General features: G+C 65.0%; 60 protein-coding genes (1 of these 60 running past the window's edge). 27 read left to right on the plus strand and 33 right to left on the minus strand.

Annotated features, from left to right (window positions below; genetic code table 11):
* A protein-coding gene (locus tag EN852_RS11000; RefSeq protein WP_127875027.1) for a TadE/TadG family type IV pilus assembly protein crosses the window boundary here: on the plus strand, positions 1–1,061 show its 3' portion. Its footprint begins 157 nt before the window's first position; only the last 1,061 of its 1,218 coding nucleotides appear in the window; its start codon lies beyond the left edge, outside the window; its stop codon occupies positions 1,059–1,061.
* A 79-nt stretch (positions 1,062–1,140) separates the two neighbouring features.
* Here EN852_RS11000 and EN852_RS11005 read toward each other — a convergent pair whose 3' ends face one another.
* From EN852_RS11005 to EN852_RS11015, 3 genes are all read right to left on the minus strand, one after another.
* Positions 1,141–1,371, minus strand: a complete 231-nt coding sequence (locus EN852_RS11005; protein ID WP_112125349.1) for a hypothetical protein — start codon at positions 1,369–1,371, stop codon at positions 1,141–1,143.
* 70 nt (positions 1,372–1,441) lie between these two features.
* Positions 1,442–1,675, minus strand: a complete 234-nt coding sequence (locus EN852_RS11010; RefSeq protein ID WP_127875026.1) for a polymerase — start codon at positions 1,673–1,675, stop codon at positions 1,442–1,444.
* A gap of 353 nt (positions 1,676–2,028) precedes the next feature.
* Entirely contained in the window at positions 2,029–2,220 is a 192-nt protein-coding gene (locus tag EN852_RS11015; RefSeq protein WP_127875025.1) for a hypothetical protein, read from the minus strand.
* Positions 2,221–2,624: 404 nt separating this feature from the next.
* On the opposite strand from EN852_RS11015, the gene EN852_RS11020 reads away from it, so the two are divergent.
* The 4 genes from EN852_RS11020 to EN852_RS11035 all read left to right on the plus strand — a co-directional run bounded on the left by EN852_RS11020 (position 2,625) and on the right by EN852_RS11035 (position 6,973).
* Positions 2,625–3,005 carry a cupin domain-containing protein gene (locus EN852_RS11020; RefSeq protein WP_127865172.1) on the plus strand — a complete coding sequence of 127 codons (381 nt, stop codon included), beginning with the start codon at positions 2,625–2,627 and terminating at the stop codon, positions 3,003–3,005.
* Between the two features lie 259 nt (positions 3,006–3,264).
* Entirely contained in the window at positions 3,265–4,527 is a 1,263-nt protein-coding gene (dinB, locus tag EN852_RS11025; protein ID WP_127875024.1) for a DNA polymerase IV, read from the plus strand.
* A gap of 166 nt (positions 4,528–4,693) precedes the next feature.
* Positions 4,694–5,953, plus strand: a complete 1,260-nt coding sequence (locus tag EN852_RS11030) for a patatin-like phospholipase family protein (protein ID WP_127875023.1) — start codon at positions 4,694–4,696, stop codon at positions 5,951–5,953.
* Between the two features lie 315 nt (positions 5,954–6,268).
* Complete coding sequence (locus EN852_RS11035; protein WP_127875022.1) at positions 6,269–6,973, plus strand: SDR family oxidoreductase; 705 nt, start codon at positions 6,269–6,271, stop codon at positions 6,971–6,973.
* A 125-nt stretch (positions 6,974–7,098) separates the two neighbouring features.
* Here EN852_RS11035 and EN852_RS11040 read toward each other — a convergent pair whose 3' ends face one another.
* Both EN852_RS11040 and EN852_RS11045 read right to left on the minus strand, forming a co-directional pair.
* A complete protein-coding gene (locus tag EN852_RS11040) occupies positions 7,099–7,338 on the minus strand; it encodes a hypothetical protein (protein ID WP_127875021.1) in 240 nt (79 codons plus the stop codon).
* A gap of 136 nt (positions 7,339–7,474) precedes the next feature.
* Positions 7,475–7,918 carry an SRPBCC family protein gene (locus tag EN852_RS11045; RefSeq protein ID WP_112125363.1) on the minus strand — a complete coding sequence of 148 codons (444 nt, stop codon included), beginning with the start codon at positions 7,916–7,918 and terminating at the stop codon, positions 7,475–7,477.
* A gap of 466 nt (positions 7,919–8,384) precedes the next feature.
* On the opposite strand from EN852_RS11045, the gene EN852_RS11050 reads away from it, so the two are divergent.
* From EN852_RS11050 to EN852_RS11060, 3 genes are read left to right on the plus strand one after another with little or no spacing between them, the layout of a single operon-like run.
* Positions 8,385–9,809 (plus strand): family 16 glycosylhydrolase, encoded by a 1,425-nt coding sequence (locus EN852_RS11050; RefSeq protein WP_127875020.1) that lies wholly within the window; start codon positions 8,385–8,387, stop codon positions 9,807–9,809.
* 12 nt (positions 9,810–9,821) lie between these two features.
* Complete coding sequence (locus tag EN852_RS11055) at positions 9,822–11,588, plus strand: type I secretion system permease/ATPase (protein WP_127875019.1); 1,767 nt, start codon at positions 9,822–9,824, stop codon at positions 11,586–11,588.
* A 3-nt stretch (positions 11,589–11,591) separates the two neighbouring features.
* Positions 11,592–12,911: an HlyD family type I secretion periplasmic adaptor subunit gene (locus EN852_RS11060; protein ID WP_127875018.1), complete on the plus strand. Its 1,320-nt coding sequence runs from the start codon at positions 11,592–11,594 to the stop codon at positions 12,909–12,911.
* An 89-nt stretch (positions 12,912–13,000) separates the two neighbouring features.
* Here EN852_RS11060 and EN852_RS11065 read toward each other — a convergent pair whose 3' ends face one another.
* Positions 13,001–13,213 (minus strand): hypothetical protein, encoded by a 213-nt coding sequence (locus EN852_RS11065; protein ID WP_127875017.1) that lies wholly within the window; start codon positions 13,211–13,213, stop codon positions 13,001–13,003.
* 464 nt (positions 13,214–13,677) lie between these two features.
* Here EN852_RS11065 and EN852_RS11070 point away from each other — a divergent pair, with 464 nt between their 5' ends.
* The 5 genes from EN852_RS11070 (at position 13,678) to EN852_RS11090 (ending at position 17,786) form a co-directional block, all read left to right on the plus strand.
* Complete coding sequence (locus tag EN852_RS11070; protein ID WP_189545832.1) at positions 13,678–13,926, plus strand: DUF1127 domain-containing protein; 249 nt, start codon at positions 13,678–13,680, stop codon at positions 13,924–13,926.
* A gap of 247 nt (positions 13,927–14,173) precedes the next feature.
* On the plus strand, positions 14,174–14,752 hold the full coding sequence (locus tag EN852_RS11075; protein WP_245430116.1) for an OsmC family protein: 579 nt from the start codon (positions 14,174–14,176) through the stop codon (positions 14,750–14,752).
* Positions 14,753–14,811: 59 nt separating this feature from the next.
* Positions 14,812–16,038, plus strand: a complete 1,227-nt coding sequence (locus EN852_RS11080) for an NAD(P)/FAD-dependent oxidoreductase (protein ID WP_127875014.1) — start codon at positions 14,812–14,814, stop codon at positions 16,036–16,038.
* Between the two features lie 12 nt (positions 16,039–16,050).
* Positions 16,051–17,316, plus strand: coding sequence for an NAD(P)/FAD-dependent oxidoreductase (locus EN852_RS11085; RefSeq protein ID WP_210238231.1), 1,266 nt, complete (start codon positions 16,051–16,053; stop codon positions 17,314–17,316).
* A complete protein-coding gene (locus tag EN852_RS11090; RefSeq protein ID WP_246694235.1) occupies positions 17,313–17,786 on the plus strand; it encodes a MaoC family dehydratase in 474 nt (157 codons plus the stop codon). The genes EN852_RS11085 and EN852_RS11090 overlap by 4 nt, the downstream gene beginning before the upstream one ends.
* Before the next feature lie 17 nt (positions 17,787–17,803).
* Here EN852_RS11090 and EN852_RS42245 read toward each other — a convergent pair whose 3' ends face one another.
* The 10 genes from EN852_RS42245 to EN852_RS11140 all read right to left on the minus strand — a co-directional run bounded on the left by EN852_RS42245 (position 17,804) and on the right by EN852_RS11140 (position 27,405).
* Positions 17,804–19,357: an alpha/beta hydrolase gene (locus EN852_RS42245; protein ID WP_246694236.1), complete on the minus strand. Its 1,554-nt coding sequence runs from the start codon at positions 19,355–19,357 to the stop codon at positions 17,804–17,806.
* Positions 19,358–19,459: 102 nt separating this feature from the next.
* The gene (locus EN852_RS11100; protein ID WP_127875013.1) at positions 19,460–19,705 is read right to left on the minus strand and encodes a hypothetical protein; all 246 of its coding nucleotides are present in this window, start codon (positions 19,703–19,705) and stop codon (positions 19,460–19,462) included.
* Positions 19,706–19,792: 87 nt separating this feature from the next.
* A complete protein-coding gene (locus EN852_RS11105; RefSeq protein WP_127875012.1) occupies positions 19,793–20,749 on the minus strand; it encodes an EamA family transporter in 957 nt (318 codons plus the stop codon).
* Between the two features lie 20 nt (positions 20,750–20,769).
* A complete protein-coding gene (locus EN852_RS11110) occupies positions 20,770–21,669 on the minus strand; it encodes a DMT family transporter (protein ID WP_127875011.1) in 900 nt (299 codons plus the stop codon).
* Positions 21,670–21,786: 117 nt separating this feature from the next.
* Positions 21,787–22,068, minus strand: a complete 282-nt coding sequence (locus tag EN852_RS11115; RefSeq protein ID WP_127865154.1) for a hypothetical protein — start codon at positions 22,066–22,068, stop codon at positions 21,787–21,789.
* A gap of 209 nt (positions 22,069–22,277) precedes the next feature.
* Positions 22,278–23,429, minus strand: coding sequence for an FAD-binding oxidoreductase (locus EN852_RS11120; RefSeq protein ID WP_127875010.1), 1,152 nt, complete (start codon positions 23,427–23,429; stop codon positions 22,278–22,280).
* A 13-nt stretch (positions 23,430–23,442) separates the two neighbouring features.
* Positions 23,443–24,762, minus strand: coding sequence for an aspartate aminotransferase family protein (locus EN852_RS11125; protein WP_127875009.1), 1,320 nt, complete (start codon positions 24,760–24,762; stop codon positions 23,443–23,445).
* A 118-nt stretch (positions 24,763–24,880) separates the two neighbouring features.
* Complete coding sequence (locus EN852_RS11130) at positions 24,881–25,858, minus strand: GlxA family transcriptional regulator (protein ID WP_127875008.1); 978 nt, start codon at positions 25,856–25,858, stop codon at positions 24,881–24,883.
* Between the two features lie 108 nt (positions 25,859–25,966).
* Positions 25,967–26,314, minus strand: coding sequence for a VanZ family protein (locus EN852_RS11135; protein ID WP_127875007.1), 348 nt, complete (start codon positions 26,312–26,314; stop codon positions 25,967–25,969).
* Between the two features lie 119 nt (positions 26,315–26,433).
* On the minus strand, positions 26,434–27,405 hold the full coding sequence (locus EN852_RS11140; RefSeq protein WP_189545834.1) for an AraC family transcriptional regulator: 972 nt from the start codon (positions 27,403–27,405) through the stop codon (positions 26,434–26,436).
* A gap of 127 nt (positions 27,406–27,532) precedes the next feature.
* Between EN852_RS11140 and EN852_RS11145 the strand changes: the two genes are divergently transcribed.
* The 6 genes from EN852_RS11145 to EN852_RS11170 all read left to right on the plus strand — a co-directional run bounded on the left by EN852_RS11145 (position 27,533) and on the right by EN852_RS11170 (position 33,284).
* Positions 27,533–28,564: an aldehyde reductase gene (locus EN852_RS11145; protein WP_127875005.1), complete on the plus strand. Its 1,032-nt coding sequence runs from the start codon at positions 27,533–27,535 to the stop codon at positions 28,562–28,564.
* Positions 28,565–28,671: 107 nt separating this feature from the next.
* Positions 28,672–29,196, plus strand: a complete 525-nt coding sequence (locus tag EN852_RS11150; protein WP_127875004.1) for a DUF1629 domain-containing protein — start codon at positions 28,672–28,674, stop codon at positions 29,194–29,196.
* Positions 29,197–29,373: 177 nt separating this feature from the next.
* Positions 29,374–30,234 carry a xanthine dehydrogenase family protein subunit M gene (locus EN852_RS11155; RefSeq protein WP_127875003.1) on the plus strand — a complete coding sequence of 287 codons (861 nt, stop codon included), beginning with the start codon at positions 29,374–29,376 and terminating at the stop codon, positions 30,232–30,234.
* Positions 30,234–30,710, plus strand: a complete 477-nt coding sequence (locus EN852_RS11160) for a (2Fe-2S)-binding protein (RefSeq protein ID WP_040980422.1) — start codon at positions 30,234–30,236, stop codon at positions 30,708–30,710. The genes EN852_RS11155 and EN852_RS11160 overlap by 1 nt, the downstream gene beginning before the upstream one ends.
* 3 nt (positions 30,711–30,713) lie before the next feature.
* Complete coding sequence (locus EN852_RS11165) at positions 30,714–32,978, plus strand: xanthine dehydrogenase family protein molybdopterin-binding subunit (protein WP_127875002.1); 2,265 nt, start codon at positions 30,714–30,716, stop codon at positions 32,976–32,978.
* Positions 32,979–33,038: 60 nt separating this feature from the next.
* Positions 33,039–33,284 (plus strand): MoaD/ThiS family protein, encoded by a 246-nt coding sequence (locus EN852_RS11170; RefSeq protein WP_127875001.1) that lies wholly within the window; start codon positions 33,039–33,041, stop codon positions 33,282–33,284.
* A gap of 606 nt (positions 33,285–33,890) precedes the next feature.
* On the opposite strand, the gene EN852_RS11175 is transcribed toward EN852_RS11170, so the two are convergent.
* From EN852_RS11175 to EN852_RS42250, 4 genes are all read right to left on the minus strand, one after another.
* Positions 33,891–35,480: an alpha/beta hydrolase gene (locus EN852_RS11175; protein ID WP_189545836.1), complete on the minus strand. Its 1,590-nt coding sequence runs from the start codon at positions 35,478–35,480 to the stop codon at positions 33,891–33,893.
* Between the two features lie 690 nt (positions 35,481–36,170).
* A complete protein-coding gene (locus EN852_RS43160; RefSeq protein ID WP_281058777.1) occupies positions 36,171–36,302 on the minus strand; it encodes a hypothetical protein in 132 nt (43 codons plus the stop codon).
* A gap of 129 nt (positions 36,303–36,431) precedes the next feature.
* Positions 36,432–36,656 (minus strand): DUF768 domain-containing protein, encoded by a 225-nt coding sequence (locus tag EN852_RS11180; protein WP_127874999.1) that lies wholly within the window; start codon positions 36,654–36,656, stop codon positions 36,432–36,434.
* A complete protein-coding gene (locus tag EN852_RS42250) occupies positions 36,653–37,024 on the minus strand; it encodes a hypothetical protein (RefSeq protein WP_246694237.1) in 372 nt (123 codons plus the stop codon). Before EN852_RS42250 ends, EN852_RS11180 begins: the two co-directional genes overlap by 4 nt.
* 222 nt (positions 37,025–37,246) lie before the next feature.
* Here EN852_RS42250 and EN852_RS11190 point away from each other — a divergent pair, with 222 nt between their 5' ends.
* The 3 genes from EN852_RS11190 to EN852_RS11205 all read left to right on the plus strand — a co-directional run bounded on the left by EN852_RS11190 (position 37,247) and on the right by EN852_RS11205 (position 38,636).
* A complete protein-coding gene (locus tag EN852_RS11190) occupies positions 37,247–37,450 on the plus strand; it encodes a hypothetical protein (protein ID WP_127874998.1) in 204 nt (67 codons plus the stop codon).
* Positions 37,451–37,729: 279 nt separating this feature from the next.
* Positions 37,730–37,912 carry a hypothetical protein gene (locus EN852_RS11195; RefSeq protein ID WP_127874997.1) on the plus strand — a complete coding sequence of 61 codons (183 nt, stop codon included), beginning with the start codon at positions 37,730–37,732 and terminating at the stop codon, positions 37,910–37,912.
* A 373-nt stretch (positions 37,913–38,285) separates the two neighbouring features.
* On the plus strand, positions 38,286–38,636 hold the full coding sequence (locus EN852_RS11205) for a hypothetical protein (protein WP_127874996.1): 351 nt from the start codon (positions 38,286–38,288) through the stop codon (positions 38,634–38,636).
* 160 nt (positions 38,637–38,796) lie between these two features.
* On the opposite strand, the gene EN852_RS11210 is transcribed toward EN852_RS11205, so the two are convergent.
* From EN852_RS11210 to EN852_RS11240, 7 genes are all read right to left on the minus strand, one after another.
* Positions 38,797–39,324: a flavodoxin domain-containing protein gene (locus EN852_RS11210; RefSeq protein ID WP_127874995.1), complete on the minus strand. Its 528-nt coding sequence runs from the start codon at positions 39,322–39,324 to the stop codon at positions 38,797–38,799.
* Between the two features lie 486 nt (positions 39,325–39,810).
* The gene (locus tag EN852_RS11215; protein WP_127874994.1) at positions 39,811–40,347 is read right to left on the minus strand and encodes a cytochrome b/b6 domain-containing protein; all 537 of its coding nucleotides are present in this window, start codon (positions 40,345–40,347) and stop codon (positions 39,811–39,813) included.
* Positions 40,348–40,469: 122 nt separating this feature from the next.
* Positions 40,470–41,030 carry a cytochrome b/b6 domain-containing protein gene (locus EN852_RS11220; RefSeq protein ID WP_246694238.1) on the minus strand — a complete coding sequence of 187 codons (561 nt, stop codon included), beginning with the start codon at positions 41,028–41,030 and terminating at the stop codon, positions 40,470–40,472.
* A 7-nt stretch (positions 41,031–41,037) separates the two neighbouring features.
* Positions 41,038–41,313, minus strand: a complete 276-nt coding sequence (locus EN852_RS11225; RefSeq protein ID WP_127874993.1) for a PepSY domain-containing protein — start codon at positions 41,311–41,313, stop codon at positions 41,038–41,040.
* Between the two features lie 211 nt (positions 41,314–41,524).
* Positions 41,525–41,935, minus strand: a complete 411-nt coding sequence (locus EN852_RS11230) for a DOPA 4,5-dioxygenase family protein (protein ID WP_127874992.1) — start codon at positions 41,933–41,935, stop codon at positions 41,525–41,527.
* 354 nt (positions 41,936–42,289) lie between these two features.
* Complete coding sequence (locus EN852_RS11235) at positions 42,290–44,446, minus strand: ABC transporter ATP-binding protein/permease (protein ID WP_246694239.1); 2,157 nt, start codon at positions 44,444–44,446, stop codon at positions 42,290–42,292.
* A 298-nt stretch (positions 44,447–44,744) separates the two neighbouring features.
* A complete protein-coding gene (locus EN852_RS11240; protein WP_127874991.1) occupies positions 44,745–46,715 on the minus strand; it encodes a GGDEF domain-containing phosphodiesterase in 1,971 nt (656 codons plus the stop codon).
* Between the two features lie 282 nt (positions 46,716–46,997).
* On the opposite strand from EN852_RS11240, the gene EN852_RS11245 reads away from it, so the two are divergent.
* From EN852_RS11245 to EN852_RS11255, 3 genes are all read left to right on the plus strand, one after another.
* Complete coding sequence (locus tag EN852_RS11245; RefSeq protein WP_127874990.1) at positions 46,998–48,146, plus strand: amidohydrolase; 1,149 nt, start codon at positions 46,998–47,000, stop codon at positions 48,144–48,146.
* A 12-nt stretch (positions 48,147–48,158) separates the two neighbouring features.
* Positions 48,159–48,716 (plus strand): DNA-3-methyladenine glycosylase, encoded by a 558-nt coding sequence (locus tag EN852_RS11250; RefSeq protein ID WP_127874989.1) that lies wholly within the window; start codon positions 48,159–48,161, stop codon positions 48,714–48,716.
* An 85-nt stretch (positions 48,717–48,801) separates the two neighbouring features.
* A complete protein-coding gene (locus tag EN852_RS11255; RefSeq protein WP_189545838.1) occupies positions 48,802–49,101 on the plus strand; it encodes a DUF2934 domain-containing protein in 300 nt (99 codons plus the stop codon).
* Between the two features lie 92 nt (positions 49,102–49,193).
* Here EN852_RS11255 and EN852_RS11260 read toward each other — a convergent pair whose 3' ends face one another.
* The gene (locus EN852_RS11260; RefSeq protein WP_127874987.1) at positions 49,194–49,508 is read right to left on the minus strand and encodes an EthD family reductase; all 315 of its coding nucleotides are present in this window, start codon (positions 49,506–49,508) and stop codon (positions 49,194–49,196) included.
* Between the two features lie 197 nt (positions 49,509–49,705).
* Here EN852_RS11260 and EN852_RS11265 point away from each other — a divergent pair, with 197 nt between their 5' ends.
* Positions 49,706–50,065 (plus strand): hypothetical protein, encoded by a 360-nt coding sequence (locus EN852_RS11265; RefSeq protein WP_127874986.1) that lies wholly within the window; start codon positions 49,706–49,708, stop codon positions 50,063–50,065.
* Positions 50,066–50,081: 16 nt separating this feature from the next.
* On the opposite strand, the gene EN852_RS11270 is transcribed toward EN852_RS11265, so the two are convergent.
* Genes EN852_RS11270 through EN852_RS11280 form a run of 3 tightly spaced genes read right to left on the minus strand, consistent with a single transcriptional unit; the run spans position 50,082 to position 51,290 of the window.
* Positions 50,082–50,234, minus strand: a complete 153-nt coding sequence (locus EN852_RS11270) for a hypothetical protein (RefSeq protein ID WP_127874985.1) — start codon at positions 50,232–50,234, stop codon at positions 50,082–50,084.
* Positions 50,234–50,686, minus strand: coding sequence for a hypothetical protein (locus tag EN852_RS11275; RefSeq protein WP_127874984.1), 453 nt, complete (start codon positions 50,684–50,686; stop codon positions 50,234–50,236). The genes EN852_RS11270 and EN852_RS11275 overlap by 1 nt, the downstream gene beginning before the upstream one ends.
* A gap of 1 nt (position 50,687) precedes the next feature.
* The gene (locus EN852_RS11280; protein ID WP_348643425.1) at positions 50,688–51,290 is read right to left on the minus strand and encodes a cupin; all 603 of its coding nucleotides are present in this window, start codon (positions 51,288–51,290) and stop codon (positions 50,688–50,690) included.
* 1 nt (position 51,291) lies between these two features.
* Here EN852_RS11280 and EN852_RS11285 point away from each other — a divergent pair, with 1 nt between their 5' ends.
* On the plus strand, positions 51,292–51,840 hold the full coding sequence (locus EN852_RS11285) for a hypothetical protein (RefSeq protein WP_127874983.1): 549 nt from the start codon (positions 51,292–51,294) through the stop codon (positions 51,838–51,840).
* 70 nt (positions 51,841–51,910) lie between these two features.
* Here EN852_RS11285 and EN852_RS11290 read toward each other — a convergent pair whose 3' ends face one another.
* Both EN852_RS11290 and EN852_RS11295 read right to left on the minus strand, forming a co-directional pair.
* A complete protein-coding gene (locus EN852_RS11290) occupies positions 51,911–52,750 on the minus strand; it encodes a hypothetical protein (protein ID WP_127874982.1) in 840 nt (279 codons plus the stop codon).
* A 132-nt stretch (positions 52,751–52,882) separates the two neighbouring features.
* Positions 52,883–53,248, minus strand: coding sequence for a hypothetical protein (locus EN852_RS11295; RefSeq protein ID WP_127874981.1), 366 nt, complete (start codon positions 53,246–53,248; stop codon positions 52,883–52,885).
* Positions 53,249–53,349: the final 101 nt, after the last annotated feature.

The raw sequence follows: 53,349 nt of genomic DNA on the forward strand, positions 1-53,349 counted from the left end.
TTGCGATCGGCACGAAGTACCAACCGACCATGTCGGCGGGCGACGTGCAGCAACTGGGCCAGACCTTCTTCGCGGCCAATATGAGCGCGGCCGACGCGCAAGAGCTGTCGGGCAGCCTCGCCGCCTTCCAGGCCGCCGCCAGCGGCGATCCAAGCGCCTATTTCATTTCGGCGTCGTCGAGCATCAGCCGGCCGGCCTTCATCGGCGCCATGCCGGCCTGGCAGGCGACTCGCACCGCCTCGGTCAAGATCAAGCCCGGCGCGCAGGCCTGCGTGCTGGCGCTCAACCAGCATGCCGACAACGCGGTCAACCTGCAGGGCTCGACCAATGTGGCGATGACCGGCTGCGTGATCGCGGCCAATTCGGACGCCGCGGACTCCGTCAACCGCGGCGGCTCGGCGATCGTCAGCGCCGCTTGCGTCTCGACGGTCGGCGCCACGCAAGGATTGACGCCGCCCAGCGCCACGCTTTCGTGCGGCACGCCGCATGAGAAGCAGTATGCCTCGTTCGATCCGCTGGCCGACGTCGTTCCGCCCGCCTACACGCTCTGCCTGCCGGTGCCCAACGGCAAGACGATAACGCTCTCGCCGGGCACCTATTGCGACAAGAGCCTGTCGGGAAAGATCACCCTCAATCCGGGCACCTACATCATGCGCAACGTCGTCATAAAGCCGGGCGGCAACGGCAGCCTGAGCGGCCAGGGCGTGACGATCTTCCTGATGGAGAACTCGCAGCTCTACATCAATGCCAACGAGCAGGTGAACCTCTCGCCGCCCACCAGCGGCCCCTATCAAGGCATCACCATCTACCAGGCGCATGGCAACACGCAGGCGCTGACGCTGAACGGCGGATCCGGCTCGCTGGTGAGCGGCTTCATCTACGCGCCGGACGCGGCCATCACCTATACCGGAAATTCGGACATGAGCGCCCAGGGCAGCTGCCTGCGGCTGGTGGGCGACACCGTGGCGATGACGGGAAACTCCGCGGTGAAGTCCGACTGCACGGCCGAACTGGGGAACCGGGAGATGTATGCAGGCCGGATGATCACCCTGGTGAAGTGAGACGCAAAGCGGCGGCGGCTCGCAAGGGCCGCGATGACCGATCTCCCTGCCGGGAACCGTCGCCCCGGCCGCCGCCGAATTACGCGATAATGTCGGCGCCCGGCCGCTCGTCGAAAAGAACCGAGCAGCCGCGCTCGAGCGCGACCTGCGTCAAGGCATTGGCCGCATCCTCGTCCGACGAGACGAAATCGCCGGTCAGGACGCGCAGTTCCTCGACGGCCCTCGACATCGGCACCACGCGCCCGGCCGAACGGTCGCTCGCGCATGCGTCGATGACGCACAGAAGATCGATGAGTTCGAAATTGTCCATGGCGGCCTCCGCTGGGCCATCCCTTCGCTCAGTCAACGGCGTGAGGCGCGGACCGGTTCCCGCGCCGGCTTCATCCTTGCGGCCTTGCCGGCGCGAGCTTGAGGTCGAAGCGGGCCGGCAGGCATGGCTCGACACAGGCCCTGCGCACCGATCCGGTTGCCATGGTATCGATTGGAAGAAGGACTATCATCTGGGCATGGCGTTGCGGCCAGAGCGGCCTGCCGAAGAGGAGGAAGACGCCGCCGATCATCAGCGCCAGGAGCAGCGCGGCAAACAGGTTCGCGATCATGTTGCCGGGTTGCACGGCAGCAACTCCAAGTCGATTTCCAGAGGGAATGGAGTGCCCATCACATCGCAGGAATGATGGGCACTCCGTGGTCGACCGCCGATGAAGGGACTTTGTCCGGCGGCTTGCTAGTCAAATGAATTGATGGCGCTCTTGTTGCTCGAAAATCTGCGCCTCGGGCCTCTGCGCTCGACGCATGAGACTTCAGTCCGAACAAGGCCTCGGACCGTCGCCCGAAGGCCCGAACAGTCGTTTTCGGCTGCCGTTGCCCGGCCCTCGAAATCGGCGAAAGGAGAAAAGACATCGCCGACTGACGGCTTCACCTTTTGACAGGCCGCACCAACTGTTGCTCCTTCAATTCAACGTAGAATTCAGGCCTCGAGGTCCATCGGCTGATGACCGGGCTGCTGGTGCCAAAGCACCTGGCGATAATCCGTCAGTTCGACGACCTGCGTGCAGACCGGACAGATGTAGCTGTCGCAGCATTGGCGAAGCGCCGGGGAGCCGCGGTGAGCGGCAATGACCGGCGGACGCGAATAGGCTTTGACGGCTTGATCAAGCATGGTTTCCTCCTGGTGGTTGTCGATTATCCCCGCCCAAGGTTCCTCCCTGGCCGACATGTCGCGCCGCCGTGGCACTCGGCCAGCGGTGAAGCAGGTTCGGCATGAGGCTGATGGGGGAACGCACGAGGCCGCGACGATAGCGCCTTGATTGTTGCCGAGGGTCGCATCGAATTCTCTCCCTGTCGGGCGAAAACGGATGGGTCCCTCAACCACCGCCGTGCCAGCGCCAGAACAGGAAAGCACCGGCGACCAGGTTCCGCATTAACTTCCGATAAGGCGCCAAAAAAATCTTCGAGCGCCGGGAGCGCTCAAGTATTAGCGACTTCTCATAATAAGGCGTATGATTCCGGTTGCGGTCGCCGACGATCGCAACGTCGGGCGCCGCTTCACATGGGAGGGAAACCATGGCCGAAGTTGCAATGCAGGTGACGAAACTCGAATCCAAATCGCACAACAATCCCGACGAGGTCCGCGCGCCCGCCAAGACGCGTGTCGAGATCGTGCGGCTGCCGGGCTACACGCTGGGGCGGATGAACATGCAGCCGGGCTGGAAGTGGTCCGAATGCGTCAAGCCGGTGGTCAAGACCGAGAGCTGCCAGGTCTCGCATGTCGGCTATGTCGTATCCGGAGCGATCACCGTGCGGATGACCGACGGCACGCAAAAGACCTTCGAGGCCGGCACTTCCTACACCATCCCGCCCGGCCATGACGCCTGGGTGGAAGGCAACCAGCCGTTCCAGTGCATCGAGGTGTTGAGCGCCGAACAATACGCCAAGCCGGCGTAGCGCAGACCTCGCCCTCATTTCGGCAGTGGAGAACGGGGCGCCGTGGGCGGCGTTCCTGTCGAGTTCGCACGATCTGATTCAGGGGTGATCTCAGGCTGCGGTCCATTCGCGGCTGTAGCTTCAGGTTGTGGAAACTTGCACGCTCAAGCGTGGCGGCTTGACACGGAGCTTCTTTTGTTCTCTTTATGTTCTATAAATTCCCCTTACAAAAGACGCAGCTAATGCTGCAATGCCACACAAATGGCCATGGGAGCGCGCGATGGCCGCCACGAATGAAGCTGCGGCCGCCACCATTTTGCATGCCGATCTCGACGCCTTCTACGCCTCCGTCGAGCAGCTGCTCGATCCGTCATTGCGCGGCAAGCCGATCGCCGTCGGCGGCGGCGTGGTGCTGGCGGCTTCCTATGAAGCCAAGGTGTTTGGCGTGCGCGGCGGCATGCCCGGTCGCAAGGCGCGCGAGCTCTGCCCGCAGCTCATCTTCGTCGGCGGTCATTTTTCCGAGTACCAGCGCCTCGGCGACGCCGCGATCAAGGTGCTCGACGATTTCACGCCGGTGGTCGAGCGCATCTCGATCGACGAGGCTTTTGCCGACGTCGCCGGCTGCACGCATCTGTTCGGTCCGCCGCAGGAGATCGCGCGAAGAATCCGCGAGCGGGTAAAGGCCGAGCTCGGCCTGCCGATCTCGATCGGCGTGGCGCGGACAAAGCATCTCGCCAAGATCGCCTCGCAGGTGGCCAAGCCGGACGGGCTGGTGGTGGTCGAGCCCGGCACCGAGCTTGCGTTCCTACACGACCTGCCCGTCACGCTGATGTGGGGCGTCGGCCCGGCGACCAAGGCTAGGCTCGCCGAGATCGGCGTCGAGACCATCGGGCAATTGGCGCGCACCCATAGCGGCGCGCTGGAGCGGCTGATCGGCCACGCCGCCGGCCAGAAGCTTGCCGCGCTCGCCTGGAACCGCGACCCGCGCAAACTCGAGACGCATCGGCGCGCGATTTCCGCCGGCGCGCAATCGGCGCTGGGCAGGAAGCCGGCGGTGCCGCGCGTCTTCGTGCCGACGCTCTTGCATCTGGCCGACCGCGTGGCGAGCCGCCTGCGCGCCAAGGACCGGCCCGGCCGCACGGTGACGGTGCGGGTGCGCTTCGCCGATCTGCGCGCCGTCACCCGCTCGGTGACGCTGGAGCAGCCGATCCAGGCGACAGTGATGCTGGCCGAGATCGCCGAGGAGCTGGTGCGCGGCGTGCTGGCCGCCCATCCCGGCGAGCGGGACATATCGCTGCTCGCCATCTCCGTTTCGCATCTGGAGGAGCATGCCGAGTTGCAGCTCGAACTGCCACTCGGCCTGACGGATGAGAAGCGGAAGCCCGGCAGCCGCAAGGGCCTCGCCCGCTTCGGCGCCGACCGCGCCATCGACAAGATCCGCGAGCGTTTCGGCCGGCAAGCTGTCGGCTACGGCACGGTGGCCTTGGAAGGCCCGCGCTCGGTGCCGGACGGATTCCGGGAGCTGGCGGAGAAGGAGCTGTAGAGGGCGGAGTGCTTAATTTCCCCTTTCGGGCGAGATCAGCAGCTTCGTCGCTTTCGCCGATCACCAGCACACCCCCGAAGGTCCGCGATTCCGCCGCTTGCCAGAATGGCCGCGCTGGGCTGGATTAGGCGCCGGAACAGCCATGCCCGAACGATCGGAGTCATTCATGGCCAGTGAGACGGCAGCGCCCGATACCGGGGCGGCGCCAGGCGGCGCGGCCAGCACCGACGGCAAGGCCGAGCGCTACGACCTCGGCCTCTGTCTGTCGGGCGGCGGCTACCGGGCCATGCTGTTCCACGCCGGCGCGCTCTGCCGTCTCAACGAGGCGGGATTGCTCCAGAAGCTCGACATGGTGAGCTCGGTTTCGGGCGGCTCGATCGCGGCCGGGCTGCTCGCGGTGCTCTGGCCACGCTTCGTCTTCGCGGGCGGGGTCGCCACCAACTTCGATATCTATCTGCACAGGATCCTGGAGTTCTCGCAGGTCTTTCTCGACGCGCCGTCGATCCTCAAGGGCTTGCTCAACCCGTTTTCGAGCGCCGCGCAAGAAGTCGCCGCCTGCTACGAGCGGAATTTGTTCGACGGCTCCAGGCCGATGTTGAAGAACCTGCCGGAAAAGCCCTGGTTCGTGTTCTGCTCCAGCAATCTTGGCACCGGCTCGCTGTTTCGCCTGTCGCGGCGCTACATCGCCGATTACCGCATCGGCGTCGCCTACCAGGCCGACCTGCCGGTCGCGACCGCGGTGGCCGCCTCGTCGGCCTTCCCGCCTTTCCTGTCGCCGCTCCGGCTCGACCTCACGCCCTTCGCGTGGAAGAACGACAAGCTCGACCCGGGTGTCGGCCCGCCGGTGCCGGCTTCCCGCGCTGTACTTACCGATGGCGGCGTCTACGACAATCACGGCATCGAGCCGGCGCTGAAGCGCTGCCGCTGGCTGCTGGTGAGCGATGCCGGCGCGCCCTGGCAGGCTTTCAAGGCGGGCTACTGGAACTGGTTCTCGCAGCTCAAACGCGTGCTGGACACCACCGACAACCAGGTGCGCTCACTGCGGCGACGGGATCTGGTGGCGCGCTTCCAGGCGGCCAAGGACGCCGACGATCGCGGCCTGCCCAAAGACGCGACCCGGCCCGACTATGCGGCGACGCGCGGCGTCTTCTGGTCGATCGCCAGCAAGCCGGACGCGACCGAGCCGAATTTCGTGCAGACCGCCGCGACCGCGCCGGCCGATATCGGCACATCGCTGCATTTCCTGGGCAGCGAAGAGACCGTCGATCTGGTGAACTGGGGTTATTGCGCCGCCGACCAGGCGCTGCGGAGCTGGTACCAGCCGGCGGTAGCGCCGGGAAAAGGCGTGCCGCTCAAGGCGGGCGACGTGAAGCCGGGGCGCTGCGCGAGGGTTTCGAGGGCGGTGATGGGTGTTTTTAAGGTTTGAGCGAGGCGCCGAAGATGCTGATCTCCCCCCTTGTGGGGGAGATGTCCGGCAGGACAGAGGGGGGCGCGAAGGAACGCGGCGCTGACACTCCTTGGATGCGAACCTCTTTGGTAGTTGAGGCAAGGATAGCCGCTGATACGTCGGCGGGACAGCACCCCTCTCTGGTCTGCCGACCATCTCCCCCGCAAGGGGGGAGATTGGCAGCTCCGCGGCTTTCGCCAATCACCAACCTGGCGCAATCCAATCTAGTTCATTCCCCTGCCCTGCGCATGCTAACAGGTTCGCTTTCAACGATCTCAACACATGGACAGCGACATGGCAGGCGAAAAAGTAGCTCTGGTGACGGCGGGCGGCAGCGGCATGGGGGCGGCGGCGGCGAAGCGCCTGGCGGCGGACGGCTTCAAGGTCGGCGTGCTCTCCTCCTCCGGCAAGGGCGAGGCGCTGGGCAAGGAGCTCGGCGGCTTCGGCGTCACCGGCTCCAACCAGTCGAACGACGACCTGAAGCGCCTTGCCGACGGCGCGCTGGAGCGCTGGGGGCGCATCGACGTTTTGGTCAACAGCGCCGGCCATGGACCGCGCGCGCAGATCATCGAGATCAGCGACGAGGACTGGCATAAGGGCATCGACACCTATTTCCTCAACGCCGTGCGCCCTACCCGGCTGGTGACGCCGGTGATGCAGAAACAGAAATCCGGCGTCATCATCAACATCTCGACCGCCTGGGCGTTCGAGCCGAGCCCGATGTTCCCGACCTCGGCCGTGGCGCGCGCCGGGCTTGCCGCCTACACCAAGATCTTCGCCGACACCTATGCGGCCGACAACATCCGCATGAACAATGTGCTGCCCGGCTGGATCGACAGCCTGCCGGCGACCGAGGAGCGCCGTGGCAGCGTGCCGATGAAGCGCTACGGCACGTCGGAAGAGATCGCCGCGACGATCTCGTTCCTCGCCTCGGATGGGGCGGCCTACATCACCGGACAGAACATCCGCGTGGATGGCGGCATTACAAGGGCCCTGTGAGGGCGGCTAAAGCAATTCCAGGAAAAGTGTGGGCGGTTTTCCGTCCGGAATTGCGTAAAAACAAAGAGATAGAGCGGTTCGCCGTTTCCGTGAAACGGTGAAACGCTCTAGGACGCCGCCTCAGCTCATCCCGGCCTGCGGGAATTGAGCACCCACAGAACGCATAGGAAGGCTATCGAGCCCACCAGGACGATCGAATTGCCGACCACGATGTTCCAGAATCGTGTCGGATCGTCCGACAGTGCGACCCAATGCAACTTGCCTCGGACTTCGCCCGTCTTGATGCCGCAGGCGATGTTATAGATCGCCAGCGCCGCGAGCGCCGCCATCAGGACAAACAGGTCGTTGTTCTTGTTGCGATCCATGGCAGCGGCTTTTATCAGCGCTTGGTGAAATTTTGCTTACCTTGGGGAACGCGACGGCCGGAAAACCAGCCGCCACATTTGTCGGTTTGACGCACGCGCAGACGGAAAGATTGCTGCCGCGCCGGTTTACCCGCGATCACTGATTGATCTCCGGCTCGACGAGCTTGGCCAGGTTGCGCAGCGATTCCTGCCAGCCGAGATAGCAGGCCTCGGCGGGGATGGCGTCCGGGATGCCGGCCTGGGTGATGTTGATCTCGGTGCCGACCAACACTTTCTTCAAGGTCACCGTCACCTCGATCTGGCCCGGCAAATTTGGATCGTCGAAGCGGTCGGTGTAGCGCAGGCGCTCGCCAGGAACGAGCTCGACGAACTCGCCGCCGAAGGAGTGGCTGCCGCCGGTGGTGAAGTTGCGGAAGGACATCTTGTAGCTGCCGCCGACCTTGCCCTCGAACTCATGCACCGTGCAGGTGAAGCCGTTCGGCGGCAGCCACTTGGCCAGCGCATCGGCCTCGACGAACGCGCGGTAGACCTTCTCCGGCTTGGTCGCCAGGACGCGGTGCAGGTGGATGGTGCTCGGCATGTCTCGATATCCTCTCTCTGGTTCCGTTGATCGATGCCCCAAGGACGGGTGCCTCCCAGCCGATCCGACAGAGGCTGCCAAATTTTTTCCCCGGCGGCTACCGCGCCCGCTTTGTAACAGGGACAGAGCGTAGGTGCTGCGATCGGCATTCCAGCTCGAATGCCACCGTCGCGCTTGGCGACTCAGCCCTCGTTCATCGCACGCGGCTGCGCTGGTCAATTCTGGCCTCTAGCAGCATCTTGCCAAATATTTCAGCATGAGCCGCGCAATTTTGAGTAAAATTGAGTAGTTCAAGGTGTAATTATCGCGCTTAAATTGTATTAGAAACCGCTTGTTATGTCTATTTCCGATCATGAATCGATGAATGGTAATTTTTTATCTGTACTGTGACGCGATTCCTTGGAACCATAGGCCGGATTTGTAGGTTGGCCTGAAAACCAGCCACCACCGAGGAAGGGAGTGTCCGATGAGCTTCGTCGTCAACGCGATAGGCGTTCCTCTTTATTACAGCGGCGCTTCCAATCATTGGTTTTCGGCGTCCTCGCCCGGGACGTTCAACGGCAGCAGCGGCAACGACTCCATCTGGGCCTCCAGCGGCGTCAACGTCACCATGTATGGCGGCCAAGGCGACGACATCTATTACCTCTATTCGGCGGGCAACAAGGTGGCCGAGTACGCCGGCCAGGGCGTCGACACCATCAACACATGGATGAGCTACACGCTGCCGAACAATGTCGAGAACCTCGTCGTCACCAACGCCCACAACTATGCCTTCGGCAATGCGCTGGACAATATCATCACCGCCACGGGCGGTGGCCAGACGATCGACGGCGGCGCGGGCAACGATGTGCTGATCGACGGCGGCGGCGGCGCCGACATTTTCATCATCGCCAAGGGCAATGGCAGTGACTCGATCCTCAATTTCGCCTCGAACGATGCCGTGCGGCTCGATGGCTACGGATTCACTTCGTTCGCCGCCGTCCACGACGCGATGATGCAGGCGGGACCGAATGTGGTGCTGAACCTCGGATCGGGCGAAATCCTCGAATTCAAGAACACGACCATCGACAAACTGCAGCCCAACAATTTCCAGCTGCCGATCGACAAGTCCGGCATGACGCTGTCCTTCAGCGACGAGTTCAACACGCTGAACCTGCACAGCAGCCAGGGCGGCACCTGGGACACCAATTTCTGGTGGGGCGCGGCGAACGGCAGCACGCTGGTCCGGAACAACGAGCTGCAATGGTATATCGATGCCAACTACGCGCCGACCAGCTCGGTGCATCCGTTCAGCGTCGACAATGGCGTGCTCACCATCACCGCGGCGCAGGCATCGGCCGACATCAAGCCGCTGATCAACAATTACGAATACACCTCCGGCTTGCTCACCACGCATGACTCGTTCTCGCAGACCTATGGCTATTTCGAAATGCGCGCCGACCTGCCGGAAAACGCCGGCGCCTGGCCGGCCTTCTGGCTGCTGCCGGAAGACGGTTCATGGCCGCCGGAACTCGACGTGATGGAGATGTACGGACAGAAGCCGAATTCGCTGCTGATGACCGCGCATACCATGCAGACGGGCCAGCACACGACGGTCGGCTCGACGGTGAACGTCATGGACACTGCCGGCTACCATACCTATGGCCTGTTGTGGACGCCGGACAAGCTGGTCTGGACCTATGACGGCGTGCAGGTCGCGTGGGCGGCGACGCCATCCGACATGAACAAGCCGATGTACATGCTGGTCGATCTCGCGGTTGGCGGCCAGGCGGGCGCGCCGCCAGACCATCTCGCGACGCCGGCCCAGATGAAGATCGACTACATTCACGCCTACACGCTGGACGAGCTGCAGCAGAGCCATTTGAGCGTCACTGGCGAGCATACAGCCTAGGCGGCGGGAGCGATGTCGCGCGAGAGCGCTCCGACCCCCCCGGCCGCCTTGCGGCCGGTCCCCCTTCGCCGCGTGTTCCTGCGCGCAGTCAGCGATGTCGGCCTGTTCTCGCTGCTGATCAACCTGTTGCTGCTGGTGATCCCGCTTTACCTGCTGCAGGTCTATGACCGGGTGCTGCCCTCCTCCAGCGTCGAGACGCTGGTCTATCTGTCGGTCATCGCAGTCGCGGCGCTCGGCTTCCTTGGTTTCCTCGACGCCATCCGCGCGGTCTACACGCAGCGTATCGCCGCGACGGTCAACGATAGGCTGGGCGCAAGGATGTTCGCCGCCTCGCTCGACGCCAGAAACGCGCCGTCGCCGCTCACGGACCTCGCCGCGGTCTGCGCCTTCATCCGCTCGCGCGGTGTAGCGGTGCTGTTCGACCTGCCCTTCGCGCCGGTCTTCCTCGCATTGCTCTATCTGATCCATCCGGTGCTGTTCTGGGTGACGCTCGGCGGCACCGCGCTGCTGGTCGTGCTGGTCGTGGCCAACCAGCTTGCCATCGGCAGGAACGATGCGCTGTCGGCGGAGCGCTCGGCTCTGGCCAGCCGGGCCGAGCAGGCCTTTGCCCGCAACGCCGACACGCTGCGCGCCATGGGCATGGTCGAAAACGCCGCGCGCGCATGGGGGCGGCATGTGGCGGAAGCGCTTGTGCTGCATGACCGTTCGGCCAGCGCCAACGCCGTCTTCAGCGGCGCTTCCCGGGCGCTGCGTATGATGCTGCAACTGGCGATCCTCGGCGCCGGCGCCTGGCTGGTGCTGAAGGGTGAGATGACGGCCGGCATGATCTTCGCCTCCTCGCTGGTGTCGTCGCGCGCGCTGCAGCCGCTCGACCAGCTGATCGGCTCGTGGCGGCAGATCGGCGAGGCCAGGCGCGCCTGGGAGCGGCTGCAGGTCGCGCTTGCTGGGCAGCCGACAGACGCGCGCAAGCTCGCCCTGCCCGATCCGACCGGCGCGATTGCCGCGCAGGATCTTTTCTTCATCGCGCCCAACGCCAGCTTCGGCGCCGAGCCGATCCTGAAGCGGCTGAGCTTCGCGATTCAGCCCGGCGAAGCGGTGGCGATCGTCGGCCCGAGCGGCGCCGGCAAATCGACGTTGGCGCGGCTGCTTGTCGGGGCGGCCCAGCCGAGCGGCGGCTCGGTCAGGATCGACGGCGCCGAGCTCAGGACCTGGGACGAGAACCAGCTTGGCCGGCATATCGGCTATCTGGCGCAGGAGGTGGAGCTTTTCCCTGGCTCGGTCAGCGAGAATATCGCTCGCTTCGACGCAGGCGCGGACGACGCGGCGATCGTCGAAGCGGCCAAACGCGCCGAGGCGCATGAGCTGATCCTTTCGCTGCGGGACGGCTACCAGACGATGGTGGCCGGGACGTTGTCGGGCGGCGAGCGGCAGCGGATCGGGCTGGCGCGCGCCTTCTACGGCAATCCGCGCATCCTGGTGCTGGACGAGCCGAGCACGCATCTCGACGGCGCCGGCGAAACGGCGCTCGAAGCGGTGTTGGCGGCCGCGCGCGCGGCGGGCGTCACCACGATCGTCATCACCCACCGGCCCGCGATCGCCGCGGCCTGCGACCGCGTGATGGTTCTGCGCGGCGGCGTGATCGAGGCGTTCGGACCGAGCGCCGAGGTGCTGCGGCAATCGACTGTCGACAAGGGCAAAGGCGCGCGGCAGAACACGGTGGTCACTGGCTCGTTCGTGCCGACTATCCGCGCCTCGCAAACCATCCGCCACGGGTCGTAGACGATGTCCGCGCCAAGCCTCAGCTTCGACGACCGGCCGCGCACCGACTTCCGGCGCACGGCCTTTGCCGGCTACGCGGCAATCGCGCTTCTGGTCGGCGGCTTCGGCTACTGGGCAGCGAGCGCGCCGCTCGCGGGCGCGGTGATCACGCAAGGCACGATCGCGGCGACCGGCGGCAACATCCTGATCCAGCATCGCGAGGGCGGCATCATCAGCAGGTTGCTGGTGCATGAAGGCGACCGCGTGCGCGAAGGCCAGGAGCTCATCCTGCTCGACCGGACCGCTCCGGAGGCCGATCTCAACCGGCTGACGAGGCAGTGGATCGCGCTCAAGGCGAGTGCCGCGCGACTGGAGGCCGAGCGCGACGGGCTGGACCGGCTGGCGCCGATGACCGAGCCCGCGCCGGCGCCGTTCCAGCCGGAGTTCCAGAACCTGATCCGCGAACAGCAGAAGGAGTTCGACGCCAGGCTCGCGCGCTTCCGCTCGGAACAGTCGATCCTGGCGCAGCGCGTCGCCATGCATCGCGAATCCGTCAAGGGCCTGAACGCGCAGAAGGCGGCGATCGAGCAGCAGGCCGAGGTGGTGAAGAAGGAGCTCGGCATCAAGACCGACCTTCTCAGCAAGGGCCTCACCAACCGCAGCGAATATTCGCAGCTGCTGCGCTCGGAGGCCGACCTTGTCGGCCAGGCCGGTGCGCTGGCGGCGTACCTTGCCTCCGCCAACACGCAGATCGCGGAGGCCGAGGCGCAGACCGAGCGCGCCACGACGCAGCGCGTCGAGGAGGCGCTGACCAAGCTCGACGACGTGCGCACCAACCTCGCCGACATCGAGGAGCAGATGCGCGCGGCGGAAGCCGTGCTGAAGCGCACGACGATCACCGCGCCGGCGGCGGGCATCGTCGTGTCCTCGACCTATAATGCGCAAGGCAGCGTGGTCGCGCCCGGCGAGAAGATCATGGAGATCCTGCCCACGTCATCGGGCCTGGTGGTGGACGCAAAGCTCAGGCCGAGGGACATCGACCAGGTGCATGTCGGCCAGAAGGCGAAGCTCAGGCTGTCGGCACTCAACGCGCGGCTCACGCCGGAGGTGCCGGCCACGGTGAGCGAGATTTCCGCCGACCGGCTGATCGACGAAACCACCCACGAGCCCTATTTCCGCGCCAGGCTGAAGATCGCAGACGCCCTGCCGCCCGGCGTGAAGGTCGAACAGCTTTACCCCGGCGCCCCGGTCGATACCTTCATCAGCACCGGCGACCGGACTTTCTTCGAATATCTGGTGCGGCCGATGATGGATTCCTTCGCGCGGGCATTTGCGGAAAGGTAGGGGGAGACTCGGCGGCGGTCGCGGTGAGCGGCAGGCTCATGGTCGGGATAAACAGCTGCGGCTCAGGGCATCGGCGTTGGGCAGACGGCTTATTCCAGAAACATCAGGGCCGTGGCCAGGAATCCCATCCCGAAGCAAGACGCCATCGAATAGGCGACCATCCCGACAGCCACATAGTCGCCCCCGCCTGACGACAGATGGCTGCCGAGCGTGCCGAAAGCCAGGAGCCAGCACGCCACCGTCAACCCGATAATCGCTCCGGTGGCGAGGTTCTTGACGACAAAGAGCACCAGTGGAGGCATGAGCGCGGCTCCCAAAGAGCATCTCGCGGCGGCCCAGGGCTTGCGGCCTCGTGAGCCGGCTGCGGTCATTCAACGCCCAGACATGCATCTGGTTGCTCCTGCAGCCTGTTTTCACTCCCGCACCGGTTCGAGCGGCTGTTTGCCTGCTGGTACGGGGTTTCGGCCGGGCGTGCGAGCCGCCAGCCTCATTCCCGCTGTCCGCCCGCGCCTTCGTTTGCGGACTCCGCAAAGCGGCGCCGCGATCCGATCGCGGGGCGCGTGCCCGGCGAAGACGAAGCGATCGCGCCCGGCTTCGACGCGGGCGCGCTCCGTGCCCATTGGCAAAGGACGATATTTCAAACTGAGAAACCGTCAGATTCCACGGCAATTTCGACGCCCGCTCCAACGCTGGCTCCCCCGGTCGTCAGCGACAGTGCTGCCATCGACGACGCGAAATGGTGGCGCCGCAACAGATGGAGACGACGATGACGAGTTTGGAACATACCGCCTATGAAACCGGCCGCGCGAGCCCCGGCCTGATCGGCTTTGCCGGCCGGGTGCTCAGGCTTTTCTATCATGCCATGAGGATGCGCAGCGACCGCGCCGCCTTACACGCCATGCCTGACTATCTGCTCAAGGACATGGGCATCACCCGTTCGGGAATCGACTACTACACCTCCACGCGCCGCGCTGCCTCCGGCACCGGCGGGATGGACATCCGCACCATCGGCTAACCGCCGATAGCGATTGCGGCCACGCCGTCGACAAGCCTCGGGCGCCCTCCCAACGCCTGGGGCTTTTGCGTTTCGGCGCGTTCGGTTCAGGCGGTGGGCCGCGCCGTTTCAAACGATACGTCCACGCCAAATTCCACGGTGAGCGTATGAAAAATTCCACGGTCGCATCCACTCTCGTTCAAACGCTCAACCGGCAAACAGAGGCCGTCACGGCAACCAAGCCGCAAAACAACCTTTGGAGATGACGATGCAACCCAACACCAAACCTGCACGGCTTCCGCTTAACGGGGTCGACACGCCGAACCTGATGGCGACGATCAATTTCGTCGCCGGGCAGCCGGAGCTCGCCAAGTTCCAGTTCCGCGCCCACAATGAGTGGATAGAGGGCACGCACAGCAAGACCGTCATGAACGGCTTCTTCGGCGCCGGCAACGAGCAGAAGCACGAGAAGCCGCATTATGCCGACGCTGACCATCCGGCGATCCTGTGCGGCGCCGACAATGCTCCGACCCCGGTCGAGTGGCTGCTGCATGGGCTGGCGGGCTGCCTGATGGCGGGCGTGGCCAACATCGCCGCAGCGCGCGGCATCAAGCTCACCAAGGTGAAGTGCTCGGTCGACGGCGACATCGACCTGCGCGGCATCCTCGGCATTTCCGACGAGGTCCGCAACGGCTTCCAGAACATCCATGTGTCGTTCGAGATCGAAGGCGACGCGCCGGCCGAAAAGCTCCAACAGCTGGTCGAGCAGTCGCGCACCCGTTCGGCGGTCTTCGACGTGCTGACCAAGGGCGTGCCGGTCACCGTCGGCATCAAGACCATCCAGTAAGCCTCCAGGCGGTCCGGGGCCAATCCGGACCGCCTCTTTGCCTCAGACGGAACTGATCCATGAGACGCTCGGATGTCGTCATCATCGGCGCCGGCCAGGCCGGCCTTGCGCTCAGCCATTGCCTCGGCCAGGCCGGCATCGACCATGCCGTGCTGGAGCGCGGCCGCATCGGCGAGCGCTGGCGCTCGCAGAGCTGGCGCTCGCTTCGGCTGCTCACGCCGAACTGGCTGAATGCGCTCCCCGGCTCGCCCTACAAGGGCGGCGATCCCGACGGCTTCATGAGCAAAGGGGCTTTCGTGGAAAGCCTGGAGCGCTACGCCTGGCAATGGCATGCGCCGGTCGAGACCAATGTCGAGGTGATCTCCTGCAAACGGATCAGCGACGGCTTTGCCTTGCGCACCAGCGCGGGCGACTGGTCGGCGCGCGCGGTCGTCGTCGCGACGGGACATTGCGACCGGCCGGTCATCCCTTTTTCAGCGGAGACCCTTCGCGGGCCGCTCAGCATCCACGCTTCGCACTATCGCTCGCCGGGCGAGCTGCCGGGCGGCGGCGTGCTGGTCGTCGGCGCCTCGTCGTCCGGCGTTCAGATCGCCGACGAGCTGGGCCGTACCGGGCGGCGCGTGGTGCTTTCGGTCGGCAAGCATACGCGCCTGCCCAGAACATGGCGCGGCCAGGACATCTTCTTCTGGCTCCGCGCGATGGGCCTGATGACGCAGCGCCCGGAAGACCTGGCCAATCCGGAAGGCGCCCGGCGCCAGCCGTCGCTGCAGCTCGCCGGCCGGCCGGACAGGGCCGATGTCGACCTCGCCACGCTGCAGGCGCTCGGCGTGGAACTCACCGGGCGGGTGCGCGGCGTCGGCGACCGCGAGATCGCCTTCGCCGGCGATCTCGGCCAGCACATCGCGGCAGCCGAAGCGAAGCAGGCGCGCCTGCTCGACCAGATCGACCGCTTCGCGGGCGCGGCGACACCGTACCGGCCCGAGCCAGTGGCGCTGCCATCGGCCGCGAGCGAGCGGCTGTCGCTGACGGACGGATCGATCCGTACCATCATCTGGGCGACTGGCTATGCGCGCTCGTTCGGCTGGCTGGAGCCGCTGGCGCTCGGTGCCGATGGCGAGCTCGCGCATCAGGGCGGCGTCACCAGCGTGCCCGGCCTCTACGCGCTCGGCTTCCGCTTCCTGCGCAAGCGCGATTCCAATTTCATCGGCGGCGTCGGCGCGGATGCCGAGGCGATCGCCGCCGAAATCTCCCGTCATCTCGACCGCAACGGCCGCAAGGCGGCCTGAGGAACCACGACCATGGCAACCATCTCCCTCATGGCCTCCCCGAGGCGCGGCCATTACGACGCAATCATCGTCGGCGCGCGCTGCGCGGGCGCGGCGACCGCGATGCTGCTCGCCCGCGCGGGCCTCAAGGTGCTTGCGATCGACCGCAGGCCCTATGGCTCCGACACGTTGTCGACGCATGCGCTGATGCGGCCAGCGGTGCTGCAATTGTGGCGCTGGGGCCTGCTCGAGCCGCTGCTCAAGGCCGGCACGCCGCTGATCGAGACGACGACCTTCCACTATGGCGACAAGGAGATCACCATCCCCCTCGCCTCCGGTTCGGAGCTTCCCGGCCTGATCGCGCCGCGGCGCACCGTGCTTGACCGGATCCTGGTCGATGCGGCGCGCAAGGCCGGGGCGGAGGTCCTGCACGAAATGGCGGTTGGCGACCTCTTCGCCGACACGCGCGGCCGCGTGCGCGGCATCGAGATCCGCGCCGCCGGCCGCTCATCCCTGCGGGTCGGCGCCGATATCGTCGTCGGCGCCGACGGTGTCGGCTCGCTGGTGGCGAAATGCGTCGACGCCCAGCCCTTGCGGCGTGGCGCGGTGTCGGCCGCCCACGTCTATGGCTACGCGCCGGTCGAGCCCGGCGCCGGCTATCACTGGTATTTTCGCGACAGGATCGCCGGCTCCTTCATCCCGACCAATGACGGCCTCGCCTGCATCGTCGCCTCGGTGCCGACGGGCCTGTTCGACCAGCGCTTCCGCCTCGGCCATGCGCGTGCCCGCATGGATGTGCTCGAAGCGCTTTCGCCGGCTCTGGCGGAACAGGCGGCACGGGCGCCGAAGGATGCGCGGCTGCAGGCGTTCCGCGGCGTGCCGGGCTATATCCGCCAGGCGCACGGCCCCGGCTGGGCGCTGGTGGGTGACGCCGGCTTCTTCCGTGACCCGATCACCTCGCACGGCATTTCCGATGCGCTGCGCGACGCCGAAACTCTGGCGCGGGCCATCCTCGACGGCTCGGAGGCGGCTTTCGCGATCTGGCAGCGGCAGCGCGACATGGTCGCGAACCAGATACTGGATACCACCGACGCGATCGCCGGCTTCGACTGGACGCTTGACGACCTCGGCGAGCGGCATCGCCGCTTCAGCGGCGTGCTGAAGGCAGAGGTGCAGGTGCTGGCCGGGCAACCTATGCCTGTCCGCCGCGCCTCGAAGCCCTCGACCTATCGGGCGCCGGCCAACCAGGACAGGCCGCCGGCCGACCTTTCACACAACCGAACAGGAGCAAGACCATGACTTTGCAGTTGATGAAGGATGGGCATCTGATGAAGGACGGCTGGGTCGGCGTCATCAAGGGCCGGCCAAAGGTGGGGGCCTTTGCCGAGCGCTCGCGGCGCACGCAGCCGCAGGATATCGACGCCTTCGCCGAGATGACCGGCGACCGCAACCCATTGCATTACGACAAGGCGCTGGCCGAGGCTTCGGTGTTCGGCAAGCTCATCGTGCAGGGCGGCGTCACCTCCGGCATGCTGAACGCGGTAGTGGCGGAGGACCTCCCCGGCCCCGGCTCGGTGTTCCTCGAAGTGTCGTGGAAATTCGTCAAGGCGGTCGGCGTCGGCGAGCTGATCACCGGCCGCGTCGAGGTCAAGGACGTGCGCGCCGACAAGCCGATCACCAAGCTGGAGACATCGGTGCGCAACGAAGCCGGCGAGCTTTGCCTCACCGGCACCGCGACGGTGTTCACCGTACCGCTCGCCAAGGGCTGAGAACTTCGCGTATCCGCTTAGCTGCCCGTGGTCTCGGCGATGAAGGCGCAGACGTGGTCGATGAACTCCTCAAAGGCGGGCTCGCCTTCGAGGAGGATGTGGTTCTGGCTGTCGAGCTCGATGAAGCGGGCGCCCGGGATACCCGCGGCCATGGTGCGCCCGGATTCGACCGGAGCCACGTTATCGTCCCGCGCATGCAGCACCAGCGTCGGCACACGCACCTTTTCCAGCAAGCCGCTGACATCGATCATCGAAAAGGAGTTCTGAAGCCGCCAGGCATCGTCGGGCGAGACGGTGCGCAGCATCAGTTCGTCCATCCAGGCGAAATGCTCGTGTGTGGCGCCGGGGATGAACATGGAGCAGAAGGCCTGGCGAAACATCGGGTTCGGCTTGCCCCAGTTCTCGCGCATCAGCGTCGCCACGGCCTCGCGCGTCGCGATCTCGCCGGCGTCGCCGCGCGCCCGCCAGCCTTTGACGTAACCGCCGTAAAGGATCATGCCCGACACTTTCTCGGGGTGGCGGATGGCATAGGCGATGGAAACCGCGCAGCTCTGCGACAGGCCGAGCAAGGTGAAGCGGTCGAGCCCTGTAGCCTCGACCACGCGTTCGAGGTCCGACACCATGGTCTCGAACGAAATGTCGATGACATGCCGCTGCGAAAGGCCGTTGCAACGCTCGTCATAGCGCACCAGCCGGTTGTGGCGCGACAGTTCGCGCATCCAGTGCCGCCAGATCGGGCTGTCCCAGTCGAAGGTGAGATGCGACATCCAGTGCGCGGCGCGCAGGATCGCCGGACCGCTGCCGGTGCTGGCATAGGCCAGCCTGGTGCCGTCGAGCGCACGGCAGAATTGCACGGCGCGGCCGGGATCCTGCGCTGACGCGCCGGGTTTCGACGGCGCCTGCGGCGGCGTGGGGGAACCAGGTTGCGGCGCGCGGCCAGTTGCTTGGGCGGCGGCCGATCGAACCTTCTCCTCCAGCGCCTCGATCTCGGCGGCGAGGCCGGGGTCGCCGGGCGCGAGACGGCGCAAGCGCTGTGCGAGCGGCAACGCTCGGCGCGGCTCATTTCCCAAACGCTCGACCAGCTCGCGCAGGATGCCGAGTTCGACGATCTCCACTTCGCTGGCGATGGCCTGCCGCCAGGACTCGTACTCGAAGCATCGTTCGAGCGAGAGGTCGGCGAGAAAGCCGCCGCGGATCGAGGCAAGGACGGCTTCGAGCTCCTCGGTCGAGCGGGACGACAGATCGGCCTTCACCAGCGGCGCCAGCTGCGCATAGTCCGTCGCGATGTTCAGTACGACGGCGTTGCGGTCGGCGCTCAAAGCGGATTCGTCGGCGGCCAGCACCTGGCGGATCTTGGAGAGGCTCCAGCGCAAGGCGCCGCGCGGGTCGTCGGGAATGTCCCAGAATATCTCGCATAACCGCTCGCGCTGGTGCTGCCTGCCGGTGACGCCGAGGTAAGCAAGCAGCGCCCGCGTCTTGCGCGACGGCGGCAGGTCCAGCGGCTGGCCATCGCGCGTGACCTGAAAATCGCCGAGCACGCGCAGCTCCAGCCTGTGCTGAGGGCCGTTCATGCGTTCACGCGCTTGTCGATCGCCATGGTCCCCTTCGGCCGAGGCCGCCGCTGCGAAGGGCAGCCAATAGCAAAAATGGCTAATTTAGGAAAGCTTGGCGGTTCAAGGCAGCAGCAGCTTCAATCGTGAGAGCCTGAGGCGCGCCAGGCGCCGCGCCGGATTGTGAAAGGCTTCCAGGCCGGCCTCGACCAGGAAGGCCAGCGTCATCAACTCGATCAGGAATTCGTCCGCCGCGTCGAAAGCGGCTCGTGAGCCGGCGGCGAGGTGCTTGAGCAGAGCGCGAGCTTCCTGGACCGCGTCGGCGCTGCCGGCGTCGATCAGCGCTTCGAGCCTAGTGAAGCAGTCCATGTCGATTCTCTCCGCCCCACCAAGGCGATAGATCGATCCGGCGGCGCGGACATCCACATATGTTAAGCGAGCTACTCTGAGGCTTGCTCACGACTTGGCTGGAACCGCCCTCGGCTTGATCACCGTTGCCAGCACGATGCCCAGGACGATGAAGGCGGCGCCGAACAGGTCGTAGTTATGCAGGCTCTCGCCGAGCAGCAGATAGGCGAGGATGGCGACGAACAGCGTCTGCAGATAGAGCAGCATGCTTGCCCGGCTGGCGCCCAGCGTCTCGACGCTTTTGTTGTAGAGATAATACATCAGCGCACCGCCGGGGCCGGCCAGATAGGCGAGCGCGAGCATGCCGTTGCCATTCAGGGCGGAGCGTTCGTCGTTGAAGATTTCCCAGAGATGGAACGGCAGCGCCGCCAGCGCGCCGGCGCCGAGCAGGAGGACGACCAACGGCAGAAGCTCGAGGCCGAATTTGGAGCGGCGCAGCAGCACCGTGTAGAGCGCCCAGCAGAAGGCGCTGCCGACGATCCACAATTCGCCGATGTTGAATCGCAGCCGCACCAGCGCGTCGATATTGCCATGCGCGACGATGACCAGCATGCCGCCAAGTGCCGCAACCGCACCGAGCGCCTTCCAGAGCCCGAGCGGTTCGCCCAGCACCAGGCGCGCCAGCACCATGGTCATGATCGGCGACATCGCCATGATGATGCCGGCCGTGGTCGCGTCGGTGTCGTTCAGGCCACGGTAGATCATGCCCTGGCAAAACGTCAGGCCGATGGCGCCGACGGCGACGAGCTCAAGCGGCCGGGATTTGAGAAGCGCCAGCATCGCGCCGTGATGGCGGTGCACGATCGGCAACAGGATGGCGCAGGCCAACAGGAGCCGCCAGAAGCACAGCCCCCAGGGCGGCATTTCCGGCGCGACCCATTTGGCCGCGATATAGACCCCGGCCGACAGCAGCCAGCACAAGACGGCGGTGGGATAGCCGCCTAGGGACGATCCTGCCGGGATGGCCGGCGGTTCCGGCTGATGGACTATCGGTATCGCCTGCATTCTCGAATCCCCCGATGCGGCTAACGGCGCATCTCCATGACAAAGATCGCTCCGATGACAATGGCGATGCCGACGCCCTGAAGCAGCGAAACCCGCTCCCCCAAAACCGCAATCGCAAACAAGACCCCGAGGGCCGGCTCCAGATTGCTGATCATCGCCGCGCGCGCCGCACCGACGTAAGCCATGCCCGAGATGAATGCGAGGGTGCCCACCGTGGACGCGACGGCGACGCCGACAAAGCCGGTCCATGCGAGCGGCGTCGTGGGCAAGGCCAGTGTTCCAAAGAGCGCGAAGATCACGGTGAGCGTGACTGCGGCCGAAAGCATCATGTAGAAGCCGACTGAAATCGCCTTTGCTTCCGCGGTCGCGCGCGCACCGCACACAACAATGATCGCCGTCATCGCCATCGCCAACGCCGCGAGGGCCAATCCAATGCCGCTCAGCCCTTCGAAGGAAAGCCCGATAGCCAGGTAAAGCCCCACAAGCGCGGCGACGAGCGCGCCGATGGATATGATCGTGAGTTTTTCCTGTCCCAGAAACATCACGATGAAACCGACAAGCACCGGGTGGATGAAGTAGATCAAAATCACCAGGCTGACGGGCAGGTAATTCACGGCTCCGAGATAGCCGTAGAGCATCACGGCATACGCCACGCCCATCGCCAGGGCGATCCGCATAGGCCGGCGTGGAATTGCTATCGGCTGACGCGAGGCCGCCAGCAGCAACAAGGTGATCAACACCGAAAAGATGCTTCGGCCGGTGATGACGCTGAGCGTGTTGCTGCCGCCTTCATAGGCGATTTTGGCGAAGCTAGGCACAATGGCGATTGCGATAGTCGAGAGCACGACAAGGCCAACGCCGAGCGCCTGTTGCTTGAACCCGGCGCCAGATACCGATGAAACTGTCCCCGCATCGACCATCGGCCGACCTCGCCGCCTTGTGCAAAAGTCACTTTGGCATGCAGTCGGCAGTTTCAACTGCCGTTGGGTGCGCAGTCTATCCTACCGCAAAGGAACGCCGCAACTATTGAGCGTAGATCAATGCGACGTGTCGCCGGTCGGATGCAGGCGATCCCAGGCCGAGCCGACGCGACCGTCGAACTGCGACGCGAAGCGCTCGGCCTCGATGTCTTCGAGGCCGTCGTCGACAAGGGCCTCGATGCTTCGGCGCAGCAATGCGAGCTGCATCTGCCGCGCGTGACTCCTGTCGGTTTCGCGCATGATGGCCGTGACGTGATAGGCCACGACCGGCTGGCCAAGACAGGAGAGAAGCGCTCCCGACCCCGCCGTCGCCGCAGTGACTGCTTCCTCGATATTCATTCCGGCGCTCCTTCATCAAAGATGCTGGGCGCCTCCCCGGCAGATGGCGGCGATAGCGCCGCTTCTTTTCTAATTCCGGCGTCGCGAGACCATCGCTCGCGGCCAAAATCAGTATCCTCCAGAACCGTATTAAAGGCGACCGGATAGTTAATTGATGGTTAACGCGAACGGTCGCATCTTAGACGTTCAGCCTCGTCAAAACGCATCGGTCAGTGACCGGGAATGTTGCGCTCGACCGATGGCGCCAGGCTCCGCGAATCGGGCACCGAAACCGGCGCGCCCTGCAGCACCCAGTCGGCGGCGATCTGGCCGATCACCGGCGCGAGCTGGATGCCGTAGCCGCCGGCGCCGGCGGCGGTGACCAGCGCCGGCTCCGAGGCATCGATCGGCCCGACGAAGGGGCGATGGTCGGCCGTCACCGGATAAAGTCCCGCCCAGCCGCGGCCGAGCCGCGCGCCCGGCAGGTCGGGCACACGTTCCAGAAGCAGTTCGGCCAGATCGACTTTCGACTGCTCCTCGCACTGGTCGTTGTAATTGTCGGGATCTTCCGGCGCGATCGACTTCACCTTGTGGATCTCGGCGATCAGCTCGCCCGGTTTTTCGTGGCGGAAATTGAGGCCGCTGCCCTCGCCGTTCACCAGGTCCATCACCATCGGCATGGTGTAGCCGAGCGGCGCGTCGAGATGAATGACGACGGCCTCGTGCCGCTCGGGCCAGATGTGCAGGCGTTGGCCGAAAAGCGCTGCCACCTGCGGCGCCCAGGCGCCGCCCGCATTGACCACGGCGTCGGCATCCATCGGGCCGTGACTGGTCTCCAGCCTGTAGCCGCCCGGCCGCCGTTCCACGCCGAGCAACTTGCGATACTGGCGGATCTCGCCGCCCTTGGCGCGCACGATGCCGGCCAGGAAATTGCACATCTCATGCGGATCGAGGAAGCCGTTGTCTGGCCCGAACAAGCCGCCTTCGAGGCCCTCAGGATTGATGTGCGGCACGAGGTCCCGGAGTTCGCCGGCGCGGACCAGGCGCGACCTCAGCCCCGCCTCGGCCTGGATCTCGACTGACCTGGCGAACAGCTCCATCTGCGCCTGCGTGCGCGCCAGCCGGAGATAGCCGATGTGGTTGAAGCGAAGCCCCTCGCCTTCCCATTGGCGGAACCGGCGCAGCGAATGGACGCGCAGCATGATCTCGAACGGGTCGGTCAGTTGCGATCCGACGACGCCGACCGACCGGCCGCTCGACCCCGACGCGATCGACTGCGCTTCCAGCACCGTGACGCGCGCTCCCTGCTCGACGAGGTTGAGCGCCGTGCACATGCCCAGCGTGCCCGCGCCGATCACCACGACATGAGGAGAAGCTGTCATCTGTGGCCCGCTTTCAGGACTGCGCGGCGACGTCCGCTAGGGTCTCGTCGATCGCTTGAAGAATGGCGCCGGCGTCCGCCTCGGTCATCGGCGTCGACAGCGCGAACAGGCCGTAGCTGGCGGAGAGCACGCCGCGGCCAAGCAGGCCCTTGTGGAAGACGTCGAATTTTTTCCGCTCGGCCTGGCCGGGATAGATGGAGCGATAATCCGTGACCGGGTGCGACGTGAAATGAACCTTGAACAGCGAGCCCAGGCCGACACATTGGCCGCCAAAACCACGCCTTTCGAAGGAGGCGGCGACGCCTTGGCGCAGAAACGCGCCGAGACGATCGAGATGGGCGAAGCTTTCTTTCGTCAGCGCCCGCATCGAGGCAAGGCCGGCGCGCATCGTCACCGGATTGGCGGTGAAGGTGCCGCCATGCGGAAGCGCGGGCTTGCCTCCGGTCGGATCGAACACCGCCATGATATCGGCGCGCCCGCCCATGGCCCCGACCGGAAAACCGCCGCCGATGATTTTTCCAAGCGCCGTCAGGTCGGGCTCGATGCCCCACAATCCTTGCGCGCCCGACCATCCGAGGCGAAACGAGATGACCTCGTCGAAGATTACCAGCGCCCCCGCCGCGTGGGCGATCTCGACCATGGCCTGGAGGTAATCCCGGCGCGCCGGGATTAGGCCGGCACGGTTGGGCATCGGGTCGATCAGCACGGCCGCGATGCTGCTGCCCTCGGCGGCGAAGACGGCGCGCAAGGCCTCGCTGTCGTTGAAGGGCACGGCGATCACGTCGTCAAGCACGCCGCGCGGCGTCCCCCTGGCATAAGGCGTCGATCTCGGCAGGTCGCCCCAATTGGCCGGCGAGGAATCCAGGCTCACTTCGGCGAAATCGTAGGAGCCGTGATAGGCGCCCTCGATCTTGACGATCTTCGGCCGCATGGTGAAGGCGCGCGCGGCCTTGATCGCCATCATCACGCCCTCCGTGCCGGAGTTGGTGAAGCGGACCTGGTCGACCGAGGGCAGCCGCTCGACGAGCAGCTCGGCGAGCTCGATCTCGCTCAGCGTCGGGGTGCCGAAGGCCGTGCCAAGGGGCAGCTGCCCGGTCACGGCCGCGGTGACATCGGGATGGGCATAGCCATGGATCATCGCGGTGAAATTGTTGATGCAGTCGTAATAGGCATTGCCGTCGACATCCCAGACCCGGCAGCCCTCCCCGCGTTCGGCATAGATCGGGAACGGGTCGACGAAGACCGTGGTGCGCGTGTTGCCGCCCGGCATCACCTTCCTGGCGCGTTCGAACAGGTCTTTCGATCCGGGCATGGCGTCGGGATAATGCGGCATGGCTCTCCGAGGGCGTTAAAAGCGGCGGCACCTAGCCAGGATGCTATGGCCCGCTCCATTGCCGGCGCAATCGGCCAGGCCGGGCATGCGACCCGACCAGATTCATGGCGGATCCGCGTCATTTCACGGCAGCCGCGACGGCGCGGTTCGGGTGCCTCAGGTGGGTCGGCGTGATGCCGGTCTGCTGGCGGAAGACGCGGCTGAAATGGCCGGCATTGGGGAAGCCGCAGCGATAGGCGATCTCGCCGATGGCGAGGTCGCTGCCTTCCAGCAGCGACTTTGCATAATGCACCCTGAGCGCCAGATAGGCGGCCATCGGGCCGATGCCGAGCTCGGTGCCGAACAGACGCTCGAGCTGGCGGCGCGAGCAGTTCATCCTGGCGGCGATCTCGGCGACCGAGAGCGTCTCCTGCAAATTGCTTTCCATCAGGAGCAGCGCCCGCTTCACCGCGCGGCTCGCGGCGGCAGGAAAAAGGTCGCCGACCGGCTGCACGTCGCGACTGGAGCGGATGCGATCGAGCACCAGGATCTTGGCCGCCTTCTCGGCCGCCTTCTGGCCGATGAATTGCGAGACGAAATAGCCGGCAAGGTCGGCGGCACCCGTGCCGCCGGCGCAGGTGGCGCGGCCTCTGTCGACGGAATAGAGGCTGTCGGCATGCGCGCTCACATCGGGGAACTCAGCGCGAAAATCCTTGATGTGGAACCAGCTGACCGCCGCGCTGTAGCCGTCGAGCAGGCCGTAGCGCGCCAGCACGAAGCTGCCGGTGCAGAGCGCGGTGAGCGGCACGCCCTTTTCGGCGGCGCGCATCAGGAACGCCTCCTTTTCCGAACTCAGCCTGCGGCTGGTGTCGAGCAGGCCGCCGACCACCACGACATTGTCGAAATCCTCCGGATTGCCGATCGCCTTCGTCGGCAGCAACTCGACGCCGCAGCTGGCGCGGATCGGCAGGCCGCGCTCGCCGACGATCTCCCAGTCGAACTCGACCCGGCGGCTGCGGTCGCCCTCGTCGCCGGCGAGCCTCAGCGTGTCGATGAACAGCGACAGCGGCGAGAGCGTGAAATCGCGCACCAGCAGAAATGCAAACTTCTTGGCCATCTGCTTCCGGGATCGTCCATCGTTCGACCGCAGCTTATGCGGAAATCCTGGCGGCGAGCCCTCTGAATACGACGTGCATGAGGTCGCAACACCACACTGGCGCGAGCCTTAGCGCCGCTCGGCGGCGCGGCTCGCCCACGTGATGACGAAGCGCCCCAGGACAATCCCCACGATACCCGCCGCCGCCTTGAGGACGGCATCGACAACCCGCGCATGCCGGCCAGGGTCGAACAGCTGCAGGAACTCGAGAACGCCGGCCACCGCGCAAATGAACAGCACGGTCTGCGTCACGCGGGACGGGAACCCGAGCGCCAAGGCCAGCCCCAGCAGGACGTAGGCCAAAGCGCGCTCCACATTGGCGTCGCCCAGATACGGCCGGAGCTGGATTGGCGACAGCGTCGCAAAGGTGATGAGAGCCAGTAGCGCGAGCGCGGCGAGACGGGAAACGGAGGTCATGCCCGCTCTTACAGGCCGCTGGCCGCGATAACAATATTTGCCGGCGCCGGTCGTGGATCGGTCCGCCCACGCGGCGCCCGTGCCTTCCCGGCGATGGAATGGATCTGGCACAAAGGCCGTCAGACCGGCACGGCATCAGCGCGCTTGCCCGGCAGCGGCTGTCCGAAATCCTTGTGGCCGTTCAGCGATGCCCGATACGCCATCGGCGACTTGCCGTTGATGCGTTTGAAGGCGTTGCTGAAGGCGCTTTCGGACGTATAGCCGAGCGTGCGGGCGACGACGGCCACCGGCGTCCGCTCCTCGCGCAAGGCGCGCTCGGCAAGGCGCATGCGCCATTCGGTCAGATAGGCCAGCGGCGCAATGCCGGCGACCGTCCTGAAATGGACGGCGAATGAGGTGCGCGACATGGCGCAGGCTTTCGCCAGCTCCTCCAGATGCCAGGCGCGGGCCGGGTCGCCATGCATCAGGCGAAGCGCCGGCGCGATGCGCGGCTCGGCCAGCGCCTTGAGCCAGCCGGCGGGCATCAGGCTCGCTCTGTCGAGATGCGAGCGCAGGATCTCGATGAAGAGCAGTTGCGTCAGCTGCGCCGAGGCGAGCTGCGCGCCCGGCTGGCCGGCGTCCCTCTCGTCGATCAGCCGGTCGAGCAGCCAGCGGAAAATGGCCGCCTGTGGCGACGCCGCGCGTGTGTGGATCCATGGCGGCAGTAAATCCGCCAGCAGCCCGCCGCGCGCCGGATCGAGCAGGACATGGCCGCCGATATGGGCGAATTCCGAGCCGTCGCCGAGCGTCACCAGCGTGCGGCCGACGCCGGTGAACAGGCTCATCGCGTCGACCGGCGCAAGGCTTGGGTCGCTGGCGAGTACGAAGCCGCGCCGCGCCGCAAGCAGCCCGACATCGCCGGTCTCGAAGCGGAAGGGTTTTGGCTCGCCTTCGAGAGTGACCCAGCAGCTGCCCTTCACCACGGCGAAGAACTTGATCTTGTCGCGTCCAGGGAAGCTGATCGCCCACGGGCCGCCGGCGGTGAAGCCGCCCGTGACGACCGCCTCGGCATTGGTGAGCGTGAGAACATCGGAGAAGGGATCGACGGTCATCTTCGTACTCTCGCGCAGAAAATGCGGATTTTCAAGCATTCACAGTACAGAAGCGCCGTCCTACCTACCGCGCATCCTGCGCCCCGCCATCGGATGCGGCGCTCCATTCCAAACTCGGAGGCATCAAATGACCGACAAACTCGTCCTGGTGACCGGCGGCACCGGCTTCATCGCGCAACACTGCATGCTGGCGCTGCTGAATGCGGACTACCGCGTGCGCACGACCATCCGCTCGCCAGGGCGGGAAGCGGAGGTGCGCGCGCATCTCGAGGTCGGCGGCGTCGATGCGGACGACCGCCTCTCCTTCGTCCACGCCGATCTCACCGACGACCGCGGATGGCCGGAGGCGGTGACCGGATGCGACTATGTGATGCATGGCGCCTCGCCGACGCCTTCCGGCGACCATATCCGCGAGGAGGATTGGATCGGACCCGCCGTCAACGGCAATCTTCGGGTGCTCAGGGCCTCGCGCGATGCAGGCGTGAAGCGTGTCGTACTGACATCGGCCTTCGGCGCGATCGGCGTCGGCCACAAGCCGGACCACCGGCGGCCCTTCGACGAAACCGACTGGAGCGACCTGACCGGCAATGTCGCGCTCTACCAGAAGTCGAAGACGCTCGCCGAGCGCGCCGCCTGGGATTTCGTGGCGCGCGAAGGCAACGGGCTGGAACTGGCGGCGATCAATCCGGTCGCCGTCTATGGGCCGGTGCTGGGGGCCGACTATTCGCATTCGATCAGGCTGATCGCCAACATGCTGGAAGGGCAGCCGGGATGCCTCAACGTCAACGCCTGCTGCGTCGATGTGCGCGACGTGGCGGATCTGCATCTGCGCGCCATGACCGATCCGGCCGCCAAGGGCGAACGCTTCCTGGCGACCGTCGGCGAGAGCATGTGGATGGTCGAGGTCGCCGAATTGCTGCGGCAGCGGCTGGGCAAGGCCGCCGAAAAAGTGTCGACGCAGGTGTGGCCCGATGAGCAGGTGCGCATCGCCGCCGAAACCAATCTGCAGCTCAAGGGCGTGGTGCCGCTGCTCCACTACGACATGAGCGCGACGGGCAGGAAGGCCGAGCGCCTGCTGGGCTGGACGCCCCGCTCGCGGGAGGAAGCGATCCTATCCTGCGCCGAGAGCCTGATCCGGCTTGGCCTGCTGCGCGGCTGAGCTTGGTTGAACGGCGCGCGGGGCCGGTGCATGTTTGCCCGCGCGCGCTTTGGCGAACCGCCTGGAGCCGCGATCCTCGGACGAAACCAGCGGAGCGCCATCGGGCGATGACGACCATCCATCAATTCGCCGTGTCGGAGGGGCAGGAATGGGTGCTGCCGGCCGATGATGACGCTTACGAGGAATTCTTCAGCCTCGACGGACGATCCCTCAAGGGCTGGAAGCCGCCGGTGATGCGGCGCGTCGAGGAAGGCGAGCGGCTCTATTCCGATTTCCCCTGGCTCGGCGAGCATGCGCCGCTGTTGCGCCGGCCGGCTGTCGAGGCGCTGGCGGCGGCGTTGCGGCCTTATGGCGAGCTTGTCGCGCTGCGTGGCGAGGAGGTCTGGCTGCTCAACATCACCCATGTGATCGACGCGCTGGAGGCGCGCTCGCAGATCGTGCGCTTCGACGGCGGCGACATCCTTGCGATCGAGCGCTACGCCTTCGACGGGAGGAAGATCCAGACAGCGGAAGTGTTCAGGCTGCCGATGCGGGCTTCCCCGGTCTTCGTCAATGACGTGTTCGTCGAGCGGGTGCGCAAGGCCGGGTTGCGCAATGTCTCATTCGAGCCGGTATGGACATCGGACGAATAACAGTTTTGCGGTTTGCGGCAGAGACGGGGAGAAGGAACTGGCCGCCACGCCCTGGCCCGGCCTCTGGGCGTATCTGGAGCATGGCTCTGGCCCAACCCGCACATGCATGAACGGGATGGCCATTATAACCAGAGGCTTTATAACGGTCGTCGACAAAGCGATCACCAAGGGGAGACGATGCGTTACATACGTCCGCTTTCAATCGAAGATGCCGTTGGCGAGCTCGCCAAAGCGGTAGGACCGGCCGCCATCCTGGCCGGGGGCAGCGACTTGCTGGTGAGGATGAAGGGCGGCTTCATCGAGCCTGAGCTGATCGTCGACATCAAGCGCATAAGCGGCCTGAGCGACGTCACCGAGACGGCGGAAGGCTTCCGGATCGGCGCCGCCGTGCCTTGCGCGGTGCTGGGCGAGAACAAGGCGCTGCGCAAGGCATGGCCTGGCGTCGTCGAGGCCGCAAACCTGATCGGCTCCAAACAGGTGCAGGGCCGCTGCACCATCACCGGGAATCTGTGCAATGCCTCGCCCGCCGCCGACAGCGTGCCGGCGCTGGTGGCGGCCGGGGCCAAGGCGGTCGTCGCCGGGCCTTCGGGCAAGCGCACCATTGCCGTGGAAACCGTGCCGACCGGACCCGGCCGCACCTCTCTCGCCAAGGGCGAGATCATCGAGGCGATCCTGCTCGACAAGCGGCCTGACCATGCCGGCGACGCCTATCTGCGCTTCATTCCGCGCACCGAGATGGACATCGCGGTGGTGAGCGCCGGCGTCAACCTGACGCTCGATGACAAGGGCGCGATCAAGACCGCGCGTGTGGCGCTGGGCGCCGCGGCACCCACAGTGCTTCTCGTCGAGGAAGCAGGCCAGGTGCTGGTAGGTTCGAAGCTCGACGAAGCCACGCTGGAGCGGCTGGCCAAGATCTGCTCCGGCGCCTGCCGGCCGATCGACGACAAGCGCGGCACCATCGAATTCAGACGGAAAGTTGCGGGCGTGCTGGCGCAAAGGGCCGCCGCTATCGCCTACAAGCGTGCGGGAGGCAAATAATGGCCGGTGTAGCTGTATCAACCACGATCAACGGCGATGCCGTCGAATATCTCTGCCAGCCCGACGAGACGCTGCTGGAAGTGCTGCGCGACCGGCTCGGCCTGACCGGCGCCAAGGAAGGCTGCGGCACCGGCGACTGCGGCGCCTGCAGCGTCATCGTCGACGGCCGCCTGGTCTGCTCCTGCCTGGTGCTGGGCGCGGAAGCGGAAGGGCGCAAGGTCGAGACCATCGAAGGCATGGCGCATGGCGATCAGCTGCACCCGCTGCAGCAGAAGTTTTTGGAGCATGCGGCCCTGCAATGCGGCATCTGCACGCCGGGTTTCCTGATCGCAGCCAAGGACCTTCTGGCGAAGAACCCCTCGCCCACCGAGGAGGAAATCCGCTTTGGGCTCGCCGGAAACCTCTGCCGCTGCACCGGCTATGACAAGATCGTGCGCGCCGTCCAGGACGCGGCGAACGTGATGAAGGGAGCCTGATCCATGAATTTCGATCCGCGCTTTTCAGGACGCCAGTTCGCTTCCGTCGGCACGCGCCCGATCCGCCCCGACGGCATCGACAAAGTGACCGGACGCGCCCGCTACGGCGCCGACTTCAACATGGCCGGCCAGCTGGTTGGCCGCGTGCTGCGCAGCCCGCACGCCCATGCGGTGATCAAGAGCATCGACACGTCCAAGGCGGAAAAGCTCGCCGGCGTGAAGGCGGTGATCACGGCGAAGGACCTGCCGGACCTGACCGACGGCGATGCCGCCATGTACGACATCCTCGACAATTGCATGGCGCGCAAGAAGGCGCTCTATGACGGCCACGCGGTGGCCGCGGTGGCGGCGATCGACGCCCGCATCGCGCGCGAAGCGCTGAAGCTGATCGAGGTCGAGTATGAGGTGCTGCCGCATGTCACCGATGTCGACGAGGCCGCGCACCACCACGCGCCGCTGATCAACGACCAGGTCTTCACCGAAGGCCTCGAGGAAAAGCCGGTAAAGCCCTCCAACATCACCAAGCGTACGCAGTTCGGCCATGGCGATGTCCATGCCGGCTTCGCCAAGGCCGATTTCATCGTCGAGCGCTCCTTCAAGACCGAGCAGACGCATCAGGGCTATATCGAGCCGCATGCCTGCGTGGCGAGCGTCAACCCGGACGGCACGGCGGATTTGTGGGTGTGCACGCAAGGCCATTTCGTCTACCGCCAGCATTGCGCCCAGCTGCTTGGGCTGGAAGCCTCGAAGCTGCGCGTCACCTCGTCGGAGATCGGCGGCGGCTTCGGCGGCAAGACGCATGTGTGGGCCGAGCCGGTGGCGCTCGCGCTGTCGCGCAAGGCCGGCCGTCCGGTGAAACTGGTGATGACCCGCGACGAGGTTTTTCGCGCCTCGGGGCCAACCAGCGCGACCTCGATCGACGTCAAGATCGGCGCCAGCAAGGACGGCACCATCACCGCCGCGGAAGCGACGCTGCGCTATAGCTGCGGCCCCTATGCCGGCTCCTGGGCCGAGATCGGCGCGATGACGGCCTTCGCCTGCTACAAGCTCGAGAACGTCAAGACTGTCGGCTACGAAGTGCTTGTCAACCGGCCGAAGACGGCGGCCTATCGCGCGCCGTCGGCGCCGATGGCGGCCTTCGCGGTGGAAAGCGCTGTCGACGAGCTCGCCCATGAGCTCGGCATGGACGCGGTGGACTTCCGCATCAAGAATGCCGCGCAGGAAGGCACGCGCGCCTCCTACGGCCCGGTCTACGGGCCGATCGGCATCGGGCCGACGCTGGAGGCGGTGAAGCACCATCCGCACATGAAGGCGCCGCTCAAGGCCAACCAGGGGCGCGGCATGGCCTGCGGCTTCTGGTTCAATTTCGGCGGCCAGACCTGCACGGACCTCAACATCGGCATGGACGGCTCGGTGTCGCTGGCCGTGGGCACGGTGGATGTCGGCGGTTCCCGCGCCTCGCTGTCGCTGGTGGCGGCGGAGGAGCTCGGCATCGACTACAGCCATGTGAAGGCGATCGTCGCCGACACCTCCTCGCTCGGCTACAACGACATGACCGACGGCAGCCGCGGCACCTTCTCCTCCTCGATGGCGACGATCTCGGCCGCGCGCAATGCGATCAAGATCCTGCGCGAGCGCGCCGCGCAGATGTGGGATATCCCGGTGGAGGACGTCACCTGGGAAAAGGGCCATGCGATCGCCAAGGGCGAGAAATACGGCAACCTGTCGCCGCTGTCGCTGAAGGACATCGCGGCCAAGTCCGGCACCACCGGCGGCCCGATCGCCGGCCATAGCGAGCTCGTCGCCGACGGCGCGGGCGTCTCCTTCGCCACGCATATCTGCGACGTCGAGGTCGACCCCGAGACCGGCTCGACCCGGGTGATCCGCTACACCGTGGTGCAGGATGCCGGCAAGGCGGTGCACCCGACCTATGTCGAGGGCCAGTACCAGGGCGGTGCGGCGCAAGGCATCGGCTGGGCGCTCAACGAGGAGTATATCTACGGCAAGGACGGGCGGCTGCAGAATGCGGGCTTCCTCGACTACCGCATCCCCGTCTGCTCCGACCTGCCGATGATCGACACGCAGATCCTGGAAATCCCCAACCCCAACCACCCCTATGGCGTGCGCGGCGTTGGCGAGACCTCGATCGTGCCGCCGCTGGCGGCGATCGCCAACGCGGTGTCGAATGCTGTCGGCGTGCGCATGACCCATATCCCGATGTCGCCGCCGCGCATCCTGGCGGCGCTCGACGCGGAACGGGAAGGCTAATGCTGAAAAGCGCGAAGCGCTTTTCAGCTCACGTCCCCGCCCTATGAGGAGGCTGGGGTAATGGTCGAAGTCACCCTCTGGGGCTCGCTCAGCGCGGTCGCCGGCGGCAAGGCCAGGCACGAGGTCGAGGCCAAGGACATAAGGGAACTGTTCCGCAAGCTGGCGGAACAGTATCCCGGGATAGAGCCGTGGATCGATCGCGGCATAGCGGTCGCGATCGACGGGACGATCTATCGGGATACGTGGAGCAAAGAGCTGCCACCGGGGGCGGAGATATTTTTGTTGCCGAGGCTGGCAGGGGGATAGATCGACAAGCGTTCACCAGCCATCGACGACGTAGGTGGCGCCAGGTTCCGCTATCTTAGCCGGCAGCTTCCAAGAATTTTGGGCAGCTATGACTGCCTGGGAAAACACGCGCCGACCCCGTGTCCTCAACGTAAATCCGATAGACCGCCGCCTGAACTTGGCGGAGCCAAGGCCAATCTGACGACCACCGCGACTGTTACCGATGCGTCTCGACGAAAGCTTTGCAGCGAGGTGACAACTGCTCGATCCTGCCTTCAAGATCGCATTTACCCATCGGTTTCCCAGGGCAAAGCCGAGCGTAGTCACTGTGACATCCTTTGCCTTCGAAAATTTTGTAACTTCTTACCTGCGCCGGGTTGGTTCCGCTGGCCGAACTGGATACCAACCCGGTTTCGGTATCCATCGCGCCATCGCGTCCCGCCCCCTTTCCACCGCCGCCCCTGCCACCTTTCGCAGACGCGGCACCACCCTGGGAAGCGCATATGACGCTTGCACCTATCATGACGAGTAGCATGCGACGTGACATAAACATTTCTCAATCTCCAGCTCAGCTTAATTTACAAAACGGTATAATATAAATATCCTTATATTGATATCGAACCAATATTATGGCGATATACTCACAATTACTTCCTGCTTGTGCGAAATGGGAATGCGCCATCCGGCTCGAATTGGCGATCTGATATGCCTGGTATTCATTCCCGACGGCGTAGTTTGCCCTTCTACGCCCGACCACATTCTTTCTATTGAGCTCGTGAACTGCGGAACCTCCATCTGCCCGATACAATCGGTCGTCAGTTTGCGTCTGGGATTTGCAAGAAAATCGGCGGCTACCTTCGACCCGCAAGGGTCGGAATCTATCACATCGTGTCCGACGCCCCGAAAAACGACCACTTGCCCGAAAGGAAGGGTTTCGGCTGCGTGATTGGCCCACGCGGTTGGCGTCGCCGGATCATATTCTCCTGACAACAGAAGAGTGGGGATGTCGGTGCGGCGTGGCCGCTTCTGCGCCGGTCCCCTTTCAAGGATCCAAAGTGGGCACGCCCATGAGTAATCATCCGATTCAACCCACTTCGCCCAGTATTGATCACGCTTGTCACTCATATCCGGAAGATCGCTATCCGAACACGTGACCGAATAGTCCATTCCTTGGGAAATCTCCAAGTCATCGGGTTCGAATGAGATCTCCGTCAGCGGCCTGAAATCCTGTTCATAGGTTCTCCGGATCAGTTCAGGAAGCGTTGAGATGGCGTCGCGATCGTACAACATGCCAAAAATGAGATCGAGGAAGTCCGCACCAGAAACATATGTATAGCGCGCCTCCTTTTCTGCGCTCCGTAGCAATAACGGCTGACGATCCAATTGTCTTGCGATAGTCTGCACTACGTGGGATATGCCTTGCATACAGCTGTTTGCTTTCTGGCAATCCCGCTCTAGAATCTTTAGTGATCGTTCTAGATTTGGACCGTCTTCATTCAGGTAATTGACATCCAATGGAACAACAGAGTCTAATATACTCGCGGAGACACCTTCCGGGTGTTGGTTCATCACTTCAAGCGCAAGTCTGGTTCCGTACGACACACCATAAAGAACCCATTTTTCAATCCCGAGAGCGCTCCGAAGATCATCAATATCCCCCGCGTTTTCCTCGGTGTTGTATGCGTCAAGATCAATTCCTCTCGCGACCAACGCAGTCCGGCATGCGATAAGTTCTTTTCTTTTGGCCTCGTAAAATCTATTGTCTTCCCCGACGTTTGACAGAATTCCGTTCCAGTGATCGGACTCGAAATATTGAGAGCAGTCCAGATTCGGAGCAGACTTTCCGATACCCCGCTGATCGACGACGACCACTCGGCGTCCGACCATCCAACTTTGGGCGCCAATGAATTCCCACCATGAATCAATTTCTTCGCTGCTGCCGATTTCAGCGGGTTGGCCAGGCCCACCCGTGAGAAACACAATAGGCTCGTGTCGTTCGCGGTCCGGCTCAAAGACGACAACTGACAGGACAACCTGGTTGGTGCTCTTTTTCTTCCGGTTTTCAGGGACATTGAGCGTCCCGCACGTCATTGTGCGGTCTCGCGGGATTTCGAACCAACAGTTCGTTTTCTTGAACTCCGCCCCATACATCTCCCCGCACTCCGCGCAGACGAGAAACGCAACTGTCGCGATTGCGAGGAAGAAGAATTGATCCAATTTGATGAACGCGTGTCTGACCAAAGTTGACGTCAGACCCCCATTTATGAAGAAATGCCCTCGAACAATCATTTTCTGCCCACCCCTCTGGATCTCAACGAGCAGTGTTGCTACACGCTAGCCGCGCACTCCATGAATCATGCGCAGTAAACGAGAAACAAACTTATCTACTTCTGCCAGTTCCGCCCAACGAAAGCTGGCCAACTGCTCAACGATGCTTTTAGGGTCGTATTTGCCGCTCGATATAGCCGGCCATGGCCGTTCGTATTCGCGGCTGCATTCTCGTCCCCTGAAAGTTTGTTCCTGCCTCCCCTTGGCGATCACAAATTAGAATACTCTAATGCAAATATCGAGACAAGACGACCGAAGGGGGTTGCAGATTTTCTGGTGCGCAGATTGGCTGGTGAATAGCGAGCGGCCCGCCGCCATCGCTCGTTTCTCAGATCCCGCGCGGACCGCCCCCGGCATAGCCGCCTATCGCCTGAGCCCGAAAAAGCTCAGGACGGCGAGAATGACGACGACGAGGCCGACGATATAGATAATGCTGTGCATGGCATGTCCTCCTATGGAGGACTAATAATTAGAGCGGACTAATGTTCCGCCGCACAGGCAGTCCGAAACGTCATCACTCAGGCGGGGCTCGTGGACTCTCCCCGCTTTCGGGTCCGGCCGGCACCCGGACCGATGGTTTTACCGGGTTGGCCGGTCTTCACGCATGACGTTGTAGAGCAGCAGGCCCGCCATCAAGGACACCACGGCGCCCACCACGTCATGGCCGGTCAGCCCGGAATAGTATACGAAAGCAAATGCCAGCTCGGCCATGGCTCCAACCCAGGATGCGAGGGACTTCTCAGGGAGAACCTTCAGGGCGCGCTAATGTTCCTCACGGCCGGCCCCGATCTTCGCCGCCTGCGCCGAGGCGAGCGGACGGCCGCGCGATGCTCGCGATGCTCAGGCTCTGTCGTTCTTCTCGGAGCCGACTATCGCCGCCAGGATCGCTTCGTATGCGCTTCCGATCTCCTCCTCAATCTCCTCCTCGGAGATGCCGGCTGCCCTGGCATCGGCGAACAGCTTGCTCGTCAGCTCGGCCACCGAGACGATGTCCGCGCCGACCTTGCCGCGCATCACATTGTCGGTGATCCAGCGGCCAAAGAACGCCGCGCCACGCTCGCTCATTCGCCCTGCTCTTTCAGAAAATGCGCCTCGCGAAGCAGCGCATCCCAGTCGGTTCCTGTCGTCTCGATCAGCTCGCCGGCCCGTTCCTGGGTGATGCCGGTTTCCCTCGCCAGGCGTCCTGCAAGCAATTCGAACACGGCCTGGTCGCTCTCCCCGAGGCTGCCTTCGCGATGCTGCAACGCCTCGAAGATCACTTCGAAGACGCTGTCGACCTCCTCCTCGATCTCGCTAGGCCGCATGCCTTCGCGCGCGGCCGCCTTCATCATCTCGTCGGCAAGATCGCCCACCGCTACCGGATCGTCTGTCAGCACGTTCGGCAGATGCTCCGCCATCCATTTGTCGAAGAAATCGAGACCGCGCCTGCTCATCTGGCCATAAGCGCGCGGGCAACATTAGGTTCCGCTGATGGGGACTGAGGTCCCAAGCGACGGCGCATAGGTCCATCGCGTGAAACATAAGCCCGGCGATCTCATTAGGACTGCGCTGACGAGCAATCAGTCCCTTCATCGTCAGGCTGCCGGATCGCCCGCCACTTGCCCACAGGTGGCGGGCGTCCGATCGAAGAACAAGAACTGGGGCCGAGGTGAACAGTGTCGATTTCCGATGAGCTGCGGGACGCGAGTCTTCGCTATGAATGCCCAAACTGCCACCAGGCGATCATCAGGAACGGTTCCTGGTTCAAGTCGGTGAGCACCTTCCGCTGCGAGGCCTGCAAGACCAAGCTCAGGCTTGGCTACTCGGCCAAGCTGGCGCTTTTCGAACGCCACGGCAAGGCGGCGTTCTCGGGGACGTGACCCATGCGGCTGAGCGACCCCTTTGGCGAGCAGCAGTTCCATTTTCGAGCGCCGTTCGAGCGGCCGCAAACGACAACTGCGCGCTGCACCACCGCAACCTTTCTCTTCTCAGTTTCATCCCGGCCGATGGCGGAGCTGCAAAGATAGTCGCAAAGGCGGAGCGGACGAGCATTGCCGCGGCCGTGGGCATGGCGATCGGCCTTTTCATCGGGCCGGTGGCGTTCTCATGCCTGATGCTGGGCGTCTGGAACGCGGCGTTGGATAGCAAAGGAAGCAAGCATGATCACCACGACGTTGGAAACCAGGGTGGCGGGTTTGCAGGACAGGCTGAGAGCAGCCAAGCTCAGCACGGATGACATGCTGGCGTTTCAAAAGGTCGCGGACGTGCTGGACAATGGCCGTGGCGGCATCGATCTCGACGACCTGATCGCGCTGTCGTTTGTGGTGGAGGATGAGGATTGAGGGGGAGCCGGAGGCTCGCTCAGCGCCGTCCCCGGAGGCAAGGCCAGGCACGAGATCGAGGCCAAGGATATCAGGGAGCTGTTCCGCAAGCTGGCGGAACAGTATCCCGGGATAAAGCCGTGGATCGACCGCGGCATCGCCGTCGCGATCGACGGGACGATTTATCGGAATGCGTGAAGCAAGGAACTGCCCGAGGGGGCGGAGATTTTCCTGCTGCCGTGGTCCGCAGTGGGTGAGCGGAGGTTACAGCGCGACATAATGGGTAGCAGCTCCTGTCGACGAGTTCCCGCAACAGTTGCACTCTCGCGTGGAACCAAACCCACCGATGGCGCGTAGTCTCGCGGTGGTCCCCAGCACAAGAGGCAAGGTGCCCATGCCCGTTCGCAGGAAACGTAGGAAGCACTCCGGCAGCGATCTCTTGCTGGCGCCGGCGGTTATCGGCATGCGGGTGCCGCTGCTGGTGCTGGACGCCATGAGCCATGCGCCCAACGGGCGGGAAGCGCTGCACGCGGTGCAGGAAAAGGCGCTTGCGGCCACCGAAGGGCTGTTCGCGGCGCAGGCTAAGACGCTCGAGGCGGCGTTGCGCTTCTGGCCAGATGTTCTTTCCGGAAAAAGCCCGTCGCTTTGCGACGGAACGGTGGCGATGGAAGCGGCGGCGGCCGCCATGCTGCCCGCGGCCAGGCAGGTGCGGCGCAATTTTGACCGGCTTTCGAAACGGCGCTGATCGCGCCGCTTGCAGCCGCCGGGCGCCGGCGCCGGACAGGCCGGCTCAGCCGCAGCCTAAAGCGCGTCGCGTCTGAACGCCCTCACGCGACGCGCTTTAGGTTGTTGTTTTTATGCATGTCGTTGTCCCAAAACCGCTGCGCATTTTTGGGCGACATGCATTAGCCGATCGTTGCGAGGAACCGGTCGGTGAAGCCGGCGAGCGCGTTCCAGTCGGTGAATTCGTGATCCTGCCCGGGGCCTGGATCCTCGCCCTTCATGACGACGAATTTGACGAACTGCTCCTGGAAGTAATCGTATTTGGTGAAGCGCAAGGCGCCGCCCAGCAGAAGTGTCATGCGCGGCTGCCAGCCCGTCACGGAGACGAAGCGGTCGACATATTTCTGGGCAGCGGCCTCGTGGCCTTCCAGCGCCGCCGACAGGCTGACCGATACCAGCGCCGAAGGCTTGCCGCTCAACAGGTCGCGATGGGCGAACACGAAGGTCGTGACGGCTTCCTGATGGTGCTCCTGGTGGACCGACGCGGCAACAACGAAAGCGTCGAAATGCCAGAGCTTCAAATCGGGCGTGAACTTCGCGCTGTCCAGCAGCTCGACCTGATGCCCGCGCCCGCGAATGTCCGTGGCCATCCGCTCGGCGACTTTCCTGGTCTGCCCTTCAGTCGTCCCATAGACGATCAAGAGGTTCACGATGTCCCTCCGACGGTGGACAGGCATTGATGGGCCGATACCGTCCCGCCCGGCACGCCCCAATGCAACGGAGCGCATCATAGCGCATCAAAGGGGTTTCACGCACCGATTTTCGCGGCGGCGCGGATGCCGGGGTTCGCGCCATTCCGCGGGCCGCAATTCGCTATGGAGGCGCCTGCGCCCCGGCCATCGGCGACCAGCGCGCTCGGCCGGCCGGCGCGGGAGAACTGGGCGCAGCGGTGGGACGACGGGCATGCGCCATGCTTATGCGATCGCGCCATGTCGCGGCGCAGCTATTTTAGCTATCTTGAATATGCGGCGGACCCAGGTTCGCCGGGCCGGCGTCGGGGCGCTGCTCCCCTCAGGCAACAGGCGCCGGCCACTCAGAACGCGGCCCCGCGCGCCAAGCGCCGGCTCGGTGTTGACCGCCAGCGGCGCTTGCGCAGCCGATGCGCAGGCGCAGCCCTCGCCCTGCGCCGGGCGCCGCTATTCGCCGCCGCCGGCGAGATCGTTCGAGGCGAGCGGGTTCATGCGCTCCAGCGTTCCGTCCTTCATGACGAACTGGTGCCATATGGCGATCAGCGCATGGGCGCCGGCCAGCCACAGGATCAGCGTGCCGCCGGTTTCATGCAGGTCGGCGATCAGGCCCGGCGCGCCCTGCACGGGCAAGGCCAGCGCCGGCAGCTCGATGCCCAGGAAGGATATCTGGATGCCGAGGCGCGAGGCGGCATACCAGCCGCTGAGCGGCAGCGCGATGAGGAACAGGTAGAGCACCGTGTGTCCGGCGCGCGCGGCAAGGTCCATCCAGCGGCTCTGCGGGTCCTCGACGAGCGGCGCACCGCCCAGCCAGCGCGCCAAGAGGCGCGGCACGACCAGCAAAAGCACGGCAAGGCCCAGGGTGAAATGCAGGTAGGGCGGGTCGGCGCGCGCATGGCGCCCGCCTTCGGCGGTGAGCCAGGCGATGACGACCAAAAGGGCCGTAAGCCAGTGGATCGCGATGGTGATCTGTGAATAACGCCGCATCATGCTTGCTCCGTCTTGTCAGGCGCGCATGCCGAGGCCGGGAACGCCTCGGCGCGCAAACGCCGATATGTTGCCGCGGGCGTCCAGGCAGGCGCCCGCGGTTGCCCCGGTGCGGGGCGCGTTCAGGCGATGTCGGCCGGCGCGGCTTTGCGCTTGCGGCCGGTGATCATCGCGCGAACAAGGTTTTCATTATGGCGAAGGCTTGCCAGCGCCACGCCGCCGATATGGACGAGCACCAGCGCGAGCAGGCCGTGCGCGGCCAGGCTATGCGCGTCCTCCACCCAGGACACGCCGAAATACGCGTCCGTGGTCTGCATCCACCCGGTCACCGCCACCGACACCATCATGGCCATCAGCACCAGCACCATCGCGCCGCCAGCCGGGTTGTGGCCGATATAGCGGGCCTCGCTGCCCCTGATGATGGCAACGAGATAGCGCAGCACCGTCGCGGGATCGCGCACGAATTGCGAGAAGCGCGCATAGGGCGTGCCGACGATGCCCCAGACCAGCCGCATGGCGACAAGCGAGGCGGCGGCGTAGCCGGCCCAGTGGTGGATGTTCTCGGCGCTTTGCGGCGTGAACCAGGCGATCGCGAAGCTCAGCACCAGCGCCCAGTGGAAGCCGCGCACGACACGGTCCCAGACGCGCACCACGTCGCGGTGCGCGTGGGCTTCTGCCGGCAAGGCTCGATCAGTTTTCGCCGGCTTCGGCATTGTCGAGCTTCTCCAGCGTCTCGGCATTGTAGGCGGTGTTGACCTTCTTGCCGTCCTTGTCGACCGCATAGACCTCGTAGCAGCCCTTCTCGGTCTTGATCTGGCGCACGGTGAGGCCCTCGCCCTTCAGCTGCGCCTCGAGCGTCGCCTTGGGCTGGAACTTCGATTTCGCGGCGGTGCTGCAGGTGCCGGCCGCCAGCGCCGGTCCGGCGATCACGCCCGCGAGGGCGGCGATAACGAGAGTGCGATACATGGGATCTCCATCTGGTTGGGAGGTTGCGGCGCGGCTGAGGATTCAGCGACGGGCCGTGACGGCATGCGCGCGTCATTGGCGAGGCATAGCGAATCCAAGCTGACAACCGACTGACAGAAGTCCCGGAAAAGATGGCTAGGGCAGAGAGCCGGGCGGCTTGCCTGATACCGCTGAAATTCTGGGGGTTAAGCCGACGGAAGGCCGACGGCTCCTAAACGGCGAGCGTCGGCTCGGTATTGATCTCCAGCGCCGCTTCCGCCTCGTGATCCTCATCGGGCAGGACCTCGCCATGCACCGCCAGCGGGCGGCCGATCCAGAGCGGGTCGACGAGGTGGTCGCGTTTGGCATTGGCGGTGTTGGGGTGGATCAGGATGCTCAAGCCGCCATGGTTCAGCATCAGCCACGGAACCAGCGTGGCGAAAAGGCCGGTGGCGAAGGAGACCTGGTACATGGCCTGGTCATGCGGACCGACCTTCCCATCGTGCCAGTTGCCCAGGCGCACGCGAAAACGCTCGCCGATGCGCTCGCGCAGCCATTCGGCATGCCGGCGCTCGGCCGGCCCGTCGAAATAGATATGGGCGTGATAGCTGGCGATCTCCGCGAGCTGCCTTACTTCGCTCATCCCGGTGTTTCCTCCCCGTAGTTTCCCGTCTGCCGTGCGGGACTCTAGGTGGTTCTTCGTTTCATGGAAACGGTGAACCGCTCAACGGTGCGTTCAGCGTCGGCGAGGCTTGGCGGGCCAATCGCATATGCTGGCGCTGCCCCCGCTCCGTCTCGGCGCTGCGCGCCGAGCCACCTCTCCCCCCCTTTGTGGGGGCGAGGAAATGCTAATCGCCGAGGGCGAGGAAACACCAATAGTGCGGCTTCGGAAAGCTTGGGTTCCTCGCCCCCGCCAAGGGCGGGGGAGAGGTGGCTCGGCGAAGCCGAGACGGAGCGGGGGAGCGACCTCCGCGATTGCGCACAGCTTCGGAGCGCCCTACCCCTTGCCGCCGTTCGGTCCACTTCCCCACAGCGCCCGCTGGATCAAGCCGCGCTTCTTCTTCCTCGACACCAGCTCGACATCACTCACCAGTCGCGCCCCACCCTCGCGCCGCTCCAGCGTGATCTTGCGCGTATGAAACGCTTCCAGCTCGGCGCGGTGGGCGACGCTGATGATGGTGACCGTGGGCAGTTCCTTGATCACCGTCTGCATCATCTTGTCCTGGCTCTTCTCGTCCAGCGCCGAGGTCGCCTCGTCGAGCACGACGATGTCGGGCGCGTGCAGCAGGAGGCGGGCGAAGGCAAGGCGCTGCTTTTCGCCGCCCGACAGCGTCTGGTCCCACGGCGCCTCCTCCTCCAGCCGGTCCTTCAGATAGCCAAGACCGACCTTGTCGAGGGCAGCAGCGATCTCCTTCGTCTTCCAATTGTCGGCGGCGGCCGGATAGCAGGTGGCACGGCGCAGCGTGCCGGACGGAATGTAGGGGCGCTGCGGCAGCATGAAGAGCCGCTTGCCCGGGTGGAAATCGACGCTGCCGCTGCCCCAGGGCCACAGGCCCGCAATGGCGCGCACCAGCGTCGACTTGCCGGTGCCGGATTCGCCGGAGACCAGCACGCGCTCGCCGGGCTGGATCTCCACCTCGGTCTCCTTGACCACGGAGGTACCGTCGTCGAGCGTCACGGAAAGATTTCTGAGGCTGAGCATGGCACCGTCCTCGGTCTCGCCGCGCTGGATGCGGCCCAGCCGGTCGTTCTCTTCGGCCCGCTCCAGCCCGTCGAGCGACATCATCAGCGAGGCGATGCGGCGGGCCGAGGCGTTCCAGTCGGCAAGCCGGGGATAATTGTCGACCAGCCAGCCGAACGCGCCTTGCACGAGGGCGAAAGCGGAGGCCGCCTGCATGACCTGTCCAAGGCTCATCGAGCCGTCAAGGAATTTCGGCGCGCATAAAAGCACCGGCACGACCGGCGCGAACAGGCTGGAGCCCTGCGAGACGAGCGTGGTGCGCATGTGCTGGCCGGTGAGTCGCGCCCAGCGGCCGAGCACGGCGGCGAAGGAGCGGAAGATGCCGGCGTTCTCCTCCTCCTCGCCGCCCAGCAGCGCAATGCTCTCGCCGTTCTCGCGCACGCGCGTCAGCACGTAGCGGAACTCGGCTTCCGTCTGGTTCTTCTGCTCGGAAAGCTCAACGAAATGGCGGCCGATGAAGAACATCGAGGTCGAGGTGATCGCGGCATAGATGACGGCGGTGACGACGAGGAAGCCGGGGACGGTGATGACCGAGCCGCCCAGCGAAAAACTCAGCGCGCCGCCGATGGTCCACAAGACGACAATGAAGGTCGAGGCCGACAGGAAGGCGTTGAGCACGCCGGCGACGAAATCGACAGGCGATTCCGTGGCGATCCTGAGATCCTCGGTCAGGCGCGCCTCGGGATTGGCGTGGTCGCCCTTGACGAGGTTGAGCTGGTAGTAGCGGCCGCTGGCAAGCCAGCGCTGGATGACAGCCGTGGTCAGCCAGGAGCGCCAGCGCCGCTGCATGGTCATGCGGACGTAAACCTGCGCGACCACCAGGCTGATGCTGCCGGCGACCAGCGGCAGGAAGATGGCGCTGAGCCAATAGACGGTGTGGGCGTCGCGCTGCTCGATGGCGTCGAAGATGGCGCGGTTCCAGCGGTTGATGCCGTACTGAAAACCGACATTGACACAGATGAGCGTGAGCAACCCGATCGTCAGCGGCCAGGCGAGCCTGTCTGCGCGCAAACCCCAATAGCCGCGCCCGCTGATCCAGAAGCGCCGCAGAAGATACTTCTTGCGCGCCCGCTGGGCCTCTTCCGGCGAAAGCTGAGGGCTGGGCTCGGCGGCCTCGGGCGGCGGCGACCCGGCATGGCCGATGGTCTCGGGCGCCGCGTCGGCGGGTGCCTTTTCCTCCGGCGGGCTCCCGCCGGCCGGTGGCTTGTCTCGCAGCGATTTGTTGCCTTTCAGCCGGTCTCCTGGTTCGTCTTCCGCTGGCTTATCCGCGCGCGGCTTCACAGCGCCGCGCGGTTTCGGCTGGCGCGGCTTTTCGTGGCGCGGGGCATTGGCGCGCGACGCCGGGCGCGGCTTGCTTTCACCGCGCTCAATGGCACTGTCGTCCGGTTTCGGTTTGCGCTTGGCCGGGGGCATCGCGCGACAACGGCCCAAAAATCAAAAGGTTTCATGCCGCCCGCCCAGGCCAACCGCATAGGGCGCTCCCCCTCTCCGTCTCGGCTTCGCCGAACCACCTCTCCCCCGCCTTTGGCGGGGGCGAGGAATCCAAGCTTACAAAGGCCGCGCCCTTCGCCGCTGGCGTTTCCTCGCCCCCATGAAATGGGGGAGAGGTGGCTCGGCGCGCAGCGCCGAGACGGAGAGGGGGCAGCGCTGCCATATGCGATTGCCCCAGGGTGCCCGCTATGTCGCCACCCTGCCCTTTCGCGGCGCCCGCTCACGCCGCGGTGCCGCTGCGGGGATTGCGCCGCGGCTCCAAAAGGGCCTCGCCCGCCGCATCGAAGGCGAGCGCGTCGCGCATCGGCAGCGCTGGCGAGAACAGAAAGCCTTGCGCGATCATGCAGCCCAGCGAGCGCAGGATCATGCGGTCGGCGTCGGTCTCGACGCCCTCGGCCATCACCTCGATGCCCAGCGTGCGGCCAAGGCCGATCACCGCTTCGACCACGGCCTGGTCCTCGACGGATTTCGCCAGGTCGCGCACGAAATCCTTGTCGATCTTGATCTTGCGGATGCGGCTGTCCTTCAGCGACACCAGGGTCGAGAAGCCGGTGCCGAAGTCGTCGAGAACGATCGATATGCCGGCATCCGCCAGCCGCCCGACCTTTTCACCGACCCTGTCGCGGTCGACCGGCGCCTCTTCGGTGATCTCGATCTCGAGCATCGCGGCCGGCACATCCTTCGCCTTCAGCCCATCGAGGATCATGTCGTCGACATTGCCGGCCTCGAGCTCGCGCGGCGAGAGGTTCATCGCGACGCGAACATCCGGGCGTCCCTGCCGCATCAGCTCGCCGATCATGGCACAGCAATTCAAGAATACCGTCTCGGTCAGCAGCGAAAGCAGGCCGGTCTCGCGCGCGGCGGTGACGATCTCGGGCGGCGAGATGGCGCCGTGGACCTCGTGGTGCCAGCGCAGCAGCGCCTCGAAGCCGACGACCGCACCGGTGTCGAGCCGCACCAAGGGCTGATACCAGGAGCAAAGAGCGCCGCTTTCAATAGCTCCACGCAGATCGCGCTCGATGCAGTTCTTGCGCTCCAGCGCGGCATCCAGCCCGGCGTCGAACAGGTAATATTCGTTCCTGCCGCCGCGCTTGGCGGCATAGAGCGCGAAGTCGGCCTTGAGCAGCATCTCGGTCAGGCGCGGCTTTTGCGCCTGGTAGATGCCGATCGAGGCGCCGACGCGCACCGAGTTCAGCTCCGGATCCGGATTGGCGATGGCCGCGATGATGGCGGATGCAAGCTCGCCGGCCGGCCGCGAGGATCTGCCGGCGGAAAAAAGCAGCACGAACTCGTCGCCACCGATACGCGCGATCGTCGCGCCTTGCGGCGCGTGGTCCTCGATCCGGCGCGCCACCTTGACCAAAAGGTCGTCGCCGATGTTGTGGCCGTAGGTGTCGTTGACGGATTTGAAGCCGTCGAGGTCGATCAGCATGGCCACGAACGGGCCGTCGGAAGGACCGAGCTCGCCGATCGCCTGCTCCAGCCCGTAGCGGTTGAGCAAATTCGTCAGCGGGTCGCGCCTGGAGTTGCGTTCCATCTCGGCGGCGAACTCGCGCGCCTCGTATTTGAGGCGGCTCGTCTCGCGGAAGCGGGATTGTCCGATCAGCGCGCTCCTGACCATGCCGGCGAAGAACATCGCGATGGTGAAGGCAAGCACGTAATTGGCGACGCCGCCATGCGCCAGCACGCAGCCGGCGGCGATGAGCAGCGGCAAGGTGATGAAGTTGATCGAGGCCGGCGCGTAGGAAGTGCCGTAGGTGACCGACCCGGCGGAAGCGCCAGCCAGCATGATCAGGTAGAGCGGCGCCTCAGCCGTGGCGTATCCGTCGCTGAGCAGCGCCAGAAACGACCAGGCGATGCCCGAAGCGAGGGCCAGCAGGCCATAGAGGGAAAGCTGGGCGCGGACCGCCTGCGGCCTGTCGTCGGCCGCGTCGGACTGGGCGAGCGCCAGCACCAGGCGCGCGCCGTTGATCAGGGCGACCGCGACAAACCAGAGCACCACGGCAAGGCCGCCGCCGGAGATCAGTTGCACCAGCAGGATCAGCGCAGAGAGCACCGTGCCGACAGGCATCGAGATGAAGACGCATTTGCTCAGATCGCCAAGCTGGTCGCGCAGGATGCCGGCTTCCACCGCCTCGCTCCGCCCCTCCGAAGAGGGGCCTGCAACCAGCCGGTCGTCATGCTTTGCCATGCTTAACGTGGTTAGGCGAGCGGGATGAAAATCGTGTTAAGGATTCCGGCGGTTAGGGGATATTTCCGCAGCGTAACAAGATGCGCGTCTGAGCGTCCATGAGGCTAAGCGAATCCACGACCATTATGCCCGCCATCCAATCGGGGAATGAAGGCGAGCGAGTCGACACACAGACATCAGCGAATTCGCCAATGGCCTATTGGAATTGATCCGCATGGCACGGCGCGAGAAAAGCCCTATCGTGTTTGTGTGACCGGCAAAGCCCAAGCGGAGTCTCATCCCATGACCCTGACCAACCGCGACATCGTCGAACTCACCGAATGGCGGCGCAAGCTGCACCGGCAGCCGGAGATTTCGAACGAGGAGGAGAAGACGGCGAAGGAAGTGGTCGCCTTCCTCGCCGATACCGGGCCGGACAAGGTGCTGACGGGGCTTGGGGGGCACGGCGTGGCGGCGGTCTATGACAGCGGCCAGGCCGGGCCGACGGTGCTGTTCCGCTCCGAGCTCGACGCGCTGCCGATCGAGGAGCTATCGGGCGTCGAGCATTCCTCGCAGGTGCCGGGCAAGTCGCATATGTGCGGCCATGACGGGCACAGCGCGATCCTGGCCGCGCTCGGCCGCCAGTTCGGCCGAGAGCGGCCGGCGCGCGGGCGTGTCGTGCTGATGTTCCAGCCGGCCGAGGAGACAGGCAATGGCGCGGCCGGCGTCGTCGCCGATCCGCGCTTTGCCGAGATCGCGCCGGACTTCGCCTTCTCGCTGCACAACCTGCCCGGCGTGCCATTTGGCGAGGTGCGGCTCAAGGCCGGCACCGTCAACTGCGCCTCGCGCGGCATGCGCATCGTGCTCGAAGGCAAGACCGCGCATTCCTCGATGCCGGAAACCGGCGCCTCGCCGATGCCGGCGGTGAGCGAGCTGATGCCGGCGCTGCCCGCGCTCGGGCGCGGCACCTTCGCCGACGACGATTTCGGCATGGTGACCGTCACCCATTGTTCGATGGGCGAAGCCGTGTTCGGCATCGCGCCTGGCTATGCGGAAGTGTGGGCGACGCTGCGCACAAGGCGCGACGAGCGCATGGCCGAACTCGTCGCCTCGGCCGAAGCGCTTGCGGCAAAAATCGCCGCCGCGCACGGTCTCTCGGTGCGTTTCGACTATCACGAAATCTTCGTCGCCAGCGTCAACGCGCCGGACGCGGTCGAGCATCTCAACCGCGCGCTCGACGAGGAAGGCGTTGTGCGCAGCGAGGCGGCGCTGCCGATGCGCGCCTCTGAGGATTTCGGCATTTTCGGCCACAGCGCCACATCGGCGATGTTCTTCCTCGGCGCGGGCGAGCGCCATCCATCGCTGCACAATCCCGACTATGATTTCCCCGACGATCTGATCCCGATCGGCTCGCGTATCTTCATGCGCGCGGCGCGCAATCTGCTGGGGTGAGCGACGCCCACCATGGTTCGTTCGGTCGATGCCGACTTCTTCGCTCGCGATGCGCTGATAGTCGCCCGCGCGCTGATCGGCGCCACGCTTGCGCTCTCCGGTGTCGGCGGCATCATCGTCGAGACCGAGGCCTACCGGCCCGACGATCCCGCCTCGCACGCCTATCGCGGCCGCACGCCGCGCAATGCGCCGATGTATGGCGCGCCCGGCACGGCCTATGTGTATCGTTCCTACGGCCTGCACTGGTGCCTGAACGCGGTGTGCCTGCCGGGCAGCGCCGTGCTGATCCGCGCGATCCAGCCGCAATCCGGCATCACCGAGATGCGCGGCCGGCGCGGCATAGATGACGAGCGGCTGCTCTGCTCCGGTCCCGGCAAGCTCTGCCAGGCGCTGGGCATCGACGGCTCGCACAATCGGCTGCCCCTCACCGCGCCGCCATTCGAATTTGCCCCGTCGCGGACCGATCCGGCCGCGATCGTCAGCGGCCGCCGGATCGGCCTGACCAAGGCGGTGGAATTCGAGTGGCGGTTCGGGCTTGGCGGATCGGCCTATCTCAGCCGGAAATTCTGAGCGGGGCCATATCCGTTTCCGTTCCCGCGTGATGGATCATTCGCGGCGAGCGCGCGTTTCGAGACAGATATCGGAGGAACGGACGATGGCGAATGACAAATATGAACGCATCCAACGCCGCGCCTATGAAATCTGGCAACGCAGCGGCGAAGCGGATGGCCAACACGAGGAACACTGGCATCGGGCTTGCGAAGAAATCGAGCGCGAGGACAAGGGGCTGGGCGAGCAGCCAGGCGCCGCGTTGCCCGGGGCGGCAACGATACCGGCCGGCCAACCAGACCCGCTGGCAGCCGAAGCGCTGGCGCGCAAGGCGATGGAAAACCGGCCGGAAGGGCCGCCTGCGGATAATCCAGCGCCGATGAAGCGCAGCCGGCGCAAAGGCTGAAGCCGATAACATTCAATGTCGAACAGGCCGTCGACGAGACTTGTCTTGCCAGGCGAGCCGGCGGACGGATCACCCCATGGCAGCCGCGGGTTCTAGACCTCTCGGCTGTCGAAAATTAACATCTGCACGCCTGACTCATCAGGCGCGTAAAGCCGACGATCCGCGCCGGCCGCTTTTCCCTCCGGGCTCGCGAAACCCTCCTTCATCGCGTCGAGATCGTCGAAATGCAGTATCCCGATCAGGTAGACGTCGGACGGTCCGGCCAGCACCGTGATCGGCCCCCGGCTGACCTCGTATTTCCTCAAGCCCGGTATCTTCTTGGCCAGCGGTATGTGCGTCTCGAAATAGTGCTTGTCGAACGCCTGCGCGTCGGCTGGCTGCTTGTAGATGACGACCATTCCAGCCATTGCGGCTCTCCTTTTCGTTGCGGATGAACGAAGGACGAAACGGCGGGAGAAAACGGAACGGGGTCTCGGAAAGATTCCAAACGTGCTGAAGGACGGCGATGGCGGCTTCCAGGCCTCCATCCGCCTTTTGCCGCCATCTCGCTTGTGCGAAGAAGCATTCTGTGGTCTCTCCGGCCTAAATTAGCGGGGACTCAAGGATGAGAAATGTGGTGATCGCCGCGCTCTGCGCCGTTGTGGCTGGATGCGTGTCCTCTCCGGCCGACTACGGCGCCTCGCTGTCGCAGCAGGATCCGAAATGGGGATCGCCGGGATGCCAGCAGGCCCGCGCCGTTGCCGCTAACTACGCGCAGCGCGAGAAGGACCATCCCGGCTGGGGTTTTGGCGTGCTGCTTGGGCCTTACAGCATGGGGATGGTGGCGGCGGTCAAGGAGCATGAGCGGCAGCAGCGGCGGCTGCTCGCCCGCCAGATGCATCTGCAGTGCTCGAGCCAGAAGCTGCCGAAGGAACTGGATTTCGATCCGGCAATCTACGCGCCGAAAAAGCAGCATTATCCGTAGGGCGGCGGCATGGTTTCTACTCCGCCACCGCCCTGTTGCCGTCGAATGCGTAGCTGAGGATCGCCACGCCCGTCGCGGTCGACACTTGGCCCGACAGCTTCAGCGCCGCAGGCTCCTGTCCCGGCTCGAAAAGGCGCGAGCCTTCCCCGAGAACCAGAGGGTGGACCATCAGCACCAGCTCGTCGACAACCCGTGCCGCATCAGCGCGCGCAGCAGCTTGCCGCTGCCGAACATGATCAGCGTCTTGTCATGGCCTTGCTTGAGCTTGCGCACTGCCTCTGCGGCATCGCCGGCAAGCAGCGTCGAATTCTCCCAGCGCGGCTCATAGCCGCCATCATGCGAGGCGACGAATTTCCGCGCACCGGTCAGCGCCCTGGTCATCGGACTGGCCGGCTGTCGGACAGCCCAGGCTTCGTGGAGATCCTCATAGGTCGTCCGGCCGGCGAGCGGTGACCAGCCACCGGCCATGGCGCGGCCGATGACCTCCTGCATCTTCGGATCATTGCCCGGATTGCTCCAGCCGCCATGCGCAAAACCATTGCGCGTGTCTTCGTCCGCCCGCGCCGGCGCCTGGAAGACACCGTCCAGCGTCAGATGCTCGATGGCGATGATCCTTGCCATTTCAGCCTTCGCTCCATGCTTTCAGCAACGGCCCGTCGCTGCCATGGATCGGGTCCTTGTCGGGACGGCGGACCTCCGGGATCGTGCGCAGCGCCTCGGCATGCTGCTCCGGACTCCGGCACAGATCGTTTGTGCCGAAGGGCGGATAGGCGCCGACCACGAGCAGATCCGCGGAGGCGGACAGGCGTTGATGGCCCGTGCCGGCCGGCAGGACCGCCACGTCGCCCGCCTTGACCTCCTTGCCCTTGTCGCCGCCGAAGCGCACCTCGGCGGAGCCCCGCGCGATGCCCAGAACCTCATGAATGCGTGAGTGATAGTGGACGAAGTTGTAGATGCCGTTGCGCCAGCTGTCGCCCCAGCCATTCGCGCCGAAAATACCCTCAAAGACGGCCGCCGGGTCGACGTCGTCCGGCAGCGGCACCGCGCCGGGATAGACAAGCATCGGCCAGCGCGGATGATTGGGCACCAGCCCGTCATCGGCGAAGCGAAAGGTGAGAGGCTCCTGCTTTTTGACCAGTTGCGCCATCCTTGCCACTCCTGCAACCTGCGTCATTGGGTCTAACGGTTTCCCGCGCGTTTTGCTCCGGTCAACCGAGGAGGTCATGATGACCGCGTTTTCGACAATCGGCGTTCTTGCCCCAGCGCTGCTTTCGGCCTTTGTCGCTACCGCCGGCGCCGCGCCGACGCCGGCTGCCGCGGCGCCGGATCTCTACGGCTTCTGCCGCCAGGTGAAGAACGACGACACCATCCGCCCCTATTCGCACGAGCTTTACAACGGCACGGTCAAGGCGTTCAAAAAACTGTTTCCCGACGCCAAGAGCACGCCGCGGGAGCAGGAATTGCAGACGCAGGCCAACTACCGCTGCATGAACGGCAAGGTGCTGGCCTGTTTCGTCGGCGCCAACCTGCCCTGCGCCAAGATGAACGCCGCGCGGGACAATCCGGGCGCCGACGAATTCTGCAAGACCAGTCCGAACGCCGACGTCGTGCCGGCCTTCGCGACCGGCCACGACGCCGTCTATTCCTACAAGTGCGCCAGTGGCAAGGCGGTGGTTGCCGGGCGTTCGTGGGCACTCGACAAGCGGGGTTTCGCCAGCAAGCTGTGGACGGAGGTGCCGAAGCTCCGAGGCCGGCGGCAGCGAACGCTCCCCTGACGACGGCATCCGGCCGTGGACAATCGAGCGGCCTACTGAGGCATACGATGTATTTCCTCGGGCGGTAGCATCAACCGTTAGGGGGTGGCACGGAGGCCGAGACGGGAGCGTCCGGATGCACGGCGGCGGATGGACCGGTCACATAGCCCGGTTCTTCCGAATATACGAAAACTCTCGTGATGATGCCTGAGCTCAGCGCTTCGTGAGCCATAATATAGTGAATGCCTTCGGGCGTCGCCAACCCCATGGATGCAAAGACATCGCGGCTGTCGACACCCATTTCTTCGTAGTAGTCGGAAAGCATCTTCCTCAAGGCTGGATCGGGTATTGCCGAAATCTGATCGAGGTTTCTTCGCCCATGCGTCGACGCCTTCGGCTTTCCATTGGTTATCTGATGGAGCGCGATATAGGCGTTGGGGGCCGCGGAGCGAACCAGGCCACCGGCCAGGGCTATGGGACATGCCGAGATACAGTACGCGCTTCCTGCGTGAGCCTCCCCTTCCGACCAGCCGTCCTTGACGATCTTTTCGGGGCAGCGCGGAACGAGCATCGGGCAGCCGTTCAACTGCGTTCTGCCTATCGCGGTTTCGAGGCCAGCTGCCCGGATCATGCGCCCGACCGAGATCGCGCCGCCGACGCTCCCACCATATGACTGGAACACGACCGGAAGCTTTTGGCCCTTGAGGCTGAGCAGAAGCTTTTTCAACAGCCTTGGCGAGTCGGTCGTTATCCTGCCTTCGGCGGATATCCATTGGACGCAACGGACCTTGCAGTCGCCATTGCGAACCAGCGCGAAAGTCATCGGCAGATCTTCCACCGGCTTCGGCGTTGGGGCGGCAGACGCCGCGACGACGAAGGCGAACAAGGCTGCGGCGGCGATCAGGCAGAAACGCTCCAACCAGGTCGTCATGATGAAAATCCCTCCGCGCGGACCAATTGCTATCGCCTCGCGCCCCTGCGGCACAATCTCTTTTCTCGTAGCTCAGGCTTGATGTCCGGCAACGATCGGTGGGCCGGAGCAGGTGCGGCGCAGGCCCCGCGGTCAGCGCGGGAACAGCCGCGAAACCTTGAGCCGCGGCGCGAAGAAGCAGCGCAGATAGGGCTGGTTGGTTATGACGTAGTGGTTCTCGCAGATATGGTATCGGCCGTCCGGCGATTCCTGCACGCGGTCTCGCGGGATGTTGAAACCGTCAGGCAGATACACATAGCCGCCGTCGGCCCTGGACTGCACCGAGGACTCCGGTATGGGGCGGCAATCCGTGCCGCCGCAGCATTTGAAGTTCGTTACCGGGTCGACCTTGTTTTGGTACCAGTCATGGGCGTTGGCGCCCGTCGCGGCGGCAAGGCATATGGCTGTGACGATGACCCTTCGCATGGCATTCCTCGACGAGGCGGAGGCGCTGCTCATTAGAGCATCATCTATATTAGCGATCCGCCGGAAATGCCATTGTCGGGCGAAGATCGGGAAGCCACGCCCAGCCCTCGTGGACGGCAATGGGTGAGGCCGGA

The organism is Mesorhizobium sp. M2E.F.Ca.ET.209.01.1.1, from assembly GCF_004010375.2.
Classification (GTDB): domain Bacteria; phylum Pseudomonadota; class Alphaproteobacteria; order Rhizobiales; family Rhizobiaceae; genus Mesorhizobium.

What these genes read in the sequence shown, in the direction of transcription:
- EN852_RS11005 (WP_112125349.1), bottom strand. Translation starts at nt 1,371, where the DNA reads ATGGACAATTTCGAACTCATCGATCTTCTGTGCGTCATCGACGCATGC.
- EN852_RS11015 (WP_127875025.1), bottom strand. Translation starts at nt 2,220, where the DNA reads ATGCTTGATCAAGCCGTCAAAGCCTATTCGCGTCCGCCGGTCATTGCC.
- EN852_RS11020 (WP_127865172.1), top strand. Translation starts at nt 2,625, where the DNA reads ATGGCCGAAGTTGCAATGCAGGTGACGAAACTCGAATCCAAATCGCAC.
- dinB (WP_127875024.1), top strand. Translation starts at nt 3,265, where the DNA reads ATGGCCGCCACGAATGAAGCTGCGGCCGCCACCATTTTGCATGCCGAT.
- EN852_RS11030 (WP_127875023.1), top strand. Translation starts at nt 4,694, where the DNA reads ATGGCCAGTGAGACGGCAGCGCCCGATACCGGGGCGGCGCCAGGCGGC.
- EN852_RS11035 (WP_127875022.1), top strand. Translation starts at nt 6,269, where the DNA reads ATGGCAGGCGAAAAAGTAGCTCTGGTGACGGCGGGCGGCAGCGGCATG.
- EN852_RS11040 (WP_127875021.1), bottom strand. Translation starts at nt 7,338, where the DNA reads ATGGATCGCAACAAGAACAACGACCTGTTTGTCCTGATGGCGGCGCTC.
- EN852_RS11045 (WP_112125363.1), bottom strand. Translation starts at nt 7,918, where the DNA reads ATGCCGAGCACCATCCACCTGCACCGCGTCCTGGCGACCAAGCCGGAG.
- EN852_RS11050 (WP_127875020.1), top strand. Translation starts at nt 8,385, where the DNA reads ATGAGCTTCGTCGTCAACGCGATAGGCGTTCCTCTTTATTACAGCGGC.
- EN852_RS11055 (WP_127875019.1), top strand. Translation starts at nt 9,822, where the DNA reads ATGTCGCGCGAGAGCGCTCCGACCCCCCCGGCCGCCTTGCGGCCGGTC.
- EN852_RS11060 (WP_127875018.1), top strand. Translation starts at nt 11,592, where the DNA reads ATGTCCGCGCCAAGCCTCAGCTTCGACGACCGGCCGCGCACCGACTTC.
- EN852_RS11065 (WP_127875017.1), bottom strand. Translation starts at nt 13,213, where the DNA reads ATGCCTCCACTGGTGCTCTTTGTCGTCAAGAACCTCGCCACCGGAGCG.
- EN852_RS11070 (WP_189545832.1), top strand. Translation starts at nt 13,678, where the DNA reads ATGACGAGTTTGGAACATACCGCCTATGAAACCGGCCGCGCGAGCCCC.
- EN852_RS11075 (WP_245430116.1), top strand. Translation starts at nt 14,174, where the DNA reads ATGCAACCCAACACCAAACCTGCACGGCTTCCGCTTAACGGGGTCGAC.
- EN852_RS11080 (WP_127875014.1), top strand. Translation starts at nt 14,812, where the DNA reads ATGAGACGCTCGGATGTCGTCATCATCGGCGCCGGCCAGGCCGGCCTT.
- EN852_RS11085 (WP_210238231.1), top strand. Translation starts at nt 16,051, where the DNA reads ATGGCAACCATCTCCCTCATGGCCTCCCCGAGGCGCGGCCATTACGAC.
- EN852_RS11090 (WP_246694235.1), top strand. Translation starts at nt 17,313, where the DNA reads ATGACTTTGCAGTTGATGAAGGATGGGCATCTGATGAAGGACGGCTGG.
- EN852_RS42245 (WP_246694236.1), bottom strand. Translation starts at nt 19,357, where the DNA reads ATGAACGGCCCTCAGCACAGGCTGGAGCTGCGCGTGCTCGGCGATTTT.
- EN852_RS11100 (WP_127875013.1), bottom strand. Translation starts at nt 19,705, where the DNA reads ATGGACTGCTTCACTAGGCTCGAAGCGCTGATCGACGCCGGCAGCGCC.
- EN852_RS11105 (WP_127875012.1), bottom strand. Translation starts at nt 20,749, where the DNA reads ATGCAGGCGATACCGATAGTCCATCAGCCGGAACCGCCGGCCATCCCG.
- EN852_RS11110 (WP_127875011.1), bottom strand. Translation starts at nt 21,669, where the DNA reads ATGGTCGATGCGGGGACAGTTTCATCGGTATCTGGCGCCGGGTTCAAG.
- EN852_RS11115 (WP_127865154.1), bottom strand. Translation starts at nt 22,068, where the DNA reads ATGAATATCGAGGAAGCAGTCACTGCGGCGACGGCGGGGTCGGGAGCG.
- EN852_RS11120 (WP_127875010.1), bottom strand. Translation starts at nt 23,429, where the DNA reads ATGACAGCTTCTCCTCATGTCGTGGTGATCGGCGCGGGCACGCTGGGC.
- EN852_RS11125 (WP_127875009.1), bottom strand. Translation starts at nt 24,762, where the DNA reads ATGCCGCATTATCCCGACGCCATGCCCGGATCGAAAGACCTGTTCGAA.
- EN852_RS11130 (WP_127875008.1), bottom strand. Translation starts at nt 25,858, where the DNA reads ATGGCCAAGAAGTTTGCATTTCTGCTGGTGCGCGATTTCACGCTCTCG.
- EN852_RS11135 (WP_127875007.1), bottom strand. Translation starts at nt 26,314, where the DNA reads ATGACCTCCGTTTCCCGTCTCGCCGCGCTCGCGCTACTGGCTCTCATC.
- EN852_RS11140 (WP_189545834.1), bottom strand. Translation starts at nt 27,405, where the DNA reads ATGACCGTCGATCCCTTCTCCGATGTTCTCACGCTCACCAATGCCGAG.
- EN852_RS11145 (WP_127875005.1), top strand. Translation starts at nt 27,533, where the DNA reads ATGACCGACAAACTCGTCCTGGTGACCGGCGGCACCGGCTTCATCGCG.
- EN852_RS11150 (WP_127875004.1), top strand. Translation starts at nt 28,672, where the DNA reads ATGACGACCATCCATCAATTCGCCGTGTCGGAGGGGCAGGAATGGGTG.
- EN852_RS11155 (WP_127875003.1), top strand. Translation starts at nt 29,374, where the DNA reads ATGCGTTACATACGTCCGCTTTCAATCGAAGATGCCGTTGGCGAGCTC.
- EN852_RS11160 (WP_040980422.1), top strand. Translation starts at nt 30,234, where the DNA reads ATGGCCGGTGTAGCTGTATCAACCACGATCAACGGCGATGCCGTCGAA.
- EN852_RS11165 (WP_127875002.1), top strand. Translation starts at nt 30,714, where the DNA reads ATGAATTTCGATCCGCGCTTTTCAGGACGCCAGTTCGCTTCCGTCGGC.
- EN852_RS11170 (WP_127875001.1), top strand. Translation starts at nt 33,039, where the DNA reads ATGGTCGAAGTCACCCTCTGGGGCTCGCTCAGCGCGGTCGCCGGCGGC.
- EN852_RS43160 (WP_281058777.1), bottom strand. Translation starts at nt 36,302, where the DNA reads ATGGCCGAGCTGGCATTTGCTTTCGTATACTATTCCGGGCTGACCGGC.
- EN852_RS11180 (WP_127874999.1), bottom strand. Translation starts at nt 36,656, where the DNA reads ATGAGCGAGCGTGGCGCGGCGTTCTTTGGCCGCTGGATCACCGACAAT.
- EN852_RS42250 (WP_246694237.1), bottom strand. Translation starts at nt 37,024, where the DNA reads ATGAGCAGGCGCGGTCTCGATTTCTTCGACAAATGGATGGCGGAGCAT.
- EN852_RS11195 (WP_127874997.1), top strand. Translation starts at nt 37,730, where the DNA reads ATGATCACCACGACGTTGGAAACCAGGGTGGCGGGTTTGCAGGACAGG.
- EN852_RS11205 (WP_127874996.1), top strand. Translation starts at nt 38,286, where the DNA reads ATGCCCGTTCGCAGGAAACGTAGGAAGCACTCCGGCAGCGATCTCTTG.
- EN852_RS11215 (WP_127874994.1), bottom strand. Translation starts at nt 40,347, where the DNA reads ATGCGGCGTTATTCACAGATCACCATCGCGATCCACTGGCTTACGGCC.
- EN852_RS11225 (WP_127874993.1), bottom strand. Translation starts at nt 41,313, where the DNA reads ATGTATCGCACTCTCGTTATCGCCGCCCTCGCGGGCGTGATCGCCGGA.
- EN852_RS11230 (WP_127874992.1), bottom strand. Translation starts at nt 41,935, where the DNA reads ATGAGCGAAGTAAGGCAGCTCGCGGAGATCGCCAGCTATCACGCCCAT.
- EN852_RS11235 (WP_246694239.1), bottom strand. Translation starts at nt 44,446, where the DNA reads ATGCCCCCGGCCAAGCGCAAACCGAAACCGGACGACAGTGCCATTGAG.
- EN852_RS11240 (WP_127874991.1), bottom strand. Translation starts at nt 46,715, where the DNA reads ATGGCAAAGCATGACGACCGGCTGGTTGCAGGCCCCTCTTCGGAGGGG.
- EN852_RS11245 (WP_127874990.1), top strand. Translation starts at nt 46,998, where the DNA reads ATGACCCTGACCAACCGCGACATCGTCGAACTCACCGAATGGCGGCGC.
- EN852_RS11250 (WP_127874989.1), top strand. Translation starts at nt 48,159, where the DNA reads ATGGTTCGTTCGGTCGATGCCGACTTCTTCGCTCGCGATGCGCTGATA.
- EN852_RS11255 (WP_189545838.1), top strand. Translation starts at nt 48,802, where the DNA reads ATGGCGAATGACAAATATGAACGCATCCAACGCCGCGCCTATGAAATC.
- EN852_RS11260 (WP_127874987.1), bottom strand. Translation starts at nt 49,508, where the DNA reads ATGGCTGGAATGGTCGTCATCTACAAGCAGCCAGCCGACGCGCAGGCG.
- EN852_RS11265 (WP_127874986.1), top strand. Translation starts at nt 49,706, where the DNA reads ATGAGAAATGTGGTGATCGCCGCGCTCTGCGCCGTTGTGGCTGGATGC.
- EN852_RS11270 (WP_127874985.1), bottom strand. Translation starts at nt 50,234, where the DNA reads ATGGTCCACCCTCTGGTTCTCGGGGAAGGCTCGCGCCTTTTCGAGCCG.
- EN852_RS11275 (WP_127874984.1), bottom strand. Translation starts at nt 50,686, where the DNA reads ATGGCAAGGATCATCGCCATCGAGCATCTGACGCTGGACGGTGTCTTC.
- EN852_RS11280 (WP_348643425.1), bottom strand. Translation starts at nt 51,290, where the DNA reads ATGACCTCCTCGGTTGACCGGAGCAAAACGCGCGGGAAACCGTTAGAC.
- EN852_RS11285 (WP_127874983.1), top strand. Translation starts at nt 51,292, where the DNA reads ATGACCGCGTTTTCGACAATCGGCGTTCTTGCCCCAGCGCTGCTTTCG.
- EN852_RS11290 (WP_127874982.1), bottom strand. Translation starts at nt 52,750, where the DNA reads ATGACGACCTGGTTGGAGCGTTTCTGCCTGATCGCCGCCGCAGCCTTG.
- EN852_RS11295 (WP_127874981.1), bottom strand. Translation starts at nt 53,248, where the DNA reads ATGAGCAGCGCCTCCGCCTCGTCGAGGAATGCCATGCGAAGGGTCATC.